The organism is Streptomyces gamaensis (assembly GCF_042656465.1).
GTDB classification, from domain to species: domain Bacteria; phylum Actinomycetota; class Actinomycetes; order Streptomycetales; family Streptomycetaceae; genus Streptomyces; species Streptomyces gamaensis.
Map to the genome: position 1 here is coordinate 1 of NZ_JBHSPB010000010.1, position 57671 is coordinate 57671.

Annotated in this window: 47 protein-coding genes, 1 tRNA gene and 3 pseudogenes; 31 read left to right on the forward strand and 20 right to left on the reverse strand. The window is 71.2% G+C overall.

The window, feature by feature from the left end:
• The 7 genes and pseudogenes from ACFP1Z_RS17625 to ACFP1Z_RS17655 all read left to right on the forward strand — a co-directional run.
• A partial coding sequence (locus ACFP1Z_RS17625; RefSeq protein ID WP_390317352.1) for a transposase occupies positions 1-371 on the forward strand: 371 nt, incomplete at its 5' end.
• 39 nt (positions 372-410) lie between these two features.
• Positions 411-710, forward strand: a pseudogene (locus ACFP1Z_RS17630) (YwqJ-related putative deaminase); the annotation flags it as partial.
• A 108-nt stretch (positions 711-818) separates the two neighbouring features.
• Positions 819-1685 (forward strand): immunity 49 family protein, encoded by an 867-nt coding sequence (locus ACFP1Z_RS17635; RefSeq protein ID WP_390317353.1) that lies wholly within the window; start codon positions 819-821, stop codon positions 1683-1685.
• 53 nt (positions 1686-1738) lie between these two features.
• Complete coding sequence (locus ACFP1Z_RS17640) at positions 1739-2095, forward strand: toxin-antitoxin system YwqK family antitoxin (RefSeq protein ID WP_390317354.1); 357 nt, start codon at positions 1739-1741, stop codon at positions 2093-2095.
• 76 nt (positions 2096-2171) lie between these two features.
• Positions 2172-3938 carry an immunity 49 family protein gene (locus tag ACFP1Z_RS17645; protein ID WP_390317355.1) on the forward strand — a complete coding sequence of 589 codons (1767 nt, stop codon included), beginning with the start codon at positions 2172-2174 and terminating at the stop codon, positions 3936-3938.
• Positions 3939-3952: 14 nt separating this feature from the next.
• On the forward strand, positions 3953-4720 hold the full coding sequence (locus ACFP1Z_RS17650) for a hypothetical protein (RefSeq protein ID WP_390317356.1): 768 nt from the start codon (positions 3953-3955) through the stop codon (positions 4718-4720).
• A gap of 404 nt (positions 4721-5124) precedes the next feature.
• Positions 5125-6099, forward strand: coding sequence for a hypothetical protein (locus ACFP1Z_RS17655; protein WP_390317357.1), 975 nt, complete (start codon positions 5125-5127; stop codon positions 6097-6099).
• A 131-nt stretch (positions 6100-6230) separates the two neighbouring features.
• Here ACFP1Z_RS17655 and ACFP1Z_RS17660 read toward each other — a convergent pair whose 3' ends face one another.
• Both ACFP1Z_RS17660 and ACFP1Z_RS17665 read right to left on the reverse strand, forming a co-directional pair.
• Entirely contained in the window at positions 6231-7919 is a 1689-nt protein-coding gene (locus ACFP1Z_RS17660) for an RICIN domain-containing protein (protein ID WP_390317358.1), read from the reverse strand.
• A 354-nt stretch (positions 7920-8273) separates the two neighbouring features.
• Complete coding sequence (locus ACFP1Z_RS17665) at positions 8274-9878, reverse strand: RICIN domain-containing protein (RefSeq protein WP_390317359.1); 1605 nt, start codon at positions 9876-9878, stop codon at positions 8274-8276.
• Between the two features lie 959 nt (positions 9879-10837).
• Here ACFP1Z_RS17665 and ACFP1Z_RS17670 point away from each other — a divergent pair.
• Positions 10838-11953 carry a serine/threonine protein kinase gene (locus ACFP1Z_RS17670; protein ID WP_390317360.1) on the forward strand — a complete coding sequence of 372 codons (1116 nt, stop codon included), beginning with the start codon at positions 10838-10840 and terminating at the stop codon, positions 11951-11953.
• Positions 11954-12018: 65 nt separating this feature from the next.
• On the opposite strand, the gene ACFP1Z_RS17675 is transcribed toward ACFP1Z_RS17670, so the two are convergent.
• Positions 12019-12603 (reverse strand): Uma2 family endonuclease, encoded by a 585-nt coding sequence (locus ACFP1Z_RS17675; RefSeq protein WP_390317361.1) that lies wholly within the window; start codon positions 12601-12603, stop codon positions 12019-12021.
• Between the two features lie 245 nt (positions 12604-12848).
• Between ACFP1Z_RS17675 and ACFP1Z_RS17680 the strand changes: the two genes are divergently transcribed.
• From ACFP1Z_RS17680 to ACFP1Z_RS17705, 6 genes are all read left to right on the forward strand, one after another.
• Positions 12849-13205 (forward strand): hypothetical protein, encoded by a 357-nt coding sequence (locus ACFP1Z_RS17680; RefSeq protein WP_390317362.1) that lies wholly within the window; start codon positions 12849-12851, stop codon positions 13203-13205.
• 13 nt (positions 13206-13218) lie between these two features.
• Entirely contained in the window at positions 13219-14598 is a 1380-nt protein-coding gene (gene eccD, locus ACFP1Z_RS17685) for a type VII secretion integral membrane protein EccD (RefSeq protein ID WP_390317363.1), read from the forward strand.
• Positions 14599-15199: 601 nt separating this feature from the next.
• Positions 15200-16213: a nucleotide-binding protein gene (locus ACFP1Z_RS17690; protein ID WP_390317364.1), complete on the forward strand. Its 1014-nt coding sequence runs from the start codon at positions 15200-15202 to the stop codon at positions 16211-16213.
• 121 nt (positions 16214-16334) lie between these two features.
• Positions 16335-20327, forward strand: a complete 3993-nt coding sequence (gene eccCa / locus ACFP1Z_RS17695; RefSeq protein ID WP_390317365.1) for a type VII secretion protein EccCa — start codon at positions 16335-16337, stop codon at positions 20325-20327.
• Positions 20324-21823 (forward strand): DUF6177 family protein, encoded by a 1500-nt coding sequence (locus ACFP1Z_RS17700; RefSeq protein ID WP_390317366.1) that lies wholly within the window; start codon positions 20324-20326, stop codon positions 21821-21823. Before eccCa ends, ACFP1Z_RS17700 begins: the two co-directional genes overlap by 4 nt.
• Positions 21824-22265: 442 nt before the next feature.
• A complete protein-coding gene (locus ACFP1Z_RS17705; RefSeq protein WP_390317367.1) occupies positions 22266-23486 on the forward strand; it encodes a hypothetical protein in 1221 nt (406 codons plus the stop codon).
• 14 nt (positions 23487-23500) lie between these two features.
• Here the strand turns inward: ACFP1Z_RS17705 and ACFP1Z_RS17710 are convergent, their stop codons facing one another.
• The 4 genes from ACFP1Z_RS17710 to ACFP1Z_RS17725 form a co-directional block, all read right to left on the reverse strand.
• Positions 23501-24370, reverse strand: coding sequence for an isocitrate lyase/PEP mutase family protein (locus tag ACFP1Z_RS17710; protein WP_390317368.1), 870 nt, complete (start codon positions 24368-24370; stop codon positions 23501-23503).
• 116 nt (positions 24371-24486) lie between these two features.
• The gene (locus ACFP1Z_RS17715; RefSeq protein ID WP_390317369.1) at positions 24487-24834 is read right to left on the reverse strand and encodes a PCC domain-containing protein; all 348 of its coding nucleotides are present in this window, start codon (positions 24832-24834) and stop codon (positions 24487-24489) included.
• A 410-nt stretch (positions 24835-25244) separates the two neighbouring features.
• Entirely contained in the window at positions 25245-25541 is a 297-nt protein-coding gene (locus ACFP1Z_RS17720; protein ID WP_390317370.1) for a DUF397 domain-containing protein, read from the reverse strand.
• Positions 25438-26331: a helix-turn-helix domain-containing protein gene (locus ACFP1Z_RS17725; protein WP_390317371.1), complete on the reverse strand. Its 894-nt coding sequence runs from the start codon at positions 26329-26331 to the stop codon at positions 25438-25440. The genes ACFP1Z_RS17720 and ACFP1Z_RS17725 overlap by 104 nt, the downstream gene beginning before the upstream one ends.
• A gap of 845 nt (positions 26332-27176) precedes the next feature.
• Here ACFP1Z_RS17725 and ACFP1Z_RS17730 point away from each other — a divergent pair.
• The 5 genes and pseudogenes from ACFP1Z_RS17730 to ACFP1Z_RS17750 all read left to right on the forward strand — a co-directional run bounded on the left by ACFP1Z_RS17730 (position 27177) and on the right by ACFP1Z_RS17750 (position 29767).
• The gene (locus tag ACFP1Z_RS17730) at positions 27177-27326 is read left to right on the forward strand and encodes a hypothetical protein (protein WP_390317372.1); all 150 of its coding nucleotides are present in this window, start codon (positions 27177-27179) and stop codon (positions 27324-27326) included.
• Positions 27323-27535 (forward strand): hypothetical protein, encoded by a 213-nt coding sequence (locus ACFP1Z_RS17735; protein ID WP_390317373.1) that lies wholly within the window; start codon positions 27323-27325, stop codon positions 27533-27535. Before ACFP1Z_RS17730 ends, ACFP1Z_RS17735 begins: the two co-directional genes overlap by 4 nt.
• A gap of 419 nt (positions 27536-27954) precedes the next feature.
• Positions 27955-28299, forward strand: a pseudogene (locus ACFP1Z_RS17740) (glycosyltransferase); the annotation flags it as partial.
• An 81-nt stretch (positions 28300-28380) separates the two neighbouring features.
• The gene (locus ACFP1Z_RS17745; RefSeq protein WP_390317374.1) at positions 28381-29424 is read left to right on the forward strand and encodes a serine hydrolase domain-containing protein; all 1044 of its coding nucleotides are present in this window, start codon (positions 28381-28383) and stop codon (positions 29422-29424) included.
• A 130-nt stretch (positions 29425-29554) separates the two neighbouring features.
• Positions 29555-29767 carry a hypothetical protein gene (locus tag ACFP1Z_RS17750; RefSeq protein WP_390317594.1) on the forward strand — a complete coding sequence of 71 codons (213 nt, stop codon included), beginning with the start codon at positions 29555-29557 and terminating at the stop codon, positions 29765-29767.
• 92 nt (positions 29768-29859) lie between these two features.
• Here ACFP1Z_RS17750 and ACFP1Z_RS17755 read toward each other — a convergent pair.
• The 6 genes and pseudogenes from ACFP1Z_RS17755 to ACFP1Z_RS17780 all read right to left on the reverse strand — a co-directional run.
• Positions 29860-30087 (reverse strand): annotated as a pseudogene (locus ACFP1Z_RS17755) (nucleotidyl transferase AbiEii/AbiGii toxin family protein); the annotation flags it as partial.
• The gene (locus ACFP1Z_RS17760) at positions 30084-30431 is read right to left on the reverse strand and encodes a transcriptional regulator (protein WP_390317375.1); all 348 of its coding nucleotides are present in this window, start codon (positions 30429-30431) and stop codon (positions 30084-30086) included. The pseudogene ACFP1Z_RS17755 and the gene ACFP1Z_RS17760, both read right to left, overlap by 4 nt.
• A 286-nt stretch (positions 30432-30717) precedes the next feature.
• Positions 30718-30790, reverse strand: a tRNA-Arg gene (locus ACFP1Z_RS17765).
• A gap of 247 nt (positions 30791-31037) precedes the next feature.
• Positions 31038-31943: a class I SAM-dependent methyltransferase gene (locus tag ACFP1Z_RS17770; RefSeq protein WP_390317376.1), complete on the reverse strand. Its 906-nt coding sequence runs from the start codon at positions 31941-31943 to the stop codon at positions 31038-31040.
• Positions 31944-32033: 90 nt separating this feature from the next.
• The gene (locus ACFP1Z_RS17775) at positions 32034-33602 is read right to left on the reverse strand and encodes a DHA2 family efflux MFS transporter permease subunit (protein WP_390317377.1); all 1569 of its coding nucleotides are present in this window, start codon (positions 33600-33602) and stop codon (positions 32034-32036) included.
• The gene (locus ACFP1Z_RS17780) at positions 33599-35092 is read right to left on the reverse strand and encodes a condensation domain-containing protein (RefSeq protein WP_390317378.1); all 1494 of its coding nucleotides are present in this window, start codon (positions 35090-35092) and stop codon (positions 33599-33601) included. Before ACFP1Z_RS17780 ends, ACFP1Z_RS17775 begins: the two co-directional genes overlap by 4 nt.
• Positions 35093-35399: 307 nt before the next feature.
• On the opposite strand from ACFP1Z_RS17780, the gene ACFP1Z_RS17785 reads away from it, so the two are divergent.
• From ACFP1Z_RS17785 to ACFP1Z_RS17795, 3 genes are read left to right on the forward strand one after another with little or no spacing between them, the layout of a single operon-like run.
• Positions 35400-36338 (forward strand): acyl-ACP desaturase, encoded by a 939-nt coding sequence (locus tag ACFP1Z_RS17785; RefSeq protein ID WP_390317379.1) that lies wholly within the window; start codon positions 35400-35402, stop codon positions 36336-36338.
• Positions 36339-36357: 19 nt separating this feature from the next.
• Complete coding sequence (locus ACFP1Z_RS17790) at positions 36358-36618, forward strand: acyl carrier protein (RefSeq protein WP_390317380.1); 261 nt, start codon at positions 36358-36360, stop codon at positions 36616-36618.
• The gene (locus tag ACFP1Z_RS17795) at positions 36605-37828 is read left to right on the forward strand and encodes a beta-ketoacyl-[acyl-carrier-protein] synthase family protein (RefSeq protein ID WP_390317381.1); all 1224 of its coding nucleotides are present in this window, start codon (positions 36605-36607) and stop codon (positions 37826-37828) included. Before ACFP1Z_RS17790 ends, ACFP1Z_RS17795 begins: the two co-directional genes overlap by 14 nt.
• Here ACFP1Z_RS17795 and ACFP1Z_RS17800 read toward each other — a convergent pair.
• Entirely contained in the window at positions 37815-38894 is a 1080-nt protein-coding gene (locus ACFP1Z_RS17800) for a hypothetical protein (protein WP_390317382.1), read from the reverse strand. The genes ACFP1Z_RS17795 and ACFP1Z_RS17800 overlap by 14 nt on opposite strands.
• A 190-nt stretch (positions 38895-39084) precedes the next feature.
• Here ACFP1Z_RS17800 and ACFP1Z_RS17805 point away from each other — a divergent pair, with 190 nt between their 5' ends.
• Together ACFP1Z_RS17805 and ACFP1Z_RS17810 are read left to right on the forward strand one after the other, a co-directional pair.
• Positions 39085-39525 carry a hypothetical protein gene (locus tag ACFP1Z_RS17805; protein ID WP_390317383.1) on the forward strand — a complete coding sequence of 147 codons (441 nt, stop codon included), beginning with the start codon at positions 39085-39087 and terminating at the stop codon, positions 39523-39525.
• A gap of 464 nt (positions 39526-39989) precedes the next feature.
• Positions 39990-42086, forward strand: a complete 2097-nt coding sequence (locus ACFP1Z_RS17810; protein WP_390317384.1) for a hypothetical protein — start codon at positions 39990-39992, stop codon at positions 42084-42086.
• A 16-nt stretch (positions 42087-42102) separates the two neighbouring features.
• On the opposite strand, the gene ACFP1Z_RS17815 is transcribed toward ACFP1Z_RS17810, so the two are convergent.
• Both ACFP1Z_RS17815 and ACFP1Z_RS17820 read right to left on the reverse strand, forming a co-directional pair.
• A complete protein-coding gene (locus tag ACFP1Z_RS17815) occupies positions 42103-43818 on the reverse strand; it encodes a hypothetical protein (RefSeq protein ID WP_390317385.1) in 1716 nt (571 codons plus the stop codon).
• Positions 43819-44194: 376 nt separating this feature from the next.
• Entirely contained in the window at positions 44195-45451 is a 1257-nt protein-coding gene (locus tag ACFP1Z_RS17820; RefSeq protein WP_390317386.1) for a M6 family metalloprotease domain-containing protein, read from the reverse strand.
• Between the two features lie 320 nt (positions 45452-45771).
• Here ACFP1Z_RS17820 and ACFP1Z_RS17825 point away from each other — a divergent pair, with 320 nt between their 5' ends.
• Entirely contained in the window at positions 45772-46416 is a 645-nt protein-coding gene (locus tag ACFP1Z_RS17825) for a TetR/AcrR family transcriptional regulator (protein ID WP_390317387.1), read from the forward strand.
• 126 nt (positions 46417-46542) lie between these two features.
• Positions 46543-48051, forward strand: a complete 1509-nt coding sequence (locus tag ACFP1Z_RS17830) for an MFS transporter (protein ID WP_390317388.1) — start codon at positions 46543-46545, stop codon at positions 48049-48051.
• 98 nt (positions 48052-48149) lie between these two features.
• On the opposite strand, the gene ACFP1Z_RS17835 is transcribed toward ACFP1Z_RS17830, so the two are convergent.
• Positions 48150-48677 (reverse strand): MarR family winged helix-turn-helix transcriptional regulator, encoded by a 528-nt coding sequence (locus ACFP1Z_RS17835; protein WP_390317389.1) that lies wholly within the window; start codon positions 48675-48677, stop codon positions 48150-48152.
• 135 nt (positions 48678-48812) lie between these two features.
• On the opposite strand from ACFP1Z_RS17835, the gene ACFP1Z_RS17840 reads away from it, so the two are divergent.
• On the forward strand, positions 48813-49604 hold the full coding sequence (locus ACFP1Z_RS17840) for a dioxygenase family protein (RefSeq protein WP_390317391.1): 792 nt from the start codon (positions 48813-48815) through the stop codon (positions 49602-49604).
• A 74-nt stretch (positions 49605-49678) separates the two neighbouring features.
• Here ACFP1Z_RS17840 and ACFP1Z_RS17845 read toward each other — a convergent pair whose 3' ends face one another.
• Together ACFP1Z_RS17845 and ACFP1Z_RS17850 are read right to left on the reverse strand one after the other, a co-directional pair.
• A complete protein-coding gene (locus ACFP1Z_RS17845) occupies positions 49679-50749 on the reverse strand; it encodes a questin oxidase family protein (RefSeq protein ID WP_390317392.1) in 1071 nt (356 codons plus the stop codon).
• A 127-nt stretch (positions 50750-50876) separates the two neighbouring features.
• Entirely contained in the window at positions 50877-51314 is a 438-nt protein-coding gene (locus ACFP1Z_RS17850; RefSeq protein WP_390317393.1) for a hypothetical protein, read from the reverse strand.
• 809 nt (positions 51315-52123) lie between these two features.
• Here ACFP1Z_RS17850 and ACFP1Z_RS17855 point away from each other — a divergent pair.
• Complete coding sequence (locus tag ACFP1Z_RS17855; RefSeq protein ID WP_390317394.1) at positions 52124-53137, forward strand: sigma-70 family RNA polymerase sigma factor; 1014 nt, start codon at positions 52124-52126, stop codon at positions 53135-53137.
• Here the strand turns inward: ACFP1Z_RS17855 and ACFP1Z_RS17860 are convergent.
• Entirely contained in the window at positions 53134-54114 is a 981-nt protein-coding gene (locus ACFP1Z_RS17860; RefSeq protein ID WP_390317395.1) for a helix-turn-helix transcriptional regulator, read from the reverse strand. The two genes, ACFP1Z_RS17855 and ACFP1Z_RS17860, sit on opposite strands and share 4 nt — an antisense overlap.
• 161 nt (positions 54115-54275) lie before the next feature.
• Between ACFP1Z_RS17860 and ACFP1Z_RS17865 the strand changes: the two genes are divergently transcribed.
• The 3 genes from ACFP1Z_RS17865 (at position 54276) to pfkB (ending at position 57661) form a co-directional block, all read left to right on the forward strand.
• Complete coding sequence (locus ACFP1Z_RS17865) at positions 54276-55787, forward strand: MFS transporter (RefSeq protein ID WP_390317396.1); 1512 nt, start codon at positions 54276-54278, stop codon at positions 55785-55787.
• Between the two features lie 168 nt (positions 55788-55955).
• On the forward strand, positions 55956-56717 hold the full coding sequence (locus ACFP1Z_RS17870) for a DeoR/GlpR family DNA-binding transcription regulator (protein WP_390317583.1): 762 nt from the start codon (positions 55956-55958) through the stop codon (positions 56715-56717).
• On the forward strand, positions 56714-57661 hold the full coding sequence (gene pfkB, locus ACFP1Z_RS17875; protein ID WP_390317398.1) for a 1-phosphofructokinase: 948 nt from the start codon (positions 56714-56716) through the stop codon (positions 57659-57661). Before ACFP1Z_RS17870 ends, pfkB begins: the two co-directional genes overlap by 4 nt.
• The last annotated feature ends 10 nt before the right edge of the window (positions 57662-57671 follow it).

The following is a 57671-nucleotide window of genomic DNA, read 5'->3' on the forward strand; positions in this document are numbered from 1 at the left end:
TGAAGAAGGCCGTGAAGCCGCATACCGGGAAGGAGATACATGTCGTTCTGGACAACCTCTCCACCCACACCACGCCAGAGGTGAAGGCATGGCTGGCCGGTCACCCGCACGTCCACTTCCATTTCACTCCCGTCGGGTCTTCCTGGATCAACCAGGTCGAGACCTGGTTCGGAATCCTGACTCGTCAGTCGATCCGTCGTGGCACCTTCGCCAGCGTCAACGTCCTGATCACACAGATCCGCAACTACATCGACACCTGGAACTCCGAGGCCAAACCGTTCACTTGGACCACAACCGCCGAAGAGATCCTGGCGAAGGTCCGCCTCATCCAGACCAACGTCAAGAAACTCCTTGCAAACAACTCAAAGTGATACGAACAGGATCACGAGACACTAGTCGGGGAGGGGCACCCCAATCTCCATCCCGCCGTCTGGCGCTTTGTCGAAGAGCTGCCGGAGGACCAGCGCGGCCGCTTCACCGGTCGCTGTGCCGAAGCGGTCCTGATTTCGGACCAGTTGTGGCGCCTGGACTCCGAGCGCAGTGGTGAGCCGCCGGTCAGTATCGCGGAGGCGGCTCCGCACTTCGCCGGCGCCGCGATGACGTCGCGCATGATCCGGCCCCAGGGGGACGCCGATCACGGGAAGCCCACTCGCCCGTGCAGTGCTTGCTCGGCGCTCATCGAGGCTCTGGGAATCCAGTTCATCGGGTGACGGCCCTACCCGTCCACCGAGGACGCATGGCCCAGGTGACAAGCTAAAGGCTCTTTACGTGGCCTCTCGGAGAGTTACCGATGACTGCACTGGCCAGGAGGGAGAGCAGTGGGCACGCGCATTCACCGGCATGGCTTCCGCACGGACAACGAGGCGGAAGCCATGGCGCCCATCGTCAAGAGCACCAAGGAGGTGCTGGACGAGATCGAGACCTCCGAGTTCGACCGTTTTGATGCGCTTGGCTACGCACTGACAACCGCAAAGTGGTCCTGCCTGACAGACCCCGAGGCAGCGGAGCTCACGACTTGGGAAGCGTGGGTTACGGCCATGCAGGTCGGTTCTGCCCTGTTCATCTCGGGCACGGCGGCCGAAGGACCTGTTTCCTGCCGTATCGGGAGCATGGGTGAGGTGAAGAACCTTCCCGCGACCGGGCCTCAGGAGTACCTGCACGCGGGGGAGTGGCTCAACTCCTTCTACTTGGCGGCGATCTGCCGGGAGAACGAGCGACTTGAACGGCTGGCTCAGGTACCCGTCTCGTTCCTGCGCGCATCCGGCGCCGAGTTCGACGAGTACATCTACGCCTGGGTAGAGGCCCTGCAGAATTCCTGGTTCGGCCGGCAGGAGACGTGGGGCCACCTGGTCGCCGCGGTCAACGGCACCGACCCCGAGGCCGTGCGGGTCGCGAGCAAAGAGCTGATGCTGAAGATCCTGTACCCGCCTCTCGAACTCTTCCACCGCTACCTGCGCCGGGAGACGGAACAGTTCAACGCTGCGCTGGTCGACGCCCTCACCTGGCACAAGGAGTACTGGACCGCCAACGAGGCACGCTCTCTGAGCGGCGAAGGACTGGTCGCTCTCGGCCCGCTTGCCATCGCGTGCATGGCCCATGACGCCGGTATGCCGATCGAGGTCGAGTCCGAGTACCTGCCCGGGCATCTGCTGACGCGGTCGTGGATCGGCGAGTACGACACCTGAGCTCAGGGGCAGTCGGCAACGGCAAGAAGGGACTGTTGCGGAGGTGTTGGGGCATGAAGCGGGTCGACCTGGACGCCCCGGATGTGGAATACGGCTACTTCCTGCTGTATCGAGGGGAGCTCTTCACCGGTGAGGTGACGGAATACATCGGTGACCAGCTCGTGAGTCTGGACCACTACACCGACGGTGTGCTGAACGGCCTTAGCCGGGCGTGGCACGTGAACGGGACCCTCGAATCGGAGGGGTTCGTGCGCATGGGCTTTCCGGTCGGCGAGTGGAAGGAGTGGCATGCCAATGGGGTGTTGGCGTCGAGGAAGGTCTTCAGCGGCACGCCGTCGGGGGTGCTCGAAGTGGATGAGTGGGATGAGAACGGGCGCGTGACGAAGTGCTGGCATCGGAGTGGTGGGTGACCCTGGACCGCCGGTAACCAGGGCTGTTTCACCTGGCGTTAGGCTGGCCGGGGACGTACGTGCAGGGAGTGGAACGGTGCGAATAGAGCGACACCAGGTGGACGAGGCCGTGGTTTCGGCGGCTCGGGAGGACTTCGTCAACAGGATCGGCTCCCGGACCCACTCCATGGCGAAGGCCGGCCCGATCACCACGTACGAATGGTGGCTGATCGCCGAGGAGTTCCTCGACTATCTGGGCGCGCTGTCCGTCGGGACTCCCGACCTCGACACCCCGGAGGCCAAGGCGGCCCTCAACGACGCCGCCGAGGCCGCCGCCGGCGCCGTCGCGTATGCCGCCTACTACCCGTGGGACCGCTTCCACGTCTTTCTCAGCTACGTGAACTTCGGGATGTACTACGAGCCCGAATCCGAGGGCCAGTCGGAAACCGTCTCCGCGCGCGAGTGGCTCGACGCCTTCTGCCTGGCGATCCTCGCCGACAAGGCCGCGTGGCACGGAGAGGCATTCCACTTCGCTCGTAAGGAAGTTCAGAAGGATGCGGCTGGACGTCCTGCCGCCGAGCTCATCAACGGGCTGATGGCCTACGTCGTCGGGGACACGGGCGACGACGACGCGGACTACCCGCCGTCCAAGACGGAGGTACTCACCGCGATCGATGCCGCACTTGCCCGCGTCCGGGCCCTGGACAGCGAGACCGGCCAGGATCTTCTCGATGCCCCGGACAGCGTCGTGCTCCGTGCCCTGCGCGCCTTGGCCGCCGGTGAGCGGGACGCCTTCTGCCGAGAGCTGACCGGACTGCTCCTCGCGTACAGCACCGAACACGGCCCCGGGGCCAAGCCCCGCACCCTGCTTCCGCTCCTCCCCGTGGCTCTCGCCGCTCTGGCCTATCGCCGCGAAGGCTGGCGGCTCCCCGTCGACACCGCTTATCTCCCACGCGCGGTGGTCACCGGATTCGAGGCTGCGGGGCCACGCGTTCAGGCGTACGGCCGCAGCAGGCGCCCGGACGCGGTTGCCGAGTTGGCCGCCGGGCCCGTGGTCGTCGAACGTCCCGACAACCCGCAGCCCATCCACCCGGAATCCGAGGCCCTCTTCGAGGAGTTCATCAGAGAGGCATGTACTCCAGTGGCGGGAGAGCCGCTCCCGACCTGGCGACTGGCACGCGCCATGGAGGACCAGGGGATGCTCTTCAAGTGGCGGGCGTCACTGTCCGCCGATGTCACGGACCTTGAGGTCGAAAACCTGCGGCTCGCATCGCAGTTGGGCGCAGCCTTCTTCCGTACCGTCGTCGCCGAGCCGGGAACGGACGTCGAGGTGGAGATCAACGGCAGTACGCTCGTCTATCGCGCCGCCGCCGCCGACAGACACGACGTCGCTCCCGGCACCTGGAACGCCGCCCTGAATTTCGCCCTGATCACCGGACGCCGCGAGGACATTGCCGCGCTCGTCCTCACCGGCTCCGCCCTGCTGGAGAAGGACCAGTCAGCCTACGCTTGGTATCGCCGGGCCCTCCACGACTACTTGCGAGGTGCGGAGCCCGAACCCGCCACGGACCGGGCCCTGAACGAGAGCGAGAAGGCCAAGAGTCGGGTTTTCGTCCCGGCGCCGGCCGTCCTCCTCTCCCAACTGGTCGAAGGGGACGAGGAGAGCTTCAACCTTGCCCTCATCGACGCCCTCGAAGCCCACCGCGACCACCACCAGGTCGCCGACCGTGCCACCGAGCCTGCGGCCGCGATCAACCTCGACATCCTGGCCCTGGCCTGCCATGCCCGCCGCCGGGGCTGGAATATCCGGGTCGCTTCCCCCTACCTTCCTCCCCGCCTCCTGCGAGCGGCCGGACCTCTCTGAAAAAGGGACCCACCATGACCCGGTTCTGTGAACTGCTCGGCACGGATTTCGACGGTGAGCCGACGGACGACGTCGATGACGTCATCTTCGGCGCATTCGACGACCCCGCCCACCGGGACCGGGTGCCCGGCCTGACCGCGTTGATGAATGACCCGGCCGTCCCCGAGAGCGAGCGTTTCCTGGCCTGCCTCGCCTTGACCACGTGGGGCGAGCAGGCCGGCTACGAGGCCGTGATCCGGGCGGCGGCGGATCCGAAGCGGTCACCGTGGTACGAGACCTTGATCGACCGGAAGTTCTCCGTGGACAGCACGTTTACACAGCTTGCCGAGGCGGCGTCGGACAAGGACCTCGCGGAGGAGAAGGGCACACTGCCTCTGCGGACGGAGGCGCTGCGCGCGCTGGTGCGAATCGCTGATACCGAGTATTTCGAGGGCAAGCTCGGTGAACTCTTCGACTGTGCGGTGCTGGTGGAGCTGATCGACGACATCAGGGAAGTCGTCGAACGGGGCGTGCGGTCGCTGGAGGCGGGGGAGCGGCATTTGTTCGACCTGCCGACACAACTGGTCGACTTGGCCACGGCGGTGGCGATGGCCGACGGCCGGTTGGGGGCCGGGCTGGCGGAGAGCGTGCTGAATGTGGCGCCGTCGCGGCGGGCGCTCCTGCACGCGGTGGCTGTAGTCCACCGTGCGAAGGGGGTTGAGGGGCAGCGGTTCGCCGCGTACTTGGTGGCTGCCGGGGGCGAAGAGGTCCGATCGAGGGTGCGTGAGGCGCTGGGTGAGTAGGCGGCCGTCCGCACACGCTCCCCATACGGGCACGTTATCCCCGGCGCTCGGGTTCCGGAGTGGGGGAGTGGCTCGCCCTCTGCAAGAGGTGCCGTTTCCTGCGCGGATACGACCGGCGCCCGGGTCTTGGGGTTCGGGGGTCGGGGGCCGAGCGCTCTTTTCAAGGAATGGGAGGTAGATATATCCCCGCCCTCCCACCCCCCGCGTGTGTGCGGGCGCGCGCAACGCGCGTATAGCACATGCGAGTTGAGTTCTGCCAATGCCGCGTGACCGGTCGTGCGTGCCGTGTAACGTGCCCATCAATGAAGCGAGCCCCGCTGGTGTGCCGACACCGGTGCGGGGCTCTGACCTTCCAGATCGGTAAGGACGATCCGATGGTTGCTGCCCAGCTTAGCGCTGTTCCCATGGCCCCCGCAGGCTTCGGCAAGAAGCCGGTTCCCTGTCAGCCTCCGCTCGCCCCGGACACGTACGCGCACCTGCCCGCGCGCGAGGCGTACATCGCCCACTTCATCGAGCGGCTCCCCGAGGGCGCCGCGATGGACATCAAGACGCTGGCGAAGACGACCACGTACGGGCAGCAGGCCGTCGGGACCGCCCTCAACTACCTCAAGGGCGAAGGCCACTTGTTCATCAAGACGGAGACGCTGGGCAAGGGCTGCACGATGTGGGTGACGCGGACGTACTGGTCCCGGGTGCCGCACAGCGAGGCGTGGTGGGAGGCGTTCATCGACGGGGGCGCGGACGTGGCGGCAGCCGAGGCGGTGGTGGAGGTGCCGGTCGTGTTGCCGGAGGAGGTCCGGGAAACCGTGGATGTACCCAGGGAGGCGGAGCCCATGCCGGAGCCGCGAGTTCACCCGTACGGGCGGCCCACCCCCGCCCCCAAGCGTCCCTCCCGCGCCTACAGCGCCCTCGCCGCACTCGGCCTCGCCGACCCCCGCATGACCCTCTCTGCCGCCGACTGCGCGCAACTGGAGTCACTGGCGCAGGAGTGGTTCGTCCGGGACGTCAGCGAGCGGCAGTTCACCGCCGTGCTGACCGGTGGATTGCCGAAGGAACTGCACTCGCCCGCGGGGTTCCTGCGGACCCGGCTGGTCACCAAGTTGCCTCCCACTCCCGCCCGTTCACCCGAACCGGTGACATCGCCCGTGCGCTGCCGACTCGTGGAGTGCACCCGCTGCGGGCGCCCCGGGCCGCCGGAAGCACTGCCGGGCGGGCTGTGCCGTACGTGCCGGGACGAAATGGCGGGTCCGTCGGCCGATCCCGGCGAGGCGGCCGCTGAGGCCGAGCGGAAGGCGAAGGTGGAGGCGCGGGTCGCCGAGCTTCGTGGCGCGGCGCGGAGCGGGAGCGTGGTGGTGCAGTCGCGGTTCCGGCAACGTTGACGGTGTGGTCGCGGCAGGGCGTGCCGCTGCCCCGGCGGCAGGGGTGCCGGCAGGGGCAGCGGGTCCGGTCCTGTCCGGGTCCGCCCGGGAGAGCCCGGACCGCGGGATTAACCCGGGGACCGGGCTACGCGTCACTTCCGCCAGTAGCCGCCGGGCTGGCCCTTGCCGGTCCACTGCTGGGCCTTGGCGCCGTTGGCCTTGGAGGAGTTGTCGATCTCCAGGATCTTGCCGCTGGCCTTGTTCTGGAGCAGAAGGCCGCGGCTGGTGTCGTTGATGCGCCACTTGGCGCCGTTCTGGCCCCTGTTGGCCCACTGCTGGGCCCGGGCGCCGTCGTTCTTCGAGGAGTTCTCTATCTCCAGGGCTTTTCCGCTGTTCTTGTTGATGATGTGGACGTAGCCGTCGCCCGCGTCCTGGATGGACCACTCGGTGCCGCGCTGGCCCCTGCACTCCCACTGCTGGACCTGGGCCCCGTCGTTCCTGGAGGAGTTCTCCACCTCCAGGCAAAGGCCGCTGTTGGCGTTCTTGATGACGCCGTTGAAGCCGGGTTGCTGTGTGTCGGAGCTGATTCGCTGTGCGACCTTCTCGCGCAGATCCGGCAGGAGGTCGTACATCTTCCGGCCCGGGCACGCCGTGGCGTTGACGTCCCTGTGGCTGGTGATGACGTCCACGTTGAGGACCTTGCCCTGTGCGTGGGGGTTGGTTCCCCCGCCGCCCCGGGAGGTGAGGTCCACTTTGCCCTTCGGGTCGAGGCCGTACTGGCCGAGCTTCCACGCGAGGAGCCCGGCCAGGCTGTCGCGCATCTCCTCGGTCGGTCGCGGGTCGGGGCCGGTGTTCTTGCCGGCCTCGCTGTTGTTGGGTTCGAAGTTGCCGAGGGCGGCCACACCGAAGGTGTCGGTGTTGAAGCCCTGGGCGTGGCCGCCCACGATTCCGGGGATGTCGGTGCCCGGCCGCATCTTCACGGAGCCCTTGCGGCCCTCCCAGATGCCGCCGAACCGGTCGACGACGAAGTTGTAGGGGAAGTCGCCGTACTTCAGTTGCGTGATGTGGTGGACGTAGATCCCATTGATGATCTTCGGGACGTCCTCGGGCGCGTAGTCGTTGTTGGTCACCGTGTGGTGGACCATGGCCGCCTTGATCGTCTGCTGCGTCTTGTAGCCCGGGTCGGCCAGACTCTCGTCCGCACCCCAGTCGGCACGCGACCTGACGGTCGGCTGCTGCGCGGGCTCTGCCTCTGCCGCCCGCCGCTGGCGCTTCTTGACCGGGGCGGTCTCCCCGGGATCCACCATGGCGAGCCGGAGGTCCTGCGGCAGGGCGCCGTGCGGAGTGGTGACCTTGAGTTCCACGCCGTCCGCGTCACCGGAGAAGTAGGCGGGGGACCCCGCCCGCTCGGCCTCGCTGTTCACCGCCTCGTCCAGTTCCAGGGGTATCCGGCGCCAGTCGCTCCAGCCGCCGTCCTTGTGGAACCGCGCGGTGGCCGAGGTACCCGGGGCGACGGGCGAGTCCTTCTTCCAGCTCAGCCCGATCGTGGAGAAGTCCTTGCCCGTCAACGGTCCGGTCGAGAGCGTCTGTTCGTCCCGAGCGGTCTTCTCCTGCGGAGCCACCTTGTCGGTCGGTTTGCCCGCAGCGTCCGTGAGCGCGAGCTGTTCGACGGATTCCCCGGCGCGGCCGCGGGAATCCGAGGGGGCCGCGTTCGCCGGTGCGATCGCTGTGAGGGTGACGGCCAGGGACAGGACGCCCGGGACCGCCGTGGCGATGAACGCGGTCCTTCTGCTGCTGACGCTCGAACGGCTCCGGAGCCGGGGCGAGTCGGTATACGGCACGTGGAGTTTCCCTTTCTCTGCCCTCGTCGTGGCGAGGGCCTGCGCGTCTCGTGTCGTGGCAGCGTTCTCCGGTGGCCCTGAAGAGCGAACTACTCCGTCAATTCCGGCGAAAACGGCCTCGATGCGATTTCAGCGCATACTTGGTTGAAAGGGCATGGGACTTTGGTCGTTGCTTGCGTGGACCATGGTTGTACGTGCGGGGAACCAACCTCCGCACCGTTGACGGTGTGGCCGTGGCAGGGCGCGCCGCTGCCCCGGCGGCAGGGGTGCCGTCCGGGGCAGCGGGTCCGGTCCGGGTCCACCCGGGAAAGCCCGGACGCGGGTCTCACTCGGGGACCGAGCGACGCGTCGCTACTACTTCTGCCAGTAGCCGCCGCGCTGGCCCTTGTCGTCCCACTGCTGAGCCGTGGCGCCGTTGGCCCTGGACGAGTTGTCGATCTCCAGGATCTTGCCGCTGGCCTTGTTCTGGAGCAGCAGACCGCGGGCGCTGCTGGTGATGCGCCACTTGGCGCCGTTCTGGCCCCTGTTGGCCCACTGCTGGGCCCTGGCGCCGTTGGACCTGGAGGAGTTCTCTATCTCCAGGACCTTTCCGCTGTTCTTGTTGACGATGTGGACGTAGCCGTCGCCCGCGTCCTGGGTGGACCAGTTGGCGCCGCGCTGCCCTTTGCAGTCCCACTGCTGGACCCTGGCACCGTCGCTCTTGGAGGAGTTATCCACCTCCAGGCACAGCTTGCTGTTGACGTTCGTGACGGTGCCGTTGGAGAGGGGGGCGACCGTGGCGGACTGCTGGGGCCGGCCGTTCCCGAGAGTGGACGGATCGGTCTTGGGCTTGGGAAGACCCAGAGAGTCCACGCTCTTGTTGGCGAAGTCGCCTGCGATCAGGCCGTACTTCGCGAAGAAGTCCCGCAGGTCCTCCTTCGCGAAGAGGCTGGCCGTCGCGATGAGGTAGTCCTGGGCAGTGCGCTGGGCCCTGGGCTTGTCTTCGATGAGCAGCTTGTTGACCTTGGGCCAGAAGTCCTCGCCGTAGGCGAGCACGAGCTGGTCGAGCATGACGGCCCGCTGCACGTCGGGCGACGAGGGGTTTGCCTTCAGCATCTTGGCCAGATTGCTGTCGAGCTCCCGCCCGATGCCGGCCCAGGGGTGCTCGAAAGCCCGCTCGGCGGCGGTGGCATAGAGGGTCGACATCGCCTCGCCCAGGCCGTCGCCGCTGACGGGTGCGAGCTGCCGGTGGCGGCCCAGCTCCCGCCAGACCTCCCAGGCCCTGTCGTCCCGCGGATCAAGGCCAATGCCGCTCGGGGTCAACTTGTTCGGGGTGAGAAGAATGTCGGCGTAGGCCGCGTCGAAGGCCGCGTAGCCGTCAGCGACCTGGGCCACGCCCTTCTTCTTCTGGCCGTCCAGGACGATGTGCTGGACCAGCGGGCTGGGGGCGATCTGCCCGGAGCCCTCCCCGACGTTGTTGACGGAGTCCTGTACACCGACGAGCCTGTCGTAGGACTCCATCAGCCAATTCGGGTTCTGGTCGCGGAACTTCAGCGCCGTGGCCCGGTCCACCGTGAGGATCGTGCGACCGCTGACGTACTCGACCCACGGGATGTCGGTGCGCTCGTCGAGCATTTTGCGGAATTCGTCGACGCGCGTCTCGCCGAGGACGAAGCGGGGGGCCTTCGTGAATGCGCGGCCCATGAACTGCACGTCGGTGTTGCCGGAGGAGGAGTCCCCCTCGACGGACACGTAGACCATGCCGCCGCCCCGGACGATGAAGCTTTGGATCCCCGGCTTGAGGGTGATGACCTGCTGGTTTTGACTGCCCGGGACGCCGATGCGCAGCTTCATTTTCCCGGCCCGGCTGTCCGGGGTGTCGGCGACCTCGACGGCCGTGCGCATGTTCGAGCGCAGGTGCAGCCCGGTGCTCTGTGCATCGTTCAGCTTCAGCACGGACTTCAGGCGCTTCTGTTCCACGGTCGGCGAAGGTTCAGCGGACGCCTGGAAAGAATGCTTCTCGAACGTGTTGTCGGCGTCGGTCCTGGACGACGAGGCGCCGGTGTCCTGACCGGACGCGGCAGGCGCGGCCATAGCCTCCGTCGCAGTGGCCGCCGTCGTGCCCATCACGGCCGCCAGGGCCGTCGCCGCGATGAGAGCGGTCCTTTTGCTGGTGGCCGGACGGGCGTGGCGCCGCCGCCTCGAATTTTCAGCTGTCACTTGGAAGTTTCCCTTCCCGTCCTCGCGGTGGCGAGGTGTGCAAGTTGCTTGTGTGCGGCAGGGATTCCCGGTGGCCCTGGGACGCGTATCGCTCCGTCTTTTCCGGTGAAAACCGCCTGGTGACGATTCCAGCACCTTTTCAGGTAACGGTCTGTGGACCCGGGTGCCTACTCAGGTGGACCTCAGTACCGTTTCTTCGGGCGCTGGTACGACGGCGAGGGCGGCGCCCGGAGAATTCCCGGGCGCCGCCCTCGCGTTCCGCCGCTCCGGATTCCCCGGCCGGTCAGCCCTGCTGGTCGCGTACGAGGTCGTGGAAGATGCGCCGTTCGTCGCGGAAGACGTCCTTCGCCGGCCAGGCCCCTGCGGACTTCGGCGAGTTTGGCGTCCATCTTCCGCTTCCGGTTCTCCTGGTAACGGGTGAGGCGCCCGTAACCGTGGGGGAGCCCGCCGCAGGGCGGTCTCTTCCCCGGGCAGGCCTGATTCGGTGTCCAGAACGCTTCCATGTCGTATGGGAATGCGTCGTCATGCCCGGGGTCATTCGGTATGCGTCGCGGGACTACACGGCCCCTCCCGTGGGCGGGTAGGCACCCCGCCCACGGGAGGACGCCTGCGGGCCCCGCGTGCCGCACCTGGCCCCCAGGCCCCGGTACGGCCACACTTGGCTCCCCAGCGCGCACGCGGACGGAGGCGGCGCGGGCACCGGCGCGACGGAGGCCGTGGTGAAGGTGAATGCGTGGAACGAGTGGGATCCGCTCACGCACGTCGTGGTCGGGCGGGCCGACGGGACCATGGTGCAGGCCCCGGAGCCGGCGGTGGTGCGGGACTGGCCCGAGTACGGGTTCCCGCGGGGGAGTTACGGGCCGCTTCCCCCGGAGATGGTCGCCGCCGCCAATGAGCAGTTGGACAACCTGGCCCGGATTCTGGAGGGGCGGGGCATCCGGGTGGACCGCCCGGAGACGCTGGACTTCGCCCGGGCCGTCGCCACGCCCGAGTGGTCGCAGGCGAGCATGTTCGGGGCCATGCCGGTGCGGGACGTCCTGCTGACCGTCGGGAACGAGCTGCTGGAGGCCACGATGTCCTTCCGCAGCCGGTGGTTCGAATTCCTGGCGTACCGGCCGCTGATCGAGTCCTATTTCCGGGAGGACCCGGGGATGCGGTGGGAGGCGGCCCCCAAGCCCCGGCTCACCCGGGCGTCCTACCGGGAGGGGTTCTGGGAGGCGTACGAGGCGCTGTCGGAGGCGGAGCAGGTCGCGCTCGTACGGCGTGGGGAACTGGTGCTGAGCGAGGCCGAGCCGCTGTTCGACGCCGCTGATGTCGCGCGGTGCGGGAAGGACCTGTTCGTCCAGCTGTCACTGGCCACGAACCGGGCGGGCGGCCGCTGGCTGCGGCAGCACTTCCCCGGCCATCGCGTGCACTTGGTGACGTTCGGCAATCCGCATCCGATGCACATCGACGCCACCTGGGTGCCCCTGCGGCCCGGCCTCGTACTGCACTGCGCCGAGCGCCCCGCCGAGGACGAGCTCGTGCAGTACCTGAAGGTGAACGACTGGGAAATCGTCCGGGCCGCGACGCCGCAGCGCGCCGGTCCGCCGCCGCTGTCGGCGTGCAGCCGCTGGCTGTCCATGAACGTGCTGGTGCTCGATCCCGGGACGGTGTGCGTGGAGGCCAGTGAGACGGCGCAGATCGAGCAGTTGGGGAAACTGGGCTTCGAGGTCGTCCCTGTGCCGTTCTGGGACGTGGCGGCCTTCGGCGGCGGGCTGCACTGCGCGACGCTCGACGTCCACCGGGAGGGAGTCCTTGAGGACTACTTCCCGATGCGGTACGGGCGGTTCTGACGCAACGGGACTGTACGGACGGGCGGTTCCGAGACGCTCACGGTGCGGCCCGGGGGCCGCCGGGTTCAGCGGGCGTAGTTCTTCAAGGCGTCCGTGTCGAGGACGATGCCGACCGGATCGGGCAGGGCCACGCGTTCGCCGAAGGGTGCCTTGTGGGTGTCGAGGTAACAGGCGCGTTCGCGGTCGGGGTTGGTATGGACGACCACGGTGCCGAGGCTTCGGTCGACCAGGAGGTAGACAGGGATGCCCACAGCCGCGTAGGCGGTCGGCTTCTCCTGCCGGTCGCGGCGATTGGTGTCGCTGTCGTACGACGTGATCTCGACGGCCATCAGTACACCATCAGGGGCGGCCCATTCGCCCTGCCCGGCGAAGTGTGCGACGGGGGCGAGCGAACCATCCGGGCGGGCCCGGCCGTTACGGTATGCGCCGACCTTCAGACCCTGGGTCGGGTGGAGGTCCAGGTCCGGGCGGGCTTGCATGCACTGCCTGAGCAGCCACATGACGATCGTTTCGTGATCCCCGTCAGCCACGCGCTTCTCCTCGATCCGTCCGTTGACGAACTCCAACGTGACGGTCTCGGGCGCGGCGGATGCGATCTGCTCGAATTCCTCCACCGACATGTGGGACGTGCGCTCAGCCATAACCGTCATCGTGCCTCTCCTCCCAGGCGAAGGCCAGCATGACCCGGTGTCCGCCGCACCGAGCGTGGTATGACCGCAGCTCACCCGTGCGAGTGAGGCCCCTCCCTGGCCTCGACCGGCCTGGTCGAGCCTTCACGCGAGGAGCCCGGCCGGGCTGTCGCGCATAGGCTCGGTCGGCTGTGGGCCGGGGGCGCTGTCCTTTACGATGCGAAGCCCGACCTTGACGCCGACCCGACCCGGGACTTTTCACGCCCATGTCAGCCCAGGACTACGACAGTCAACTGCTGGAATCCGTCTCCGTCCGCCGACGGCGGCTGCGGGATGCCCTGCTCTTCGGGGCTCAGCGGGGACGGCGCACGCTCGACGAGCGGCTCGGCAAGGCATTTGCCGGAATTGTCATCGCGGCTGTGCTGTGCGCCGGTTGTGTCGGTTGGTCCTTTATTTCGCACCGGATCATGGGGAAGAGCCCGTACGGGACGCCCGTGCCGCCCGCTGTGCAGCCGGGGTATCCGCAGCCCCGTTCGTCTCCTGTTTCCTCCCCTGTTTCCTCCCTGGTTCCGTCCTCTGCTCCGTCCTCTCTTTCGTCTCCGGTGGCTGTCGGACCCCGATGATAGGTTCGAGCGCGTGAGAGCAGCGGGATCCCTTCGTCGTACGGCACTGAGTCGGGTCACACTCGTCGGTGAACGGCGGCGGGTGGATCTTGTGCTGCCCTCGGACGAGCCTGTGGGGCGGCTGTTGCCGGAAGTGCTGCGGCTGCTCGACGACCCTGTTGCCGACCGGCCCATGCTGCGGCAGCTCGTCACGGCCGACGGGACGGTCCTCGCGGAGGACAAGTCCCTTGAGGAGTCCGGGGTCGCGGACGGGGCCGTGCTGCGGCTCGTCCGTGAAGAGGACGCGCCGTCCGCGCCCGTCGTGCACGACGTCACCGACGAGGCCGCCGACGATCTCGATGTGCGCGCCTGGCGCTGGCGGCCCGCCGCGCGGCGTGTGGTCAGCGGGATCGCCGCCGTCGGGTGGGCGCTGGCCGCCGGGGCGTTGGCGCGGCAGGAGTTCCAACTGGGCGCGGTGGGTGTGGCGTTGGCCGTGCTCGCCGTGGTCGCCGCTCTCGCCGGGGTGCTGCTCGGGCGTGCCGGGCACCGTGGTTCCGCCACAGCTTCCCTGGTCACCGGCGGCGCCCTCGGGCTCCTGGGTGTCTGGACGCTCGCCGACGCCCACCACTGGGCCGGTGCGCTGCGGCTGGGAGGCATGGCCGGTACGGCTGTTGTGGCGCTGCTGCTGCTCGGGTGGTTCTCGCCGCTCGGGCGCGGCGGGCTTGCCGGGGGCGCGGCCGTCGCCGGGTGCGCGCTCGCCTGGGAGGTCGCGGCGGGGCTTCAGTCCGGCACCGGTGAGGTCCAACTCGCCCATGCGGGTGCGGTGCTGGCCGTGCTGTCCCTCGTCGTGCTGGGTGTGCTGCCCCGGCTCGCGCTGATGGCCTCCGGGCTGTCCGGGCTCGACGACCGGCGCTCGCGCGGCACGTCCGTCAGCCGGTACCAGGTCTCCACCGCGCTCTCCGCCACGCACCGGGGGCTCGCGCTCGCCACGGCCGTCGTGGCCGCGTCCGCCGCCGTCGCGGGCGTCCTCGCGCTGGGCGCGCCCACCGTGTGGACGGTGCCGCTCGCGTGCGTCACCGCGCTCGTCCTGGCCCTGCGCGCCCGCGCGTTCCCGCTGACCGGGGAGGTCGTGGCGCTGTTCGCCGCCGGGGCCGTGGTCGCCGGCCGGCTCGCCTGGGTGTGGTGGGAGCACTCCGCGCCCGGCGGGAGGCTCGGGGCCGTCGGGCCGCTGGCGCTGCTCGTCGTGCTCGCGCTGGTGCCGTTCGCGGTGCTGATGGTGCAGCCGCCCGAGCATGTACGGGTGCGGCTGCGGCGGTTCGGGGACCTGCTGGAGTCGGTGGGCGTGATAGCCCTGTTCCCGCTGGTGCTCGGGGTGTTCGGCGTGTACGGGCGTCTGCTCGGGACCTTCGCTTAGGGGGCGTCTCACCGTGTCTCAGGGTGACTCGCGGCGTGGCTGGCAGGACGACGTCCTGCGGGACCTTCAGGGCCAGGGCCAGGGCCAGGGGCAGGACCAGGGCCAGGGGCGTCGGCAGCAGCCGGGGGTTCCGGGTGCGGAGGGGGAGGGTGCTTCGCGTCCCGGGGAGGCTGGGTCTGTGCCGGCGGTTCCGGGTGAGCCGGGGGAGAGCGCTCCGGGTGCCCGGCAGGCCGTCCCGGGGGCCCTGGTGCCGGGTGCGCAAGGGCGCGTTCCGGGTGCCGCAGAGGAGGGTGTCTCGCGTTCCGGGGAGGCTGTCCCCAGGGCCCCGGTTCCGGGTGAGCCGGGGGAGGGTGTCCCGGGTGCTTGGCAGGCCGTTCCGGGGGGCCCGGTTCCGGGTGCGCAAGGGCGCGTTCCGGGTGCCGCAGAGGAGGGTGTCTCGCGTTCCGGGGAGGCTGTCCCCAGGGCCCCGGTTCCGGGTGAGCCGGGGGAGGGCGCCCCGGGTGCCCGGCAGGCCGTTCCGGGGGGCCCGGTTCCGGGTGCGGGTCCCGTCGGCCCCGACCCCGCCGCCCCGGGGCCACCCGTGGCCGGCCACGGTTCCGGGGTGGCCGGTCCCACGGAGACGGTGCCGTCCGCGCCCGTATCTTCGACGCGGCCGCAGCAACCGGAGCCCGCGGCCGGGCCGGCCGTCGCGCCCCAGAACGTGCCGACCCTCGACCCGCGGCTCTCGCTCGCGCTCGGGCGGCCGCAGCACGGTGACTCGTTGGTGCGGCGTACCGGGCGGACGATCCGCAAGCTCGCCTCCTCCGCGGCACAGGACGTCGCGGAGGAGACCCGTGTCGCCGCGCAGTTGCAGGCGCCCGTGACCACCGGGCGGGTCATCGCCGTCACTTCCATCCGCGGCGGTGTCGGCAAGACGACGACGTCGGCGCTGCTCGCCCGTACCTTCACGCACTACCGGCACGACGCCGTCCTCGCCCTCGACGCCGACGCCGCGCTCGGCACGCTGCCCGTGCGGCTCGGGGCGGAGTCGGTGCGCTGGTCGGCGCGCGAGCTCGCGCAGATCCTCACGCCCGCCATGCAGTTCGCGGACGTCACCGGCTATCTCGTGCCCACGGCCGACGGCGGCTGGCTGCTGCCCGCGAGCACCGGACGCGTCGGCGGCCCCCTGGAGATGCGCACGTACCGGTCCGTGATCCTCGCCCTGCGCCGGCACTTCGCCGTCACCGTCGTCGACTGCGAGTGCCTGCCCGGCGAAGTCGCCCGTACCGCCATGGACACCGCGCACGCGCGCGTCATCGTCGCCCCCATGACCGCCGAGGGCGTCAACGGCACCCGCATCGTGCTGGACTGGCTCGCCCTCCTGCCGCACCACGCCCTCGCCACCACCGTCGTCGCCCTCACCGCGAACTCGCCCGACATGCAGCTCGACGCGAAGACCGCGACCGCGCACCTTCAGGAGACCGGCGTCACCGTCGTCCCCCTGCCCTACGACCGGCACCTGGCCGCCGGCGGACCGCTGCGCCCCGAACTCCTCGGCCAGGCCACCCGCCGCGCCGCCACCCTCCTGGCCGCCGAGGCCATGGAACGGGCCGCCCGCACGGGACGTGCCCGATGACGACGGCGGATCCACGATGACGACGACGGATCCACGATGAGGACGGCGGCCCCATGAGCGCCCGCCCGTACCCGATGACCCACGCCGCCCCCACGACCACCACCCCACAGGCGCGTACCCCATGACCCAGCAGCTCGTCCACCGCCCCGCCCGTTCCACCCGCCCCCTCGCCGCCCCCGCGCCGCGTGCCGTGGAGCCGCCGCCCAACCTGCCCGAGGGCAAGGCCGGTACGCCCGCGACCGCGCTGCTGCCCATGGCCGGCGTGGTCAGTTCGGTCGTCATGATGACAGTGATCCGCAACAGCCAGTTCGCGGGGCTCGGCGCGATCGTGCTCGTCGTCGCGCTGCTCGGCTCGATCGCCCTGTTCCTCTCCCAGCGCGGCAAGGCGCAGCGCACCCGCCGCACCCAGCGCGAGCGCTACCTCGAATACCTGGAGGAGCTGCGCGAGGAGCTGGGGACGGCCGAGCGGGAGCGGCGGCGGGCCGCGCGGCTGCTCAGTCCGCCGCCGCAGGCACTGTACGACCTGGTGCGCGACCCGGCGCGGCTGTGGGAGCGCCGCCGCACCGACGGCGACTTCCTGCGGGTGCGGATCGGTACGGGTGCCGTGCCCGTGCAGGAGCTGGGCATCGGGCAGAACTCCTCGGGCGGTGTGCTCACCCCGCCCGACCCGTTCATGCTCAACGAGGCCCGCGCGCTGATCGCCCGCTACACCACGGCCACCGACTTCCCGCTGTCCGTTCCCCTGGACCGGGCCGGGAACGTCAGTATCGTCGGCGACCGCGAGGGTGTCCTGCGGGTCGCCCGCGCCCTGCTGGTGCAGACGGCCGTCACGCACGCGCCCGACGACGTGGCCCTCGCCCTCGGGGTGCCGGGGGAGCGGATCGCGGACTGGGAGTGGGCCAAGTGGCTTCCGCACGTGCTGGATTCGCAGGAGCACGACGGGCCCGTCGCCGCGCGCCGGATCGCCCCGAGCCTGCCGCAGCTGGCCCGTCTCGTCGGCGGTGAACTGCGGCGGCGCGCCGCCTACGCGGCCGAGGTGCGGCGCGGGCTCGCCGGCCGGGACGCCCTCACGCTCGCCGGACGGCTGCTGGTGATCAGCGACGAGTACGGTGGTACGGCCGCCGAACTGCCCCGCCCCGACGCGGCGGTCGGCCTGCCCGACATGGGGGTGACGGTGCTGCACCTGCTGGAGCGGCAGGTGCACGAGCCCGACCAGGTCGGTGTGCGCATCACCGTCGACGGGGACACGGTCACCGTCGAGGACCTGCGCACCCCCAACGCGCCCGTGGCCCAGGGCATTTCGGACGCGGTGAGTGTCGCCGCCGCCGAGGGGCTGGCCCGTACGCTGGCCCCGCTGCGGCTGTCGGCCGAGTCCGCCGCCGAGGGCACCCCGGTGTCCGGTCCCGTCGACTTCCCCGCCCTGCTCGGCGTCGACGACCCGGCCGTCCTCGACCTGGACCGGCTGTGGGCGCCGCGCGGCGACCGTGACTTCCTGCGCGTGCCGATCGGGGTGAACGACCGGCGCGAGCCGGTGCTGCTCGACCTCAAGGAGTCCTCCGAACTCGGCATGGGGCCGCACGGGTTGTGCGTGGGCGCCACCGGCTCCGGCAAGAGCGAGCTGCTGCGCACGCTCGTCCTCGCCCTGGTCGCCACCCACCCGCCGGAGGACCTGGCGATGGTCCTCGTCGACTACAAGGGCGGCGCCACCTTCGCGCCGTTCGCGGGCCTGCCGCACGTCGCCGGGGTGATCACGAACCTGGAGAACCAGGCCGGGCTCGTCGAACGCGTCCACACCAGCCTCGCCGGCGAGGTCAAGCGCCGCCAGCAGGTCCTCAAGGACGCCGGCAACATCGCCGACATCGGCCACTACGCGGCCCTGCGCGCCGGCGAACGCCCCGACCTCGAACCGCTGCCGCACCTGTTCGTCGTCATCGACGAGTTCGGTGAACTCCTCACCGCCAAACCCGACTTCATCGACCTGTTCCTGTCCATCGGCCGTATCGGCCGGTCCATCGGCGTGCACCTGCTGCTCTCCAGTCAGCGCATCGAGGGCGGCCGCCTCAAGGGCCTGGACACCTACCTGTCCTACCGGCTGGGCCTGCGCACCTTCTCCTCCGACGAGTCCCGCACCGTCCTGGACACCACCGACGCCTTCCACCTGCCGCCGCTGCCCGGCTTCGGCTATCTGAAGGTCGACACCTCCACCTACGAGCGGTTCAAGGCCGGTTTCGTCTCCGGCGCCTACCGGGGGCCCGCCCGCGAGGACGTCGCCGACGCGCTGCCCTCGGCCTGGCCGTACCCCGCGTTCAGCAGCCCCGACGAGCCCGCTGCCCACGCCGACGGCGAGACGCCGGCGATGCGCGAGCGCGAGACCGGACCCACCGTGATGTCCACCATGGTCGGACAGTTGCGCGCTGCCGCGGCCCCCGTACGGGCCGTGTGGCTGCCGCCGCTGCCCGCCGCCCTCACCCTCGACGAGGCCGCCGGACCCGTACGGGTCAGCGAGCGCGGCACGAGCCTGGCCGGAGCGCGCGGCGGCACACTGCGCGTACCGCTCGGACTGCTCGACGACCCCGGGAAGCAGTGGCAGGGGCAGTGGACCCTCGACCTGACCGTCGCGGGCGGGCACGTCGCCGTCATCGGCGGCCCCCAGTCCGGCAAGACGACCCTGCTGCGCACCCTCGCCCTCTCCCTCGCCCTGACGCACACCCCCGACGACGTCGCCGTCTACGGGCTCGACCTGGCCGGCGGCGGGCTCGCCGCACTGTCCGGGCTCCCGCACGTCGGCGGCATCGCCTCACGCGCCGACCGCGAGCGGGCCGCCCGCACCGTCGCCGAGGTACGCGCCATGCTCACCGCCCGCGAGGAGCTCTTCCGCGAGCACGGCATCGACTCCCTCGACCAGCTGCGCCGGCTGCGCGAGCGGGGCAGGCTTCCCGAACTGGGCGCCACCGACGTGGTGTTGCTGATCGACGGGTTCGGGGCGCTGCGCGACGAGTTCGAGGCCCTGGACGACGGCGTCGCCGACCTCCTCAAGCGCGGCAGCGGCTACGGCATCCACGTCGTCGCCGGCATGCTGCGCTGGAACGACGTGCGCATCGCCACCCAGTCGATGTTCGGCCAGCAGCTGGAACTGCGGCTCAACGACCCGGGCGACTCGGCCGTCGACCGCAAACTCGCCGAGACCCTCGGCCCCGACGCGCAGGGCCGCGTCCTCACCCAGGACAGACTCTTCGCACAGACCGCCCTCCCGCGCATCGACGCGACCCCCTCCGCGGACGGCCTCGGCCCCGCGCTGGAGGACGCCGCCGCGACCGTACGGGCCACCTGGCACGGCGAACCCGCCGCCCCCGTACGGGTACTGCCGCTGCGGCTGCCCGCCGGGAAACTCCCGGACACGGCGGCCGAGCCGGCCCTCGTGCCCATCGGCGTCGACCAGGACACGCTCAGCCCCGTGCTGCTCGACCTCTTCGAGCACGACCAGCATCTGCTGGTGCTCGGCGACAACGAGTGCGGCAAGACCAACCTTCTGCGGCTCATAGCCCGGCAGTTCGTCGAACGGTACGGGGAGGAGGACCTCGTCTTCGCCGTCTTCGACCCCCGGCGCGGGCTGCGCGGGGCCGTCCCCGAGCCCTACCGGGGCGGCTACGCGCACAACGCCAAGCTCGCCGGCGCGCTCGCCACCGGCATCGCCAAGGAACTGGAGAAGCGGCTGCCGGACGCCTCCGTCGACCATGACGCCTTGGGTGACCGGCCCGGGTTCAGCGGGCCGCGCATCGTCGTCCTCGTCGACGACTACGACATCCTCACCACCGCCGGACAGCAGCCGCTCGCCCCGTTCCTGCCGTACGTGTCCTCCGCGCAGGACATCGGACTGCACTTCGTGCTCGCCCGGCGGGTGGCGGGCGCCTCCCGCGCACTGTACGAGCCGTTCCTGCAGACCGTGCGCGAGACCGGCACGGCCGCCCTCGTCATGACCGGCGACCGCACCGAGGGCCAGCTCTTCCCGGGGCTGTACGCGTCCGCGCAGCCGGCCGGCCGCGGCACGCTCGTCCGCCGCGGCCGCCCCCACCAGCTCATCCAGACCGCGCTCGCCGACGGGGAGAACCTGTGACCAAGGACGTCATCGCCCTCACTCCCGCCATGCCCGACACCATGGCCCTGCTGACCGGCCTGTACGCGGGCGGCCCCGACCTCGGCGTCTCCGCCGGCCACGACGGCGCCGTCATCCAGCTGCGCGCCGCCGACGGGCGCCCACTGGTCTCCCTGGAGGCGCCCCTGCTGGTACAGGTACCGGGGGAGGCGGAACGGCTGCTGGGCATCCCGGCCGTCTGCGACGGCCCCTACTGGTGGACCGAGGTACGGGCGTCGACGGCCGTACCGGAGGCGGAACGACTGGCGGGGTCCGTGGCGGGACGGCTCACGGCGCTGCTGGGAGGGGGGACTTGGCCGCGGGGGGTGGGGTCCACGGATGTGGTGGAGGTGGGCGGGGGCGATGGTACGGACGCGGAGGCCGGGGGCGCGGCCGAGGGTGGTTCCGGGGGCGCGGGCGAGGACATCTCCGGGGGCGCTGCCGCAGGCGTGTACGCGGAGGCCGGTGACGGGCAGCCCGCCGTGGACGTCCTCACCGACTCCACCGCCGTCGTCCTCGCCGACCGGCCCGTCGTCCCCCTGACCGCCTGGCTCTCCGACATCCTGCGCACCACCGTCGCGAGCGGACGCGCCCTGCAGATCGTCACCCCGCCGCACGTCCGCCTCGGCCTCCCGCTGCGCGCCGCCCTCACCGGGGCCCCCAACCGCTGGGTCGTCCAGGACCCCGACTGCGGCTACTACGACGGGCTCTCCGGCGCCGTACTGCGCTGGCAGGACGGTACGTTCGCGCCCGCGCGCACGGAGGAGGGCGAGACGGCCGTCGCCGACGCCTTCGCCGACGCCACCGTGACCGGGGAACGGCAACTCGTCGTCTCCTTCCGCGCCGTGCACGCGCCGGACGAGGCGCTCGTACTGGGCGGCGCCCTGCGCACGGCATGGACGGCGCTCACCGGCTCCGGCCCGGCCGGCTGGGGCACGGCCGAGCCCGTCAACCTGCCCTGGTCCGAACGCCAGTTGACGGACCTGGCACGCAAAAGGGCACCGGAGCCCACACAGTTGCTGGCCGTCGGCACCCCCGGGCGCCCCGGCCTCGCCACGCTGCGGGTGACACGCACCGGGAGCGGGGTCACGGAGGAAGCGACCCTCACCCTCGGCTACGGACCTGACGAGCACATCCCCCTCGACGCCGTCGAGCCCCTCGCCCGCACCCTGGTCGCGGGACACCACCTGGCCACGATGCTGGTGACCCTGCGCCGAGCGCGCCGTGATCTGACGGTCCCCGCGCACTTCGAGGCCCCGCCGATCCCGGTGGCGTTCACGCTGGGGGCCGACGACGTACGGGCCGTGGGCGTCGAGCGGGCGACCCGGACGCCGGTGGAGGTACGGCCGGTGCGGCTGGGGGCGGCGGGGGCGCCCGCGGTGCACTATCCGCTGGGGGAGGGCACGGATGCGGCGGTCTGGGGGGACTTCCAGCGGCTGATGGAGCACTTGCGGGCGGGGGCGCCGACGGAGGGGTGAGTCCGGCCGCTGCGGGGGCGCGCCCCGTGTGGGACGGGGACGGGCCCGCGGGCGCCTGCGGGCATACGACAGCCCCCGGTGCTCATCTACCGATCCGTCGTCCCGGCCGTCGCCGACGACTCCGGTATCGGTCGAGCCCTTTCCGGGGGCCTGGCCAGTTGAGCCGACATGGGGGTCACGCGGGCCTTTGGACGTCTCCATCGGCTGGTGTGGCTCTCACCGGTTGTCTGGTGTATTGACCAGTTTCCACCCTTTATGTCCGGAGTCAAGAGGTGGGAAGGCAAAGACCGCAACCCCCTCGCTATCCGTGTGCGACCTTGCGCGTACGGTGACCAACTCCCGGGCGAGGCATTCGTCCAGAACATCCATGATGGGACGATTGCATATGCATCTTGCCTAATTGGCCATGGTTGGCCCTGTGATGAGGCTGTTGCCTGGGGGCATGGCAGAGATCTTCAAAACCGTGCAGGCAAGGTCGATTCGCGCCAAGTGCTCCCGTGCGCTGCTGGTTCCGACCGTGGCGACGTTGGCCCTCTCCTCAGTAGCGATTTCCGCAGCACCGGCCGCAGCTTCCCCGGTCGGTCGCCCGACTCTGTGGGAGTTCTCCGACGACCCTTTTTCCACCGCCCATCAGATGGAGGTGATCCTCTACAACAACACGCCGGACGAGATCCACCACAGGTGGACGAGCGACGTGCAGGGGGAGTTCCTTCAGGAGCCGCCCAAGAAAATCAAGCCAGGTGAAGGAAAGAGCTTCATCATCAAGAACACTGCTCACCGAAATATTCCGCCGCTCGGCGGCGGAGGAGCGGGAGCCAGGTTCCAGTACAGCGGACGCACCGGGGCGGTCGATTTCTCGGTCTACACCCCTGGTTCGTTCCTCTATCGCAATCAGTACAAGGTGTACAAGGGGAACGGCCACGGAATAAACCCCCCTGCTGTCACGGGGCTGGACTCCACAGGCCGGCGCTGGGAGATCCCTGCGGGAATAGCGGACCAAGAACGCAACGGGAGTCAATGGGGCGGGGGTGGTACGCCTCGCATAGCCTTCCAGTTCGGCGGCGGGGACATGGAATTGGGCACCAAGCCCGCAATGCCGAAGCGGGACGTGTGCGAGAGAATCGTAGGGGACATGGGAAGTTTTCTGAGCTCGGCCCGGGGAGACAGGGACAGCATAGGGGCCGCGATGGGAGGGGCGCTCGGTGCGGCCATTGTGGGCGGGATCAGGGGCTGTTTTTCCGGCGACAAGTTCAAGGACCAGCGGGACGAGCTGAAGCGCGAGCTGGAGAAAGAGCGGGCAAGGAAGGCCACGGAGCGTGCCAAGGAAATTGTGCGTGGCCGGATCAAGGAGGTGAGCTCCGACCTGGAACGCATTGAGGGGCGGAAGAGGGATCTGACGGAAATGGAAAGCCGGAACGTCGCAAAGATCGCGGCGAGGATTGCAGAGATCAGCGCCCAAATCAATGCAACCCCTCGAAAGGAAAAAGATAAGCGGCGCGAACTCATGGACCGCAAGTTTGAACTGGGGAAGGAATTGATTGTTGCCCGTCACGATGCGCCACGGCTCGCCGAGCTGAAGAAGCAGGTGAGCGAGGACGAAGGGCGCGTCGAGCAGCTGCAGCGCCGGGTGGCGGCGCTCAACAAGCAGCTCGAAGCGCTTTGAGTGGGACCGGGGTCTCAGCCGCCGAACTGGTCGTCGAGGGCCTTGTGGAAGTCGGCTCCGACGAGTCGGGAGAACTCCTCATAGGTGTGCTGCGGGGGACCACCCGCCGGGGTTCCCGCAGCCCGTAGGTGAGCCAATGCGTCGGCGACGGCCCGTGTGGCGGTGAACAGAGCCGTCACGGCGTAAAAGGCGAGGGAGAATCCGAGTTCCTGGAGGTCGAGGGCGGTCAGCCCGGTCGTCTCGTTGCCGTCGACGATGGACACCACCTTGGGGCCCTCGACCGCCGAGGCCACCGCCTCCAGCTCGTGGATCTTCTTGACGCCGTCGACGAAGACCAGGTCGGCACCCGCGTCCCGGTAGAGACGGGCCCGCCGGACCGCCTCGGCGATACCCTGCGCGGGGAGAGCGTCAGTGCGGCCGATGATCAGCATGTCCGCGGACCCACGCGCTCGCAGGGCGCACCTCAGACGCTTGACGCTGCTCTCCGCGTCCAGCAGCCGCACACCGCTCATCTGCCCGCACCGTTTGGGCATGGCCTGGTCTTCGAGATGGATCGCTGCCGCACCGGCTTGAAGATATTCGTGCACGGTGCGGTCGATGTTGCTGGGCCCGCCGTAGCCGGTGTCGGCGTCCGCGATCACCGGGATCGACACCGCACGCGTCATGTTGCGTGCGTGCTCGGTCATCTCGGTCTGGCTGAGCAGACCGACGTCCGGCATTCCCAGCCGACTGGCCGTGGCGCCGAAACCCGTCATATACACAGCGGGAAAGCCGGCCGCTTCCACAAGACGCGCACTGACCGAGTCAGGCGCTCCCGGCGCCAGAACGATCTCCCGGCCCTCCAGCAGGCTCTTCAAGGACGTACCAGACCTACCAACAGTCAACGGAACCTCTCCAACCGCATGTCGATCACGCCGCTACAAGTCTGCCCGGCGGCCAGCGAGCTTGCGCGAGCTGACAACCAGCATGGGCACAGCGCGCCCCGTGCGGCACTGATCCATCAGCGCATGGTCAACGGGCTCATCGGCTCGACGTAGGCCCGAGCGAACCAGTGGCCGATGGCGGCCTTGCGCAGGTGTCCGGCGAGGCCCTTGTCTCCCGCGACCGCCATCGTCGCGTGGACGTGGACCTCTCCGTCGACGATCTCGCCCGTGCCGTGCATCTCGGCGGGCAACGCGTAGTCCGTGACCATGTCGTCGGCCGGATCGTCCGCAGGCATGGTGGAGAGGGTGAACGAGTCGGCCGCGCCGATCAGGCTGACGATCGCCGCGTTCGTGATCCCTCGCTCTTTGGCTTCGCGTGTGAGGGCCTCCAGCAGTTCGGCGTTCCGGACCTCGATCACGATCACTGCGGGGTCTCCCAACTCAGTAGGTGTGAGATCACGCAGCATGGCAGCCGAGCGTCAACGCGCGCCAGCAACAGCGGGTCTCAAGGACTCACTCAACAGCCGTTGGGTGGCAAACTGAGCCGCTTGCCCGAACGATCCAGCCCCGGCCCGTACCTGCGGGCTCAGTTTGCAGCGACGCTGGCCACGGGCTACGCGACTTGGGATGAGGCGGAGCGGTAGGCAATTGGACGGTGGCCCCCGCTGGTTGGGCGGGGCGCTCGGTATGCAGGATCCCGCTGTGGGCGGCGGATGACTTGGCCAGCGCAGCTTCAGCCGCGCTTTTGACCAGGCCGACGCGGAGAGCCCCGGCCCGCTGGTAGTGGGCCGGGGCTCATTCCCGGCCGGTATGAGCCGGACTGGGTACTACGAGGTTACACGCTGCGCTTGGTCTCCTTGACGTCAGTGACGAACGAGGACCAGGAGGCAGCGGAGAAGGTCAGTACAGGCCCGCTCGGGTGCTTGCTGTCGCGCACCGGTACGACGTCCGAAACGCCACTCGCGACTTCGACGCATGCCCCTTCCCCGTTGCTGTGACTGGACTTGTTCCAGGCTGCGTGTATGAGGTCAGCCGTGCTGTCTTTCATAGCTCCCTGCCACTTCGGAGATGAGGCGCCGCGAGTCCTCTTCGTCGAGCGCCATCTCCCAGATGTTCGTGAACGCTGTTTCATAGCGCTCAACTTCGTTGGGTTTGTCGAGGTAGAGCGCTCCCGTGTAGCTGTCTGCGTACACGGTGGGCGGCTCGGTGTGCCTACCATCCTTGCCGGTTGGGAAGCGCAAGGCGACGAATGGGCCTGACAGCACGCCAGGAAACAAGCCGGCGCCGAACGGAACCACACGCACAGAGACGTTGGGGAGATCCCCAACCGTGACGATGTGCCGAAGTTGCGCGGCCATCACCCTGTTGCCGCCGATTGGCCGATGAACCACGGCTTCGTTGAGCGCAACCCTCAGGTTGGTGGGGTCAGTGGCCCGGGTGAGAAGGGCTTGGCGAGCGATGCGCACGTGAACGCGTCGCTCGATTTCGTCAGCTTCCTGGTGCGGGAGGTGTGCGCGGATGATGGTGCGTGCGTACTCCTCACACTGCATCAGCCCGGGAACCAACACGTCCTCGTACCAGGAGATACGGGTTGCCGCCTCTTCCAGGCCAATGAAGAGGTCCAGCCATTCCGGAATCACATCGCCATACGCGTGCCACCAGCCTTTTGCCTTGGTTTCCTTGGCGAGGGCCATCAGTCCCTCTGTGAGGTCCGGGGGTGCCCCGTAGATCTTGCACATGGCCTCAACGTCGAGGCTTCGTAGGGACGTTTGCCCTGTTTCGATGCGCCACATCTTGGCCTCGGACCATTCCAGTTTGAGCGCTGCCGCTCGCACTGTGAGTCGCGCGTTGTTGCGCAGGTCGCGTAGGTATCGCCCCAACTGTCGCCTTGGGACGGTTGATCCTGTGGGTCCGTCAGTCATCCCCACCCCTTCCCTTACCCCGATCTGAAGGACTTCGGTCACACGGAATGAAAGCACCGGATGCCTCGCTTAGCAATGCATGTCACCTTCGCGGGTAATTCAGTGTGAGAGCTTGCATGTCGTGGATTGCGGGAGCATCCTGGGCGCTCGCTGACCCATCCATGTCGCCGACATGGAGCGGGAGATGAGGAGTGTGACCATGAAGTTGCCGCAATCAGCGGCGACTTGGGTGCCCGGTGTGTGGCTGGTAGGCACACACCGCGGCGACAAGATCGGCCGACTCGTCAGCACTGTCGAAGGCATGCTGTGGCTCCGTCCGGTGGGCGTAGGTATCGAGTGGATGTCCGAGCCGGATCGTGTGCGACCGCACAGCGAAGGGGAGTTGTGGCAGGCCGTTGCCGCGAGCCCTTCTGGCAGCGTTTTCGCAGCGAAGCGATCAGGCGCTGGGCCGTGGGTCCCCATGCCCAAGACACTCGTTGTCGACACAGCTTCGGACCGTATCGGTCGTGCGATGGCATGGGACTCGGAACTTCACGAACTCACCATCGAGCCCCTGGATGGTGGGGCCCTATGTCACACCCGGTACTACCACCGCGCAACCCATGCCGACATGGAAGCGGCAAGAGGGGCGGCGGCACGGTGAAGACACACTTGCGCTGCGGCGTGTGCGCTGTCTTCCGCCGCGCCATCGCAGCGGCCACAGAGCGCGGAAATGCCACGGCCGTCACTCAGTACCTCCACGGCTGGGCACGTCACCGGCGCACGGCGCATGTCACCTGCAAGGGGTCGCTGAGCGAACGCGTCGCGGCCATCAATGCTCAGAGCCGGAAGGCAGCGAACCTGTGGTGAGCACCACGACCCCCAAGTCCCCGGCGTGCCGGGAGTGCCTGCGTCTCATCGTGCTGCGGGCCACCGCACGGCGCCTTGACCCGATGAGCAAAGTGGCCCGGGTCGAGGCCGAGTTGGAGCGCCACCGGCGGGAGGCGCACTCATGACTGCACCGCGCTTGCGCCCGGTCGTGACCGTGCCGCACTCGTCCGGGCCGAGCGCCATCGTCCCCGGAGACACCGGCTGCACCGAGTGCATCCGGCTCACCCACGCCCGGTACACGGACGCAACCCGGGGTGCCTGGACGGCGGAAGCCCGGCACCGCGAGCAGATGCACGCGCACTGGACAGCCGCACACGAAAAGTGGCGCTCGTGAGCGAGGGTGAGCGGAGACCGTTCACGGTCACACGGGAGGGCAGTGTGTCCCTGCCGGCGCCGACCCCCATCAGCGCGGCGGAAGCCGAGCAAAGCATTGTGGAGTCAGCGGAGTTCAGTGCTGCGCTGAAGGAGGCAGTGCGTGAGCACCTCGGCCCGACCCCTGCTTGGGCCGAAGCCGTTACCGAACAAGTCGCCGTTCTGCGTGCACTGTTGGCATCGTCCAACGCCTCGGGCACGGGAAGCCGAGACGCCGACACGGACCCGTCCTCTCCCTGACGGGCGTACCCATAGACCCCTGCCTCTCCCTGATCTGGTCCAGGTGCCGGGGGAGGCAGGTTCCAGACCCCGTCCGGCCGTCACTGGTCACGACCGGCCGGACGGGTACGCAAGTGCGGTGCACAACTCCAGCAACAGGAGGGCTGGCTCCGCCGCCCCCAGCTGTGGAGAACCTTCGCCGACCACGACCTGCTCGTCATGCCCTCCACCACCTTGGAAGCCATGGGCCTGGTCGCCCTGGAGGCCCAGGCACGCGGCCTTCCCGTGCTCTACCAACCCGTCCCCGGCCTGGCCGACATCCTCGCCGCCTCCGGCATCGCCACCGACTTCACCCGCCCCGCCGCCCTTGCTCGCGACATCGACCGGCTCCGTACGACCCCCGGCCTGCTGCCGGCCCTCCAGCAGGCCGGACGCAGCAACGCGGCTCGCTACCCCCTCAGCGCCACTGCCAAGGCCCTGACCGAACTCGGCCACCGGATCAGCTGACGCACCCCCGCCTTCCCTAACCGGGCCCGCCCACGTCACTACGCTGACGGGCGGGCCCGCACCACGACATCGGAGATGCTCATGGCAGACAGCACCGAGACGATCAAGCAGCTCGTGGCGGGCGGCGTCCGCGCCAAGGTTTACCCCGGCGCCGTATGGGCCACGGGCAACGCCGCGGGAATCCAGGCCGGCGGCACCGCCGGCGCCCTCGACCCCGCTCAGCCGGACCTCCCCATGCGGCCGGACACCGTCTTCGACGTCGCCAGCCTCACCAAGATCCTCGCCGTGTGGTCCACCATCGGCGCCCTGTGGGAAGACGGCGCTCTCCCGCTCGACGAACCCCTCAACGGTTTCTGGACCGAGGTCACCGGCCACCCGCTCGGCCAGGTCACTGCCCGGCAGTTGCTGACCCACACCGCCGGTGTTCCGCTGCGGGCCCAGCTGAAGAACCTCTACGGAACCGACCCGAGTACGATCCGGGCCGGAGTCCTTCACGAGGCCCTGCACCGGCCCCCCGGCGAAGCCGTCGAATACACCGACCGGGCCGCCCTCATCCTCGGCTACCTCGCCGAACACCTCTCCGGCCAGCCTCTGAACCAGCTCGCCCGTACCCGCATCTGGCAGCCGCTCGGCATGATCCACACCCGCTTCGGGCCCCTCCACGCCGAGCTGGCCGCCCGCTGCGCCCCCACCGAGCTCGACGAGGGCACCGGCCGCCACCTCAAGGGCATCGCCCACGACTTCTCCGCCCGCCTCCTCGGTGGAGTCTGCGGCATCGCCGGCACTTTTTCTCTCCTCGACGACCTCACCCGCTTCCTGCGCTACATGCTCGACCCCGCCACAGCCCCCACAGCACCCGGGTTCGGGCCGAACTGGGTCGAGGAGTCTCTGACCGTCCAGACCGGCGCTCTGGAACCCGTCCGTGGTCTCTTCTGGCACCCTGCTCCCGGCACAAACCCCGCTGACCGGATCTACGTCCACTACGGCTTTACCGGGACCGGTATGTGGATCTCCCCCAAACAGGGAACCTGGGCCATCCTGTTGACCAACAAGCTCTACTACACCCGCGACCGCCAGCCCCTCACCGAGATCCGTAACAGCTACCGAGAAATGATCTTTGGCTAGCCTCGTCCCCGGCGTGCCGGGAGTGCCTGCGTCTCATCGTGCTGCGGGCCACCGCACGGCGCCTGGACCCGATGAGCAAAGTGGCCCGGATCGAGGCTGAATTGGAGCGCCACCGGCGGGAGGCGCACTCATGACTGCACCACGCTTGCGCCCGGTCGTGACCGTGCCGCACTCGTTCGGGCCGAGCGCCATCGTCCCCGGAGACACCGGCTGCGCCGAGCGCATCCGGCTCACCCACGCCCGGTACACAGACGCCGCCCGGGGCGACTGGACGGCGGAAGCCCGGCACCGTGAGCAGATGCACGCGCACTGGACAGCCGCACACGGAAGGTGGCGCACGTGAGCGAGACCGAGCGGAGACTGTTCACGGTCACACGGTAGGGCTGCGTGTTCCCGCCGGCGGCGCCCCCTCTCGATGCGATGCCGAGCAAACGGCTCCAGCGCCTTCACCAGCCACCCCCGTTCCTCCAACCCCGCGCGTACGGTGGCGGCGATCTCTGCCATGCCCGCAGGGTTCTCGGTGGCGACATCAAGGTCTTGGCTGAGGCGGTGGACCAGGCCGTGAGCCTGGACGGCATAGCCGCCCGTAAGCGCGAGCGGGTAGGGCGTGCCCACGGCAAGGACGTCGGCGAGAAGGCGGCGATGCAGTTCCGTCAGGTTCATGCAACAGCCTGGGTGTGCGCGGCCAGTTCGGCAAAGGCGGCTTCCCAGACGTCGCGGAGGTCCCGACTGATCAGAGTGCGCAAGGTTGGCCACATGCTGATGAGCAGGTCGTGGTTGAGGAGCTCGACCAGGTCGTCATGGAGGCCCTCGGCCAGGACGATGCGGTAGCAGCTCATGCGCAGACGAGGCCGGTCGAGGTCGAACTCGGTCAGCCCGGACCACGCCAGGTGCAGAGGCAGGTTCACAGTCCCATGGGCGGGGCCGACGAGCTTCGACAGCTCGTCGGGCAGCCGTCGGGCGAACTTGGCTCGGCGGAGCTCGGAGAGGGAGGGCGGTGAGGCCATGCTTCGATCATTGCCTGAGGGGGCAGTGGGTGTGGATGGGATCGGCAGGCTTGCGCGCCGCGGCACGGGCTCGGCGCTGTGTGCTGTCAGGCAGGGCGCCCGGGGCGGGGCGGACGGTATGCGGACCAGTCCGGCCGGAGTCCGTAACGGATGGTGCTGATCCGGTGGCGGAGATTTCGGAGCTCGGCGGCCCGTCCGCTCACGCGAACGGCCCCGGACGAGGAGTCCGGGGCCGAATGGAACGCCTCCCTGGGGAGAAACCCCAGGTCAGCGCGTTACCGCAGTGTGCCCCCGGGCAGATTCGAACTGCCGACACCCGCTTTAGGAGAGCGGTGCTCTATCCCCTGAGCTACGGAGGCCGCTGGTCAGCGCGGTGCGGAAGTCCCCGCGAGGGGGTGGCCTCCTACAGCGTGAGCCGACCAGGGACAGCCTAGCGGATGCGGCTTTGGTGGGTGGAGCGCGTCCGGGGGCGGCGAGCGGCTGTGGTGCTGACCGGCAGGTTTCCGTGGGGCGGCCGGGGTGGTTCGGGCATCGCTCGGGGCCGGTGCGACTCTTGCCCACCGGCCGGCTCGGCCCGGACACCGGCACGTCGTGCCGGCAGGCGAACTACCGTGGGCGGCACCGCAATCGGCGCAGCGTGATGCGGTACAGCGTGGAGGCTCGCCGTGTGAAGACGATCTCGCTGGCTCGAAGGTAGGTGCGGTACCGCCGATACGTGTCGGGCCCGACGAGTGACTCGGCCTTGTCCCGGGCCTGGAGCAGCCGGGTGGACCAGGCGCGCAGGGTGCGTACGTAGTCCGCGCTGTCCTCGCGCAGTGCGGTGATCGCGAAGTACGGCTCGCATGCGGTGGTGATGTCGGACAGGCGAGGCAATGCCGAGCCGGGGAAGATCTCGCGGGCGAAGAAGGCGGGCACCGGGCCGTCGAGGTCATGGCCGTCGGTCAGTGCGATGGTCTGGAGGCTGAGGCGGCCGAGTGGTGGCAGCCATGCGGCACAGCGTGCGAAGAAGGCGTGGTAGGCCGTGATCCGTTCGTCGCGGGACATGTCCACGTGGGTGAAGTGCTCGAAGGCGCCGATCGAGACGATGCCGTCGTAGGTCGTGTCCGGCTCGTGGTCACGCCAGTCCTGGATCCTGATGTCCACTCCGGGCAGCCCGAGTGAACACGCGTGTGCGTGCTGGTCGGTGCTGAGGGTGAGGCCGACCGCGTGCCGGACGCCGGTCTCTTCAGCGGCCGTCCGCAGGAGGCTGCCCCAACCGCAACCGATGTCCAGCAGCCGGTCGTTCGCCGTGATGCCGGCCTGGGAGAGGTGGTACCGGAGCTTGGCGTGCTGTGCTTTCAGCAGCAGGTCGGTGCGCGCGGGATCGCCGGTGATGCCGTCCCACAAGGCGCAGGAGTACGTCAGGTCGGGGTCGAGCCACAGTCCGTAGAATTCCTTGCCGACGTCGTAGTGGGCCTGGATGTCCGCAGCGGTGGCGCCTGCTCGGCTGTGCTGATCGGTCTGGCCGCTCACTGTCCTTCTCCCTTGTGTTTGCGGCAGAAGCGGATGTGGCTACGGAGGCGCTGTTCCCTGAGTCTGAGCCGGCCTGTCTGTCCTCGGCTGTCATTCCGGCTGCGGCTGTGTGCCCCGGCGGCTCAGCAGGGCCAGGACGAGTACGAGCGTGCCGGCCAGGGCCAGGGCCCCGCAGCGCAAGGCCAGATGCAGTCCGTCGACGAAGGAGTCCTCGGCCCAGACGGTCACGTAGGGGGCGCCTGTAGCCGGGCGGGGTCCGGCGTCCGGCCCGTGCGCCGGGCCACCGGTGACCACGGTTCGTACCAGGTGTTCCGCCGTGTCCTGCGCGAGGCCGGCCCGTGTTGCCCGGTCGTGGAGAGTGCCGCGCATGCGGGCCGTCAGCACGGCGCCGAGCGCGGCCACACCGACGACGCCGCCCACCTCCCGCAGGGTGTCGACCACCGCTGAGGCCGTGCCGGCGTGGGCCGCGGGAGCGCGGTCGACGAGCGTGATGGTGGCCGGTACGAACAGCAGCCCCGTTCCGGCGCCGAGGACGGGCAGCAGCCACCAGTAGTCCGCGTAGGCGGCCTGCCGGCCGAAGCAGCTCAATCCGGCCAGGGCGAGAGCGTCGAGCCCCAGGCCCAGTGCCAGGGGGACGTGCGCGCCGAAACGGACCGTGAGTGCGGCGGCGACGGGTGAGGCGAGCACGATGAACGCCGAGGCCGACAGGAACACCGTCCCGGCCCCGGCGGGCGACCAGCCCAGAACGTTCTGCAGGAAGAGGCTCAGGAAGAAGGTTCCGCCGAAGAGCGCCACGCTGGAGGAGAAGCAGGACGCGGTGACGGCACGGCACTCCCGGTCGCGGAAGAGCGCGGGGTCCAGCAGGGGCCGGGATGCACGCGTTTCCACGAGGGCGAAGGCGGGCAACGTCAGGGCCGCCACCGTGAGAGCCGCCGCCGTGCCCGGCGCGCTCCAGCCGTCGACGGGCCCCTGCACCAGGCCGTACACGAGACTGCCGAGCCCGGTGACCGCCAGCGCCTGCCCGGCGGGATCCCACCGCACGGGTGCGGCGGGCGGGCGCGGCAGCACCCGCCAGGCGGCCGCCAGCGCCGCCGCACCGATGGGCAAGTTGATCCACATCACGCTGCGCCAGCCCAGGGCCTGCGTCAGCAGGCCGCCGAAGGCCGGGCCCAGCGCCACCCCGAGCCCGCCGACCGCGCCCCGTACGCCCAGGGCGCGGGCCCGCGCGGTGGCGTCGGGGCAGGCGTGGCGCAGCAGCGCCGCGCCGGCCGGCAGCAGCACGGCGGCGCCCAGCCCCTGCACGATGCGCCCGGCCACCATCGCGGCCAGGGTGGTCGCCAGGGAACCGAGGGCGGAGCCCGCCATGAAACCGAGCAGCCCGGCGAGGAAGGCCCGCCGCTGCCCCAGCCGGTCTCCGACCGCCCCCGAGGACAGCAGGGTCGCGGCGAGGACGAGCGTGTACGACGCCACGGCCCACTGGAGTCCGCTGATGCCCAGGCCGAGGCTCTCGCCCATGCTGGGCAGCGCGTTGGTGACGGCCAGGTTGTCCAGCATGGCCATGAACGCGGCGGCGGAGACCACCGCCAGGACGGCCTTTTCGTGGCCGGGGGGCGTCCCGCCTGTGGCCGGGACGGTTCCGGCAGCCTGGTGGGCGGTCACGGCCGGGCCCGATCACCGGTGTCGGCTGCCGGCTGCCGAGTTCGCCCGGCAGCCGGCAGCGGATCGAAGGCACCGACGGGCCGGTTCGGGTCAGCGGTGGTCATGGCGTCGAGCAGGAGCAGCAGCCGCTGCTGGTGGCCGGCCAGGTCGGCCCGGGTGTACTGCTCGCGGGCGGCCTGTACTTCCAGCCGTAGACCGGCGTCGTCGCACCGGTCCAGGGCGAGAAGTTTCAGGCGGGCAGGCCGGCCGGCGGCGACGCGGACGCCGGAGACGGTGCAGGAGCTGCCGGCCATGCTGAGGGGACGACCGTACGGCACGACGTTGACGATCAGCGAGAACCGGGAGGCGATGCTGCCCGGCAGACCGAGGTCACGGGCCAGATCCTCACCGGGGTAGCGCTGATGGGCCACCGCCTGGTTCATCGCGTGGTCGACCTGGGTGAGCAGTTCGGCCAGCGGCATGCTGGAGCGGACCCTCAGGAGCAGGGGCACGATGTTGTGGATCACGCCCGGGGTGGTCAAGAGGTGGCGCCGCGGACGGCCGGTGACGGCCAGACCGATCACCACCTCGGGTGCCCGCGTCAGCTGGTGCGCGTACACCGCCGCCGCGGCGCAGACGAACCGCGACCGTGCGACCCCGGCGAGCCGGGTCGCACGGTGGAGCGCCTCCGGGCGCGCGAGCGGACGGTCCCCGCTGGTACAGACGGCCAGTGGGGCCAGGTACCCGCTGGCCATGTCCTGCTGGACGTCCTGCCGGCCCGCGAGGGCCGGGCGGGCGGGCAGCGGCGCCGGGTCCGGTGGATCGCTGAACGTCCGAGTCCAATAGGCTCCATCGGCGGCGTACTGCGGCGAGGACCGGTAGTCCAGGTCGGCCTTCACCAGGTCGGCCAGCGATCCGAACGGGGACGCTCCCACCGGTTCCCCGGCGGCCAGCAGCGTGTACACCTGCGTGAACCGGCGCGTGATCAGGAAGAGGCTGAAGCCGTCCGTCACCAGGTGATGGGCGCTGAGGTAACACAGCCAGTCGTCCGCCCGCAGCGCGATCAACGCGCACCGGAAGAGCGGGCCGCGAGCCGCGTCGATCGGCTGGGCCATGTCTGCCGCGATCCAGTGACGCGCCGCGCTGTGCGGATCGGGCTCACCGCTGACGTCGATACACGCCCAAGCGGTGTCGGCCGCCGGATGTACTTCCTGCACGGGACCGTCCGGAGTGTCGGCGATGCGCACACGCAGTGTGTCGGCCTCGGCAAGGATCTGCCTCATCGCCGCTTCGAACAGCCCTGTGTCGACCGGCCCGTGGATGTGCACGCACTGGCTGATCCGGTACGCCTCATGCCCATCGCACGCGTCCTGCTCGGCGAGCCATATCTTGCGTTGTGCCGCGGTCAGCGGCAGCAGCACGCGCGAGGTGGGGCGCGCTGTGCGACCTTCGGCGCCGGGTTCGCCTTCCGGGCCGGGGGTGGATGGAGTCACACCGCTGGAAGCGGGCATCGGCACCTCCCATGAGCTCCCGACGAGCCTCCCCGGCGACCCCCTGATTACTCCATGTGACCTACATAGGCGTATGGAACCACCCGAACGGATGACATGGCTCGCCTCTTGAGGGCACGGGTGTCCCGGGTCGCCCCACCGGCGTGCGTACGCGATGTCCGCGCCCGCGCCTGCCCCTTTCCGCGTATCAACTCCCGTTCACAGCCCGCATACAGACGCCGCATCAGCTGCATACTCCCATCAGGTATGGAACGCAAAGGGGCGGAACTGTACGCACGTTCAGCACGAGGAAGCGAGGTGAGCAGGGGTGACTCCTGCTGCGGCGGAGAGCGTACTGCGGGAGCTGGAGCCGTCGGTGGAGCGACTGCTGGAACGCCATCTCGCAGTTGCCCACGACTGGCTGCCGCACCAGTTCGTGCCGTGGAGCGGGGCGCGGGACTTCGACGGGCCGCTGGAGGGTGCCGCCTGGCAGCCGGAACAGTCGTCTCTGCCGCCGGCCGTACAGGACTCCCTGGTCATCAACCTCCTCACCGAGGACAACCTGCCGAGTTACCACTTCGATATTTCGGTGCGGCTCGGTCGGGACGGAGCCTGGGGCACGTGGAACCACCGGTGGACGGCCGAGGAGGACCGGCACTCGTCCGCGCTGCGCGCCTTCATTCACGCCCGCCGGGCGGTGGATCCCGTCACCCTCGAACATTTGCGGATGCAACATGTGGCGGCCGGGTGGACCCTCCGCTGGTCCACGGTGCTGCACGGCCTGGCGTACGCCACTGTGCAGGAGCTGGCGACCCGGCAGGCCCACCGGAACACCGGGGCGCTGTGCGGTGACCGGGTGGGCGAGATGCTGATGGCCAGGATCGCGACCGACGAGAACCTGCACATGCTGTTCTACCGAGGGGTGTTCGCCGAAGCGCTCCAGGTGTTTCCCGACGACGCGATGACGGCCCTGGCGGATGTCCTGTGCGGCTTCCGGATGCCGGGGGCCGGCATCCCGGGGTTCCAGACGCGGGCCGCGCGCATCGCCGAGGCCGGCATCTACAACCTGGACGTCCACCGCGAGCACGTGGTGCTGCCGCTGCTGCGCGCCCTCTCGGTGATGAGGGCGACCGGCCTCGGCCCGGCCGGCAGAAAGGCGCAGGATCGCATCGGCCTGTACGAGAAACGGCTTGAGACGCGGGCGGCCCGGGCTCGTGCGCTGTACGCACCCAGGAATCCGGACAAGGCTCTCCCCCTGTCCCCGTGAGAGAACAGGAGCTGTTGGCATGACGCGACCCTTGGACCGGCCTGCGCTTCCCGAAAATTTCATCGCCTTGCTGACCGAACACCTGGGGATTCCGGTACCTGCCGAGGAGCTCTCGGCCGAGGCGACACTGGAGAGCCTCAACATGGACTCACTGGCCCTGATGGAACTCGTGGTGACGGCCGAGGAAGCGTTCGGGATCGTTCTGCCCGACAGCGCCCTGGACCTCTCCCCGTCCGCCACGCTCGGCGAGGCGGCGAAGGTGTTCGATGAGGCGACCTGACATCGCCATCACCGGTCTTGGCCTGGTGACTCCGGCAGGGAACACCGTGGAGGCGAACTGGGAAACCCTGTGCCGGGGCCACTCGGTGGCCACCACCGACCCCCTCCTGGAAGGACTGCCCGTCGACTTCTCCTGCCGGGTCATGGACTTCGACGCCGAGGCGGAGCTCGGACGGCTCGCCCAACGCCTGGACCCCTTCAGCCAGTTCGCCGTGGTAGCCGCCCGGCAGGCGGTCGTCGACGCCGGCCTTGAGCCCACTGCCTGGCGAGGGGAACGGGTAGGAGTCGTCCTGGGCGTCGGGAGCACCAGCCTGAACACCTACGAAACCGTGTTCCAGCACCTCCACACAGGAAAGCCGGAGCGCGTCTCCCCGCTCACCATGCCACGCAGCCTGCCCAACATGGCCGCTGGAGAGGTGGCGCTCGACCTGGGGGCGCAGGGGCCGAATTTCACCGTCTCCACCGCGTGCGCCTCAGGTGCTACCGCGATCGGAGTCGCGCGGGACCTGCTGCGCTCGGGCACGTGCGACATCGTGCTGACAGGCGGCACCGAGGGAGCACGAAACCGCCTCTCCTCCGCGTGCTTCGCACGGATGCGAGCGCTGTCCCGGCGCCGGGACCAACCTGCCCTCGCCAGCCGGCCGTTCGACACGGCACGCGACGGATTCGTCCTCGGCGAGGGCGCCGCCGTCCTCGTACTGGAACGACTGTCCGCCGCACGGGCCCGCCGGGCACCCGTGCAGGCCCTGCTGCGCGGCTACGGGGCCAGCGCCGACGCACACCACCCCATCTCCCCGCACCCCGAGGGCCGGGGCGTACTACAGGCCATCGCCGCCGCCCTCGAAGACGGCGGATGCCGGCCGGACGACATCGGGCACATCAACGCGCACGGCACCTCCACCCCCAGGAACGACGCGCTGGAGGCAGCGGCCCTCACACGGGTCTTCGGGGACCGCACACCACCGGTCACCGCTCCCAAGGGCGTCATCGGCCACTCCCTCGGTGCGGCCGGGGCGATCGAGGCCGCCTACACCGTCCTCGCGCTCCGCCACCGGACCGTGCCTCCGGTGGCGAACTTCCAGGCCCAGGACACGGACCACGAGATCGACATCGTCGCCGGAGCCCCGCGCCCCGTCCGCGCGGACACCGCCCTGAGCTTCTCCTTCGGCTTCGGCGGGCAGAACGCGGTCCTGCTGTTCACGGCTTCCTGATCGCGGCCGTGTGGAACGGGCAGCCCTTCAGCTGTTTCAGGATGTCCTGCGCCAGGAGGTCTTCTTCGCCTGCCAGGGCGGTCGCGACGTCCGGTGCGGTGGGGAACACCATTTCCGCGGCGATGTTGTCCTGCACGATCCGGGCGAGGTTGTCGAGTGCGGTGGCGACCGGGTCGGAGGGGAACTGCGCGATCATCTGGTTGACGAGGTGGCTGTCCGCCCGTCTCTGGTCCATGCACGGCTTGATGATGATGGCGTTCTGGTTGAGGGCGGCCGTCGTCCACAACTCGAATATGAGGACGTACAGTTCGGACCAGCGCGCTTCGCCCAGCTGTGCCCGCCGCCGTTGCAGCAGCGCGTGGACGCCCTCGATCTGGGCTTTCGACGCCCAGTACATGGTCGTCCGGATGTGGTCGTACACCGCGCTGGAGAAGTCCTGGAAACCCTGCATGTCGAAGGAACGGGCCCTGAGCGCGTCCGTGATGAAGTCCAGACCGCCGTCGAGGATGCTCCGGCCGGCGTCCTCCAGCGCCGCTGGCAGGTTGGCGCCTGCCAGGTTCTGGTGCGCGGCTTTCAGCGTCGCCGCGAACTGTTGCAGTGGCTCGGTCCACGCCGTCGACGACGGGCCGGTGTGGGCGACCTGTTCCAGGTCGTGCGGGTCGATCCGGTTCGCGTTCCCGACCGGCGGAACCTTCGGGCTGAGGTAGGGCGCCACCACCGCGTAGATCCCCAGCGGCGTGTGCGCGACCGACTTCGCCAGCTCGAACAACTCGCCCACCGGGTGCAGGCGCTCGACGGTCCTGCCCTGGTCGACCAGGAAGTACTCGCCTCCCTTCGCGTCGTTGTTGACGACGATCACCGGGCCCAGATGCCGCGCCACCGACGCACGCAGCAGGTCGTAGTGGTGCTGCATATCGGTGTCTATCCGCAGCACCGCGGCTCTGGCGTCCTGCTCGGAGACCGGGGCCGGGGTGATGTCGGCGGAAGGCCGCGCCGCAGGGGCTCCGGCGAACGCGGTCGTGCCGAGAGCGGCGCTGGTGCCGAGGAACGTTCTGCGCGTAGTCACGTGCTGTGCTTCCCCCTGGTGCGGCACGAAGACACCCTGGCGGCCGGACCGGCGGCTGTGCGGATCCGGCACCCGGGGCGCCGGGTCCGGGCCGGGGACAGGCCCGGGTCGGGCTGGTCAAGGGGGCGGGGGGCTCTCTACGGTGGGCTCGGTGCGATCGCACAGGGACGGACGAGGCGAAGGGGGCTCCGTGGAGGCCGAGTTGGCGGCGCTGGCGGCGTCGGGGGCGACGACGCTGGTCGGGGTGATGGTGTCGGACGCCTGGGGACAGGCCAAGGGGCGGCTCGCCTGGTTCTTCGCCCGGGGCGGGGACGAGGAGGCCGCCGGCGAGGAGCTGAGCGAGGCGCGGGAGGAGCTGGTGGCGGCCCGGGCGGCCGAGGACGCGCCGCTCGTCGCCGATATCGAGGCCGGGTGGCGGATGCGGCTGCGGCGCGTACTGCAGGCGGATCCGGCGGCGGCGGAGGAACTGCGGAGGCTCCTGGCGGAGCTGGAGCCCGAGGGCGGGGAGCCCGCCGGAGGGGTGCGCAACTCCGTGAGCGGGGTCGTGCACGGGAGCGTCGTGCAGAGCGGGCAGATCCACGGCGGGATCAGCATCGGCGGTCCGGGCGGCGGCGGCCCGGGGGCGGCGTGACGCGCGAGGCGCCAGGGGCGCCTGGGGCGCCCGGGGCGGCTGAGGCGGCCGAGAGGGTCAGTGCGTACGGGCACGGGCAGCCCCGGGACGCCGGCCGGCCTCGGCCTGCCGGGTCGGTTCCGGGCGCTGATCGGCCTGAGCCCGCCGGTGCGTACGGGCGCGGGGTGCCCGGCGGCGGGCCGTACGGGGCCGGGGAGCCCCGGGACGCCGGCCGGCCTCGGCCTGTTGGGGCGGTTCCGGGCGCCGGTCGGCCTGAGGGCGCTGGGTCGGTTCCGTGTGCTGGTCTGCCCGGGCCCGCTGGGGCGCTCCCGCCCACCGGCCGGCCTGAGCCCGCTGGGCCGTCCCCGCGCATCGGCCGGCCCGAGCCCGCCGGGGCGGTCCCGTACGCCGGCCTGCCCGAGCCCGACCGCCCGTTACCCCCCGCAGCGCCGCCCCCCGGTGTCCGCAACGAGCTCTCCGGAGCCGTGCACGGCAACGCCTTCCAGTTCGGGGCGAACCACGGCGGCATCCACTTCCACGTCGCCGAGGAGCCCGCCGCCGGGGCCGGGGGCAGGCCCGATCAAGTCCCGCCGCTCACCTTCCGGTTCGTCAACCGGGTCGAGGACCTGTCCGCGCTGGAGGAGTGGTGCGCCGGAGTCGCCGGCGCGGGTTCGTACGTCGGGATCGGGGTGCTCAGCGGGCTGCCCGGTGTCGGCAAGACCTCCACGGCCTGCCGTAGTGCCGAGCGGGTGCGGGGGCTGTTCCCGGACGGGCAGCTGTTCGTGGACTTCCGGGAGCTGCGCGAGCGTACGGGCGGGGACGTGTCCGAGGCGGTCGCCGAGGGGCTGCGGGCCCTGGGCGTCGACGACGTGCACATTCCGGCGGCCCTCGCCGAGCGGACCAAGGACTTCCGCTCGCGCACGGCCGGGCGGCGGCTGCTCGTCCTCCTCGACGACGTGACGCAGCCCGCGCAGGTCAGGCCCCTGATCCCCAAGGGCGCCGGCAGCGTCGTGCTCGTCACCAGCAACGCGACCCTCGACGAACTGGAGCTGGACGGCGCGCGGTTGATGCCCCTGGCGCCCGTGGACACCGAGCGCGGGCTGCACATGCTCGCCGAGTGGTGCGGCGAGAAGGCCGTCGCGGCGGAGCCGGACGCCGCCGGGCGGCTCGTCGGGCTGTGCGGCGGGCTGCCGGTCGCGCTGCGGGTGGCCGCGCTCCGGCTGCGGCGCACGCGCGGGGCCGCGCCCCTGGGCGCCCTGGCCGGGGAACTGGCCGACGAGGCCCGGCGGTTGCCGGGACTGGCCCTGCGAGGGGAGCGCTCCGTGTCCGCCGTCTTCGAGGTCGCCTACCGTGACCTGCCCCCCGACACCGCCCGGCTGTACCGGCTCCTGGGCTGGCTGCCCGGCCCCGCCTTCGACGCCGGCACGGTCGCCGCCGCTGCCGCGCTCGAACCGGCGGCCGCCGGCGAACTGCTCGCCGAACTGGAGTCGGTGAGCCTGCTGGAACGGCTGGACGACGGACGGTACCGCTGCCACGACCTCGTCCGCCTGCACGCCCGCGAACGCGCCGACGCCGAGGAACCCGCCGACGGCCGGCGGGCGCTCGTCGAGCGCGTGACCCGGCACTGCCTCGTCCTCACGGCCCTGGCCGACCGCGCGGTGCGCAAGGATCGGCTGCGTATCCACGAGTTGCCCGGGGGCGGCCTGCCCGACCCCTTCGCGGCGGACGGCGGCCCGCGGCCGCTGGCCTGGCTGGAGGCCGAGCGCGCCACCCTCCTCGCCGTGCTGCGGGAGGCCGCCCGGTACGGGCTGCACGAGCAGGTGTGGCAGCTCGCCGAGGCGTTCACGGTGCTGTTCCTGCACCGCCGGCACCTGGCCGACTGGCGGGAATCCCTGGAACTCGGCGCCGCCGCTGCCGCCGAGGCCGGCCTGCCCGCCGCCGAGGCCCGGCTGCGCAGCCTGCTCTCGCGGCCCCTGATGGACCTCGGCCGCCACGAGGAGGCCCGTGCCGCGCTGGAACGGGCCGTCGCCTGCGCGGACGTCGCCGGGCACACGGTCCTGAGCGCGTCGGTGCAGGAGTTCTACGGGCGCTACTGGGACCGCTTCGACCCGTCGCGCGCCGTACGCGCGTACCGGCGCTCCCTGGAACTCAACCTCGCGGGGAACGAGCCGCGCGGCGCCGCGATCGCCGCGTACTTCCTGGGCTGCGCGCAGGATGCCGGGGGAGACCCCCGTACCGCCCTGGAGACCCTGCGGGGCGCGCACGAGGCGTTCCTCGCGCTCGCGGAGCCGGACCGGCGGATGGCGGCCAGGGTCGCGGTGGCGAGGGGACTCGCGCACGACCACGCGGGGGAGGCGGGCGAGGCGGTCCGGGAGCTGGGGGAAGCGGTGCTCGTCCTGCGTGAGGTCGGGGCCGCGCACTACGAGGCGCAGGCGCTGGTGGAACTGGCGCGCCTCACGGAGCGGACGGGGGGCGACGGGGAGACGGTACGGGCGTACGTGGCGCGGGCCTGCGAGATCCATGAGGCGGGCGGGAGCCCGTCGGCGGGGGAACTGAGGGAGTGGCTGGGCAGGTTGGGCTAGGCGCTGTCCCCGTTCCTCAGCTCGCCCCGCCCGGCCGCACCCGCAACTCCACCTCCTCCGAGCGCAGTTCCCCGACCCGCAGCGACACCGCCCCGCCCTCCAGCGCCACCCCGGCCCGTACGCACGCGTACACCACGGCCGCCGGCAGCCCCGGGTCCACGGCCGGTCCCGTCACCGTCGCCTCCACCACGCGGCCGTCGTGCACGCCCACCAGGCAGCCGCCTCCCGTCAGGGACACCGCCGCCAGCCGCGCGCCCGGGAAGGAAGCGAGCGTGTCCGTGAGCCGGCGGCGGGCCGCGACCGCCGTGGGGGCGGGGGCCGGGTGCAGGAGGACGGAGGCGCTCTCCGTCAGCCGGCGGTCCGGTTCGGAGTCGGCGCAGGCCAGGTGGGTGAAGCCGGGGGCAGTGCCGTCGCCGGCCACCGTCGCCGGGTAGCGGTGGACGGTCACCGTCCGGCCGGAGACGGCCGTGGCGACCGTCCACGCCGTGACCGGGACGGTCTCCGCCTCCGGGGAGGGGAGGAGCCGCGCGGCCGGTGGCGCGGAATCCGGTTCCGGGAGGTCCAGCAGTTCGTACAGCGCCGTGCGCAGGCGGGCCAGTGCCCGCCCCGGGTCCGCGAAGGCGCGCGCGGCCACGTGCGCGTAACGGTCCGGCGGGTGGCCGGAGATCACCGACTCCAGCTGCCGCCGCAGACCGCCGGCCGTGTCCAGGCGCGGGGCGCTGCGGCCGAGGTCCCAGCCCGCCGTGCCCGGTACCGCGTCGCTGCCGAACGCCGCGAGCAGCAGCGGTTTGCCCAGGGCCGCCCCGTACAGGGTGACCGAGCCGTGGTCGCCCACGACGGCGTCGGCCGCGACGAGTGCGGAGCGCCAGGCGTGGACCGGGGGCACGAGGACCAGGCCCGCGTCGAGCGCGTCGGCCAGCAGTGTGCGGATCTGCCAGGCGCCGTGGGCCGCCCACACGTTGGGGTGCAGGATCGCGGCCACCCGGTACTCGTCGTACGGCAGTGCCCCCAGCAGCCGCCCCGGCAGGTCGGGGGCGCTGCCGAGGAGGGAAGTGGGACCCCAGGTGGAGCTGACGACGACCAGACGCTGTCCGTTCCGCACCCCCAACGCCTCCCGGTGGGCGGCCCGTTGCCCCAGGCTGCCCCGCAGGTCGTCGAAGCAGGGGTCGCCGACGAGCAGGGTGCGGCCGGCGGCCTTCGGGTGCGTGGCGAGGAGCTGCTCCTCCTGGTCGGGGTGGGAGACGGCCAGCCAGGCGCGGCCGGCCTCCAGCAGGCTGTCCGGGACCACGCCGGACAGGCGGGTACGGGCCGAGCGGGAGTCCGGGACGAGCTTCTGGAAGCCCACCCCGTGCGGCAGGACGAGAACCGGGCAGTCGCCCTCCGGCACGTCGACGTTCTCGCTCGCGGAGAGGATCAGGTCCGGTGCGATGTCCCCGAGTTGGGACCAGGGCATGACGCGGCAGCCCGCGTCGTGCAGCAGGTCGAGGACGCCGTCACCGAAGGCGGAGGTGGGGTCGTAGGCGAACACGACACTCACCCGGACGTCCCCGCGCAGCAGCGCCGGCAGCGACTCCAGGACGCGCACGGTGGAAGTGACGGTACGGGCGGCGACGACGAGCGTCCGTACGGCGGGGAACGTGCGCCACCGGTACGCGTCGGGGCCGACGGGGACACGCAGGGGGAGCGGGAGGGAGAGGGACGCGGCACGGGGGCGGGGCAACGCGTCACGCACGGGGGCCGCCCCCGTCCGGTATCGCGCACAGGGTGCGGGTCGTTCGCCGCGTGGTCTTCGTGTGCGGTGCGGCAGTCGTGCGTGGGGCGGTGCCCGCTAGCGGGGCAACTTCCCTTGCGGAGTGCGCAATTCCGGCCTCGCGGCCGAACGGCCTACGGTTCGCGGTTCGCGGTTCGCGGTTCGCGGTTCGCGGTTCGCGGTTCGCGGTTCGCGGTTCGCGGTTCGCGGTTCGCGGTTCGCGGTTCGCGGTCGATGGTCGTCGCTCTATCGCGTTTCAAGCAGTGCCGCAACCCTTCGGGGAGGCCCGTGCGGCAGGGCGCCGGGCGGTCGGCCGTACCGGACCGCACCACCGTACCCGGGCCCGTACCCCCGTTCCTCAGGCGCCCCGTGTCACCGCCACCCGCCACCGCCCCGCCGCGTCCGTGCCCAGGACCTCCACCGTGACGCCCGCGACCGCGCAGCGCTCCCCGGCCACGTAAGGCGCGTCGCTCAGGCCCGCGTTGAGGTTGGGGTCGCTGGTGTGGCAGCCGTGGCTGCCGGGGGTGGCGTCGAGGGTACGGACCGGGCCCGCGCCGGAGGCGACGTCGGTGGCGACCGTCGAGACGAGCACGCCCGGACGGCACACGACGTGGTCGAGCGGGCCCGGCGCGCGGGCCTCGACGGTGACCGCGCGCGTCGCGGAGAGCGGCACGACGGCGAGCTTGGTGCCGTCCGGGACCGAGGTCGGGGTCAGTGTCAGCTCGCGCCGGCCCGGCGCGTTCAAGCAGTGCACCTGGCCGGGGGCGAGCCAGCCCAGCTTCCACTTGTGCCAGGCGAGGAAGTCGTTGGAGGGGCCCCAGTCCTCGTCCATCAGGTCCCAGTGGCCGACGGGCGTCTTCTGCCGGACGCCGCCCGTGAAGTACAGGTCGGGCAGGCCGAAGCTGTGCGCGTTCTCGTGGTTGAGGACGCGGAAGGGGCTGTCGCCGGTCTGCCGGCTCCAGATGAAGGAGACGTTCTTGAACGGGGTGCCGTCGGCGGCGGCCAGCCCCGTGGGCGCGCCCGCGAAGGTCACCGAGCGCACGTCCTCGGTCGCCGGCGGCCCGGCCTCCGGGGCGAGCAGGACGTTCACCAGGTCGTAGCGGCGCAGGTCCACCGTGCCGTCGACGGCGGCGAGGATCTCCTTCGACAGCGCGTGATAGCCGTCGTCGCGGCTCGCGTCGAAGGGCGTGCCGCGCTCGATGCGGTACGCGGCGTACGGGCGGGACATCCGGATCCAGCGCAGCACCGGCGTGGAGCGGTAGTCGAGCCGGCCGTAGGAGCTGGTCCGGTAGAAGTCGGCGACGGCCGGGAAGAACTCGCCGTACCGCTCCTGCGGGGTGGAACGGGCAGGCGCGTCGGGGAAGTCGACGAGGAAGGTGATCGCCCGGACGGTGCCCGTGGAGCGCGCGTAGCCCGCCGGGGTGTGCGCGGCCTCGGAGACGCCCGGGGTCACCGAGGCCAGGGCGCACGGGCCGGACGGCCGCCGCCCGTCGGTCGCGGGGGAGCCCGTGGCCTCGCCGGCGTCCCCGGCGTCCGCGGGGTCGGCCTGGGAGGGCGCGGGGGCGGTGAGCGCGAGCGTCGTGATCACCATGACCGCGATGGCCAGGGCTTTCATGGGTACCTCCGGAGGCGGCAGCGCGGAAGCTGCTTCGCGCTCGTGCGCCTTACTCCTTCACCCTGTGCCGCCCCGCGCTCGTACGCCTGTTGGGATGCGGCAGATGGGGGTGGGGGCCGGACCGGAGGGCTCCCCTCCCGGAATGTGACGGCGTTCACAGGCCCAGGCGAAATTTCCGGGGAGCCCCTCCCCGTTTACCCCCGTGTCCCAGGAAAACGGGGAGATGATCCCCGGTTACTCCCTGGTCGCCCACCGGGCGCGCACAGCGATACCGGAACCCGAGCGGCCGGGAAAATCCCAGGTGAGAGGAGTGTTGTCGCGTGGTCGCACCCGAGCCCCGGCTCCGCGCGGACGCCCGGCGCAACCGTGAGCGGATCATCGCCGCCGCGCTGGAGGCGTACGTCGAGCACGGGACGGAGACCCCCCTCGATGAAATCGCTCGACGCGCCGGGGTCGGCAATGCCACGCTGTACAGGAACTTCGCGGACCGCGCCGAGCTGGTCCGTCATGTCACCCTCTCCGTCCTGGGCCGGCTCGCGGACCGGGCGGATCGTGCACGAGCCGAGGAGCCCGATGCTTTCCGAGCGCTGAGGCGCTTTGTCCACGCCGCCGCGGACGAGCGGGTCGGCGCGCTGTGCGGCCTGCTGGGGGACGGTTTCGACCGGAGCCACCCCGAGCTGCTCGCCGCCCGCGACCGCCTCGACGGCCGTATCGAGGAGCTGATGGCCGCCGCCCGGGCCTCCGGGCAGCTGCGTCCCGACATCGGGCTCGGCGATCTCATGATCGCCGTCGCGCAGCTGACGCGGCCGCTGCCGGACGGCAAGGGCTGCGCCCATTTCGACGAGTTCGCGCACCGGCATCTGCAGCTGTTCCTCGACGGCCTGATGGCCCCGGCCCGCTCCGAACTTCCCGGCACCGCCGCCACCTTGGAGGACCTGCGTCGCGACTGTGCCGGAGGCCGCTGACGGTCCCGCCCCGCGGCCCGGGCAACTCCGCTGCTCCGCCCGGAGCCTGCCCGCCACCGAGATCCACGACTTGCCCTGACCGAGCGGATCCGTCCGCAACTCGCCCCGCCAGGTAGGACCCTTCGTATGCCAGAGACCACCACCCCCCTCGACCCCAGGCGCTGGAAGGCGCTCATATTCATCGCCCTGGCCCAGCTGATGGTCGTCCTCGACGCGACCATCGTGAACATCGCCCTGCCCTCCGCCCAGACCGACTTGGGCATTTCGGACGGCAACCGGCAGTGGGTCATCACCGCCTACGCCCTCGCCTTCGGCGGGCTGCTGCTCTTCGGCGGCCGCGTCTCGGACCTGTGGGGCCGCAAGCGGACCTTCGTCACCGGCCTGATCGGTTTCGCCGCCGCGTCCGCGTTCGGCGGTGCCGCCGTCAATACGGGCATGCTGCTGGCCGCCCGCGCCCTGCAGGGCGTCTTCGGCGCGCTGCTCGCCCCGGCCGCGCTCTCGCTGCTCGCCGTGATGTTCACCGAGGCCAAGGAGCGCGCCAAGGCGTTCGGCATCTTCGGTGCCATCGCCGGTGGCGGCGGCGCCGTCGGCCTGATCCTCGGCGGTGTCTTCACCGAGTACCTGAACTGGCGTTGGACGTTCTTCGTGAACATCCCCTTCGCCGTGGTCGCCGCCGCGGGCGCGTTCGCCGTGATCCGTGAGCCCGCCGAGAGCCGCAACCCCTCGAAGCTGGACGTGCCGGGTGTCATCCTGGCGACCCTCGGCCTGGTCTCGCTGGTGTACGCCTTCACCCGCGCCGAGTCCGACGGCTGGGCCGCCGGTGCCACCATCGGCCTGTTCATCGCCGCCGCCGTGCTGCTGATCGCCTTCGCGGTCGTGGAGTCCCGGGTCAAGGCCCCGCTGCTGCCGCTGCGCGTGGTCACCGACCGCAACCGCGGCGGCGTGTACGCCTCGCTCGGTCTCGCGGCCATCGCGATGTTCGGCCTGTTCCTGTTCCTGACCTACTACTTGCAGGTCACCCGGGGCTACACCCCGGTGAACACGGGTCTGGCCTTCCTCCCGATGATCGCCACCATGATCGCCGGCTCGACGCAGATCGGCGCCCGTCTGATGACCCGCGTCCCGGCGCGCTGGCTGATGGGCCCCGGCTTCCTGCTGGCCACCATCGGCATGGTGCTGCTCACCCGGATCGACCTCAACACCTCGTACGCGACCGGGATCCTGCCCGCGCTGCTGCTGATGGGCCTGGGCATGGGCACGGCCTTCATGCCGGCGATGTCCCTGGCCACGCACGGCGTGCAGCCGCGCGACGCCGGTGTCGCCTCCGCGATGGTCAACACCTCGCAGCAGGTCGGCGGCGCGATCGGCACGGCGCTGCTGAACACCATCGCCGCGAGCGCCACCACCGCGTACGCCACCTCGCACGCCGCCGGTGTCGCGACCAAGGAGGCGCAGCAGCTGCTGATGTTCGAGTCGGCGGTGCACGGCTACACCACGGCCATCTGGTGGGCGGCGGGCATCCTGGCCCTGGCCGCGGCCATCGCGGTGGTCTTCGTCAGCGCCGGCCGCCCGGGCGGAGCGGTGACGGGCGGGGGCCAGGCCGCCGAGGACGCCGTCCCGGTCATGGCCCACTGACCTCACGGGGCACACGGCCTCACGGGTCGCACAGGGGGAAGGCCCCGCCGGAGTCGCTCCGGCGGGGCCTTCCTCGTGTCGGCGGTATCGGGGCCGGCTCAGCGCAGCCAGGGCAGGTCGGCGCCCGCCGGCTGAAGGCCCTGGGCGATGATCCGGCACGCCTCGCCGAACCGCTCGGTCTGCTCGGGCGTGAGCCGGTCGAAGATCGCGGCGCGGACGGCCGCGACGTGCCCCGGCGCGGCCTGCCGCAGTGTCTCGAAGCCGGCCTCGGTCAGTACGGCCAGCTGTCCGCGCTTGTCGGAGGGGCATTCCTCGCGCCTGACCCAGCCGTTCTTCTCCAGCCGGGCGACGGCGTGCGAGAGCCGGGACCGGGTGATCTTGGCCTGCTGGGCGAGCTCCGTCATCCGCAGCTGCCCGTCCGGGGCCTCGGAGAGGTGGACGAGCAGGGCGTAGTAGATGTGCGGCATCCCGGCGTCGCGCTGCAACTGCCGGTCCAGGTGGTCCTCCAGCAGCGTCGTGGCGTGCAGATAGGCCAGCCACGCGGCCTGCTCGGCATCGCTGAGCCAGCGCGGCTCCGGCCCGGTGTGCCCGGCGGTCGCCGCGTCGTCCCTGGATCGCTCGGTCATGTCATCCACTGTTTCACCTGTCGCTCCCACCGGTACCACTTATTGAAGTTTAAATAAGTCAGGTTTAGGCTCTGTGTCCGAGAGTTTGTTTGAGAGTTCAAGAAATCTTCTCTTCCGACGCCCTGGGGGATCTCGATGACGGCCGCCGCACCGGCAGACGGACGCATGCCCGCGCTCTATCTCTCGCACGGAGCCCCACCGCTCGCCGACGACGAGCTGTGGCCCGGCCAGCTCGCCGGCTGGGCCGCCGCGCTGCCGCGCCCCCGCGCGGTCCTGATCGTCTCAGCCCACTGGGAGGAGGCCCCCATCGCCCTCGGTGCCACGCGGACGGTGCCGCTGACGTACGACTTCTGGGGCTTCCCCGAGCGCTACTACCGGGTGCGGTACCCGGCGCCCGGCGCGCCCGCGCTCGCCGAGCGGGTGCGGGGACTGCTGCGCGGGGCCGGGACGCCCGTCGCCGACGTCCCCGACCGGGGGCTCGACCACGGCGCGTACGTCCCGCTCGCCGAGATGTTCCCCGAGGCCGACATCCCCGTGCTGCAGTTGTCCCTGCCCTCGCTCGATCCGCGGGAGCTGCTGGAGACCGGGCGCAGGCTCGCGCCGCTGCGCGACGAGGGCGTGCTGATCGCCGGCAGCGGTTTCTTCACCCACAACCTCGCCGCGCTGCGGCACCCGGGGCCCCAACCGCCCTCCTGGTCGGCCGAGTTCGACGCGTGGGGGAGCGAGGCGCTCGCGGCGCACGACGTCGACGCGCTGCTGGACTTCGCGCACAAGGCGCCGGCGGCGGGTCTGGCCCACCCGCGCACCGAGCACTTCGCGCCGCTGTTCGTGGCCCTCGGCGCGGCGGAGGGCGAGCTGGACCGGCAGCGCACCGTCATCGACGGCTTCTGGAGGGGTCTGGCCAAACGCTCGTTGCAGTTCGGCTGAGGAAGGCTGAGGAAGGCCGAGGAAGAACGCGGCCCGGCCCCGTCCTGACCGGGACCGGGCCGCGCCCCCTGGCCCTACGGGCCGATGGGCTCCAGCAGTTCGCAACTGACGATCGCGGCCGCGAGGGCCTCGGAGGAGTGCTCCGGGGAGGCGGCGGCGACGTCCAGCGCCGTGTCCGCGAACTTGATCGCGTGCTCGTTGCCATTGGCGGCGGCCCGCAGGAAGACCTCTCCGGTGGTGGGCGCGCGGCCCGTACGGCCCGGCCCCTCGCGCAGTCCGGGCGCGTAGGCCGCCGTGACCGCAGCGCTCGCCGCCCAGGCCGCCGCCATGCTCTGCGGCCACAGCTCCTGCGGGAGCGCGGGCAGGATGCGCAGTACCGCGTTGGGCGCGGTCGCGGCGTGCACGAGCATCACGGGATCGAGGTCGCCCGCGAGCTCGTACCGCCCGTACCGGCAGGTCGCCGCCGTGACGAGGTCGCGCAGCGCGGTGAGCGCCCCCTCGGGCTCCGCGGCCGGGCGGACCGAGTCGACGGCGTCCTGCCAGCCCGGCGTCCTCGGCAGCTGCGCCAGCCGCTCCAGGACGCCGCCCGACTGGTCGGGCACGCGCGGGACGGCCGCCAGCGCGGGCCCGGGGCCCGCCGTGCCGTGCGGGGCGACGGGGGTGGGCAGCGTCAGGTGCCGGGCCGCCCAGTAGCCGAGCGCGTGGGCGAGTTCCACGGTGCGGGGCGCGGTCTCGCCGTCCCGCAGCAGGGTGCGTACCGCGTGCCCGACGCGGATGACGGGGTGGGTGGCGCCCGCCGCGATGCCCGGCAGCAGCCGGGGCCACCACTCGGCGAGCACGTCCCGCCAGGGGCGTTCGCCGATCAGGCGGGTGAAGTGGTCGATCCAGTCGGCGAGATGGCGCGCGTCGCCCAGCAGCTCGCGCCAGTTCTCGTCCGTGATACGGCCGTTGGGGGCGGGCATGTCCTCCAGTTTGTCCCGGTAGCGGTCGATCCAGGGGTGCACGGCCGGCGCCTGCCCGTGCCGGGCCAGCGCCTCCACCGCCATCGGGGCGTGATTGGACATCCAGCCCCAGTGCTCGGGTCCGGTCAGATGCAGACGATCAAGGGCTTCGTCGAGCGTCCCGCTCGCGTTGATGTCGTCCATGGACTCATGCTCGGAATCGGGTAGTCGAAAGGTAACGGTCTGTAGTCCTACGTCGTGGGTCCTGGTCACATGGTCCTCGGAACGTGGCATTCCGGCCGCCCGTGGGACGTAGTCCGCCGCGCGCGGCTCAGTGTTCGTGCTCGTAGAAGACGTAGTACGAGACGAGCGCGAAGGCCCCGCCCAGCAGCAGTCCGACGCCGGAGGCGCGCAGCCAGGTGGCCCCGGCGAGGCTGTACAGGAAGCCCATGCAGATACCGAAGAACGCGCCGAAGGAGGCGGCCCGCACCTCGGTGGGCATCCGCCCGCGCTCCCGCAGGAGCACGTGCCCCACGCCGATCGCGATCAGCGCGGTGACCAGGCCCAGCAGCACGTCCTTGGTCCACGAGCCGCCGTGCGCGTGGTCGAGGAACATCGCGTACAGCCCCATCAGCACGCCCCCGGTCACGGGTACCGCCCACTCGAAGCGGGGCCGGTGGGCGTGGCGCGGCAGGTGCCTGGTGAGGGCCGGCGGGCCGGGGCCGCGGTGGCCGTGGTGGCGGCCGGGCAGGTACGAGTGCGTCGACATCGCGGGCTCCTCTCGCGACGGGTGGGCGCCGGGGAGCGCCGGGCGCGCGCAGGGGCCCGCGGTGGTTCGCGGACGCGCGTCGGGGGCGCCCCCACCAGCGCACACCCGCCGCCGGACCGTGGCAACTCGATCACTGGTGGCGGGCCGGTCCCCGGTGGCCGGAACCGGTCCGGTCGGTGGGGCGCGAGGGGACGCTGGGGCCGACGGGGTCCGGGCCGCAGCCCCGGGGCGGCGCCCGCGCGGGGGCCGGGAGGCCGGTCCATGGCCTGAAGCGGTCGTTCCGCGCGGGCCGGGGAATCCGGCGCTTCCGGGACGTCCTTCGCAACCGGAAGGCCGCGTGAACCGTCTTCAAGGGTGGGACAGCGGCCACAGGGCCGGCCTCCCGGTCGAAACCCGGCCGAAATCCGGATCGGAACAGCCGGCGGTGCCGACGGCGTTGTCGGTGCCATGGGTGGGTGCAGGACTAGGCGAAAGCTTTGACCCGCACGTCCCAAGGCCTGGAAGCGACCACGGACCGAAGTGTGTGACGGCCGTCTCACAGGGGGCGTGCGGCCCACACTGCACAAGGTGGCCGCGAGCCCCCACCGTACCCGGTCTGACCTGCGCTTCCGGGCGCCTCGACGGCGCCGCGCCCGGGATGCGGCCCGACAGGGTACTGCATGATCACAAAAAAGAAGAGCACGACTGGGAATTCTGTCCTGATTCCGGTCGTTCTTTCCTTTCGGACGGGGCAGCCCGTGGCAGGGTCCGGCGCAGGGACCCGCCCCGCACCGTCCGTCCCGCGACCGACTCATCGCAAGGGAGCACGCATGGCAACCCGTGCCGTCGCCCGTCGTCAGAACGCCGCCCAGGCCTCCGGTGGGGCGAGCGGCGCGCGCGCCGCGAACGGGGAGATCGCCGACCGCGACCTGGTCGGCATGTACCTCGACGAGATCGCGCGCACGCCCCTGCTCGACGCCGCCAAGGAGGTCGAGCTGTCCCAGACCATCGAGGCGGGCGTCTATGCCCGGCAGCTCCTCGACGGCCTGATCGAGGACGCCGAGGAGACGGGTGCCGGCGGCGATGCCTCCCGTGAGGAGCTGGAGGCGATAGCCGCCGAGGGGGCCCGCGCCAAGGACCTGTTCATCAAGTCCAATCTGCGGCTGGTGGTGGCCGTCGCGCGGCGCTACCCGCGCAGCGGTCTGCCGCTGCTCGACCTGATCCAGGAGGGCAACGCCGGTCTGGTGCGCGCGGTCGAGAAGTTCGACTACAGCAAGGGCTTCAAGTTCTCCACGTACGCGACCTGGTGGATCCGCCAGGCGATCACCCGCTCCATCGCCGACCAGTCCCGCACCATCCGGCTGCCCGTCCACCTCGTCGAGGAGCTCGGCCGCATCCGGCGGGTGCAGCGCGAGTTCAACCGCGAGCACGGCCGCGAACCGGAGCACGCGGAGATCGCCGCGGAGCTCGGCTGCAGCACCGAGCGCGTCGGTGACGTGCTGGACTGGGCCCGCGACCCGGTGAGCCTGAACATGTCGGTCGACGACGAGGGCGAGACCCAGTTCGGCGACCTGCTGGAGGACACCTCCGCCGTCTCCCCCGAGCAGTCGGTGATCGCACTGCTGCGCAGCGAGGAGCTGGAGGACCTCATCGGCCGCCTCGACCAGCGCACCGCCTCGATCATCAAGGCGCGCTACGGCATCGTCGACGGCCGCGAGCGCACGCTGACCGAGGTCGGCAAGGAACACGGGCTCACGCGTGAGCGCATCCGGCAGATCGAGAAGCACGCGCTGCTGGAGCTGAAGAAGATGGCGCGCGACACCGGTTTCGACGCGGCGGCCTAGGGCCGGCCCGCGGGGCCGGCGCCCGTCGCGCGGGTGATGCGCCCGCCCAACTCCCGTAGGTGCTCGACCAGTTCCGGCGGCTCCTGCACCGTGAACTCCGCGTCGAGCAGCGCCAGCCGGATCGCGACCCACTCCATCGAGTCGGCCGTCTCGAAGTCCAGGCGGCAGGTGTGTTCGTCCAGCGGCCGCGGAGTGGTGAGCGCGCGCGGGACGCGGGCGGCGACGAACTCGGCGGGCGCGCGGACCGTCGCCACGACCCGGTAGCGCGGCTGCAGCCGGGTCAGGGAGCGGCTCACGTACGCCGCCGCGTCGGCCGCCGGCAGCTCGCGCGGAGTGAACCGGGCCCCCGTCGCGAAGGGGTCGCTGACCCGGTCCACCCGGAACGTGCGCCAGTCGTCCCGGTCGATGTCGTACGCCACGAGGTACCAGCGGCGTCCCGTGCTCACCAGCCGGTGCGGCTCGACCAGGCGCTGGGTGCGCGTCCCGTCGCCCGTGCGGTAGGCGAAGCGCAGCCGCTCGTGCCCGGTCGCGGCGGCGGCCATCGTGGTCAGGGTGTGCGGGTCGACGGTCGCGCTGTCCCCGCCGGGCAGCGGGACGGTCGCGGCCTGCAGGACGGAGACGCGGTGCCGCAGCCGCGCGGGCAGCACCTGCTCCAGCTTGGCCAGCGCCCGTACGGCCGCCTCCTCCACGCCCTCGACCGCGTGCCCGGCGCCCGCGCGCAGCCCGACGGCGATGGCCACGGCCTCCTCGTCGTCGAGGACCAGCGGCGGCATCGCGGCGCCCGCGGCCAGCCGGTAGCCGCCGGCCGCCCCCTTCGTGGCCTGCACCGGATAGCCCAGGTCGCGCAGGCGCTCCACGTCGCGGCGGACCGTACGGGGGGTCACGCCGAGCCGCTGGGCGAGCTCGCTGCCCGGCCAGTCGCGCGGGGTCTGGAGCAGGGAGAGCAGTTTCAGCAGCCGTGCCGGGGTGTCGGTCATGTCACTCAGTCTCGCCCGGATATGGGACACAAGCTGTCCTACATGGCCCGTACTGTCGGCCGAGTTCGTTCCGACGTCCCGTCGCTGATGCCGCTGACATCGCTGACGTCGCTGGCGTCCCTCTCGTATCACCTCGTACCACCCCGGAAAGGCAGCCGCGCATGGCCACCGCCTCCCCGTCCGCCTCCGCCGCCTCACCGGCGGCCGACCGCCGCCGCTGGCTGGCGCTCGCGGTCGTGATGACGGCGTCCTTCATGGACCTCGTCGACGTCACGATCGTCAACATCGCGATGCCCGCGATCCAGCGCGACATCGGCGCCTCGTTCAGCGTGCTGCAGTGGCTGAGCGAGGGCTACGCGCTCGCGTTCGCCATCGGTCTGATCACCGGCGGGCGGCTCGGCGACATCTACGGCCGCAAGCGCGTCTTCCTGCTCGGCATGGGCGGCTTCACCCTCGCCTCGATGCTGTGCGGCGTCGTCAGCGACCCCCAACTGCTCGTCGCGGCACGGGTGTTGCAGGGCCTGATGGGCGCGATGATGGTGCCGCAGGTGCTGTCGATCATCCACGTCACCTTCCCCGCGCACGAGCGCGGCAAGGTCTTCGGCATGTTCGGCGCGGTCATCGGCCTCGGCGCGGTCTCCGGCCCGCTGCTGGGCGCGCTGCTCACGCAGTGGGACCTCTTCGGCCTCCAGTGGCGCCCGATCTTCCTGATCAACCTGCCCGTCGGCATCGCCGGACTGATCCTCGGCCGCCGCTTCATCATCGAGTCCAAGGCCCCGAAGGCGCTGCGCCTGGACCTCGTCGGGGTGGCCCTGGCCAGCCTCGGCCTGCTGATGTTCCTCTACCCGCTCACCCAGGGCCGCGAGCACGACTGGCCGCTGTGGGGCTTCGTGTCCATGGCGGGCGCGGTGCCGGTGCTCGCCGCGTTCCTCGCCTACGAGCGCCGCAAGACCCGCAAGGACGGCTCGCCCCTCGTCGAACTGTCGCTGTTCAAGGTCAAGAGCTTCGCGGCCGGCATCGGCGTGCAGACGGTCTTCGGTCTCACCACCGGCATCTTCTTCATGGTGTGGACCTTCTACATGCAGATCGGCCTGGGCTGGTCGGCGCTGCGCGCGGGTCTGACCGGCATCCCCTTCTCGCTGGCGGTCTCCACGGCGGCGGGCATGTCCGTGCAGAAGCTCGTGCCGAGGTTCGGCCGCAAGGTGCTCCAGGCCGGTGCCCTGGTGATGGCGGCGGGCGTCCTGCTCTACATCTGGGAGGCCGGGCACTACGGCGCCTCCATCGCCTCCTGGCAGATGGCGGCCCCGCTCATCGTCATGGGCGTGGGCATGGGCCTGATCGTCGCGCCGATCACCGACATGGTGCTCTCGGAGGTGCCGCGCGAGCACGCCGGTTCCGCCTCCGGCCTGATCAACACGGTGCAGCAGCTGGGCAACGCGATCGGGCTCGGCCTGGTCTCGGTGGCCTTCTTCGGGGTCGTCGACAAGGCGGACCCGCGGCACGAGGCGCTCGCGGACATCTTCGGCGGGGCGTTCACGAACGCGCTGTGGTGGGTCGTGGGCGGTCTGGTGGTCGTCTTCGCGCTGATGTTCCTCCTGCCGTCCGGCAACAGGACCGCGCCCGCCGCCGGGGAGGAGCGGGAGCCGGCGGAGGCCGAAGTGGTGGCCGCGTAGCGGTCGCGGCTCCACCGCGTCGCGTACGGGCGGAACCGGTCGCAGGACCGGTTCCGCCCGTTTCTGTGTCCGCCCGTTTTTGTGCCCGGACGTGTTTACTTTCCGCCCTTACCGGCGGTACCGTGCCGAGGAACCAGCAATTCGGGCATGGAACGGACCCAAAACCACATGTACGCACCGGAGCGCCAGCAGGAGATCCTGCGCCTGGCCCGCGAGAGCGGACGCGTCGACGTGCTGTCCCTCGCCGAGGAGTTCCAGGTCACCGCCGAGACCGTGCGGCGCGACCTGAAGACCCTCGACCGGGCGGGGCTGCTCCGCCGGGTGCACGGCGGGGCGATCCCCGCCGGGCGGCTCGGCTTCGAGCCGGACCTCGCCGAGCGCGAGACGACCGCCGCCGGGGAGAAGGACGCCATCGCACGCGCCGCCCTCACCGAACTGCCCCGCGAGGGCAGCGTGATCATCGACGCGGGCACCACCGCCGCCCGCCTGGCCGGACTGCTGCCGCTGGACGCCACCCTCACCGTCGTCACCCACGCGCTGCCGGTCGCCGCGATCCTCGCCGACCACCCCGGCATCGCCCTGCACCTGGTCGGCGGCAGGGTGCGGCACCGTACGCGGGCCGCCGTCGACGCGTGGGCGCTGCGCGCCTACGGCGAGCTCAGCGCCGACGTCGTCTTCCTCGCCACCAACGGCTTCTCCGTCGACGGCGGGCTGACCACCCCCGACCTCGCCGAGGCCGCCGTCAAGCGGGCCGCCGCCTCGGCCGCCCGGCGCGTGGTGCTCCTCGCCGACTCCGCCAAGTACGGGCAGCGGCACTTCGCCCGCTTCGCCGACCTCTCCCAGGTCGATGTGCTCGTCACCGACGCGGGGCTCGCCCCCCAGGACGCCGCGGTGATCGAGGCCGCGGGCCCGGCGGTGGTCCGCGCGTGATCCTCACCGTCACCCCCAACCCCAGCCTGGACCGCACCTACGAGGTGCCGTCCCTGGAGCGCGGCGCCGTGCTGCGCGCGGGCACCGACCGCGTCGACCCCGGCGGCAAGGGCGTCAACGTCTCCCGCGCCCTCGCCGCCGCCGGCCGGCGCACGGTCGCGGTACTGCCGCTCGGCGGCGCCGAGGGCGCGCTGCTGGAGCGGCTGCTCGGCGAGCACGGCATCGAGGTCGCGGGCGTGCCCGTACGGGGCTCGACCCGGGTCAACATCGCCGTCGCCGAACCCGACGGCACCCTCACCAAGGTCAACGCCGCGGGCCCCGAACTGGCCGCCGAGGAGGCCGAGTCGCTGCTCGCCGCCGTCCGGGAGCGCTCGGCCGGAGCCGACTGGATCGCCTGCTGCGGCAGCCTGCCGCGCGGACTGCCGCCCCAGTGGTACGCGCGCCTGGTGGCCCGTACGCACGCCGCCGGCGCCCGGATCGCCCTGGACACCTCCGGGCCCGCGCTGGCCGCCGCGCTCGCCGAGCGGCCCGACGTCGTCAAACCCAACGCGGAGGAGCTCGCCCAGGCCGTGGGCCGGCCGCTGGCCACCGTCGGCGACGCCGTCAAGGCGGCCGAGGAACTGCGCGGCATGGGCGCGCGGGCCGTCCTTGCCAGCCTCGGCGCCGACGGGCAGCTGCTGCTCGACGACACCGGTACGTACTACGGCGCCGCCGTCGTCGCGGCCGTCCGCAGCAACGTCGGCGCCGGCGACGCCTCGCTCGCCGGCTTCCTCGCCGCCGGCGGCAGCGGGCCCGCCGCGCTCGCCGCCGCCGTCGCGCACGGCGCGGCCGCCGTGCAACTGCCCGGCAGCGTCATGCCGGCACCGGCGGACCTCGCGCCCGAAACGGTCACGGTCACCCGACAGGTGCCGTACGCCCGCGCGCTGAGCGAGCCCGCGCGATGAGCGCGCCCAC

Bases quoted from the DNA above. Each gene is read 5' to 3' on its own strand.
- ACFP1Z_RS17640 (WP_390317354.1), top strand. From the start codon at position 1,739: ATGAAGCGGGTCGACCTGGACGCCCCGGATGTGGAATACGGCTACTTC.
- ACFP1Z_RS17650 (WP_390317356.1), top strand. From the start codon at position 3,953: ATGACCCGGTTCTGTGAACTGCTCGGCACGGATTTCGACGGTGAGCCG.
- ACFP1Z_RS17655 (WP_390317357.1), top strand. From the start codon at position 5,125: ATGGCCCCCGCAGGCTTCGGCAAGAAGCCGGTTCCCTGTCAGCCTCCG.
- ACFP1Z_RS17675 (WP_390317361.1), bottom strand. From the start codon at position 12,603: ATGACGGTTATGGCTGAGCGCACGTCCCACATGTCGGTGGAGGAATTC.
- ACFP1Z_RS17680 (WP_390317362.1), top strand. From the start codon at position 12,849: ATGTCAGCCCAGGACTACGACAGTCAACTGCTGGAATCCGTCTCCGTC.
- eccCa (WP_390317365.1), top strand. From the start codon at position 16,335: ATGACCCAGCAGCTCGTCCACCGCCCCGCCCGTTCCACCCGCCCCCTC.
- ACFP1Z_RS17705 (WP_390317367.1), top strand. From the start codon at position 22,266: ATGGCAGAGATCTTCAAAACCGTGCAGGCAAGGTCGATTCGCGCCAAG.
- ACFP1Z_RS17720 (WP_390317370.1), bottom strand. From the start codon at position 25,541: ATGAAACAGCGTTCACGAACATCTGGGAGATGGCGCTCGACGAAGAGG.
- ACFP1Z_RS17725 (WP_390317371.1), bottom strand. From the start codon at position 26,331: ATGACTGACGGACCCACAGGATCAACCGTCCCAAGGCGACAGTTGGGG.
- ACFP1Z_RS17735 (WP_390317373.1), top strand. From the start codon at position 27,323: ATGACTGCACCGCGCTTGCGCCCGGTCGTGACCGTGCCGCACTCGTCC.
- ACFP1Z_RS17745 (WP_390317374.1), top strand. From the start codon at position 28,381: ATGGCAGACAGCACCGAGACGATCAAGCAGCTCGTGGCGGGCGGCGTC.
- ACFP1Z_RS17750 (WP_390317594.1), top strand. From the start codon at position 29,555: ATGACTGCACCACGCTTGCGCCCGGTCGTGACCGTGCCGCACTCGTTC.
- ACFP1Z_RS17760 (WP_390317375.1), bottom strand. From the start codon at position 30,431: ATGGCCTCACCGCCCTCCCTCTCCGAGCTCCGCCGAGCCAAGTTCGCC.
- ACFP1Z_RS17780 (WP_390317378.1), bottom strand. From the start codon at position 35,092: ATGCCCGCTTCCAGCGGTGTGACTCCATCCACCCCCGGCCCGGAAGGC.
- ACFP1Z_RS17790 (WP_390317380.1), top strand. From the start codon at position 36,358: ATGACGCGACCCTTGGACCGGCCTGCGCTTCCCGAAAATTTCATCGCC.
- ACFP1Z_RS17795 (WP_390317381.1), top strand. From the start codon at position 36,605: ATGAGGCGACCTGACATCGCCATCACCGGTCTTGGCCTGGTGACTCCG.
- ACFP1Z_RS17820 (WP_390317386.1), bottom strand. From the start codon at position 45,451: ATGAAAGCCCTGGCCATCGCGGTCATGGTGATCACGACGCTCGCGCTC.
- ACFP1Z_RS17830 (WP_390317388.1), top strand. From the start codon at position 46,543: ATGCCAGAGACCACCACCCCCCTCGACCCCAGGCGCTGGAAGGCGCTC.
- ACFP1Z_RS17835 (WP_390317389.1), bottom strand. From the start codon at position 48,677: ATGACCGAGCGATCCAGGGACGACGCGGCGACCGCCGGGCACACCGGG.
- ACFP1Z_RS17840 (WP_390317391.1), top strand. From the start codon at position 48,813: ATGACGGCCGCCGCACCGGCAGACGGACGCATGCCCGCGCTCTATCTC.
- ACFP1Z_RS17845 (WP_390317392.1), bottom strand. From the start codon at position 50,749: ATGGACGACATCAACGCGAGCGGGACGCTCGACGAAGCCCTTGATCGT.
- ACFP1Z_RS17850 (WP_390317393.1), bottom strand. From the start codon at position 51,314: ATGTCGACGCACTCGTACCTGCCCGGCCGCCACCACGGCCACCGCGGC.
- ACFP1Z_RS17855 (WP_390317394.1), top strand. From the start codon at position 52,124: ATGGCAACCCGTGCCGTCGCCCGTCGTCAGAACGCCGCCCAGGCCTCC.
- ACFP1Z_RS17860 (WP_390317395.1), bottom strand. From the start codon at position 54,114: ATGACCGACACCCCGGCACGGCTGCTGAAACTGCTCTCCCTGCTCCAG.
- ACFP1Z_RS17865 (WP_390317396.1), top strand. From the start codon at position 54,276: ATGGCCACCGCCTCCCCGTCCGCCTCCGCCGCCTCACCGGCGGCCGAC.
- ACFP1Z_RS17870 (WP_390317583.1), top strand. From the start codon at position 55,956: ATGTACGCACCGGAGCGCCAGCAGGAGATCCTGCGCCTGGCCCGCGAG.